Genomic DNA, 55,292 nt, shown 5'->3' with positions numbered 1-55,292 from the left:
GGCACGAGCGCACCGGATGACGCGTCGGGTGCGTCGACGGCGAGCGTTTCGGCCGGCAGATAGGCGAGTCGCGCCGAGATCACGCGTCGCGTACCGGCCACAAGTTCGGCCGGCCGCGCGCGTTTCATCCCGTGTTTCGCCATATAATCCATTTCGCCGTGGTACCCGGCTTCCAGCCAGGCGGCGAGGCCCGCTTCGGCATCCGAGAGATCGGTATCGCTGATGCCGATCGCCCCGAAACCCAATTCGCGCCCCCACGCCCTGATGCGCGCGGCGAGCGCTGTCAACGTCGCATCATCGAGCGCGCATGGCGTCGCGCCTTCGGCACGTGTCGAAGGTCTGTCGGATGCGGCGAGTTCCGGTAATCGGTTCATCGCACTATTTTACGAGAATGCCAGCCACGCCCCATACGCCTCATGCCGACACGCTGCCCGTCCCGCTCGCGGAGCGCGTGATCGCACTCGCCGACGAAGCGGCGACCGAGGCCTTCGGCACCCGCTTCGCGCACGCGCTCGACGCGGCACGCAGCGAACTCGCCCATGAACACGCGTTCGACGGGTTGCAGATCCAGCTGATCGGCGACCTCGGCGCGGGCAAAACGACCCTCGTGCGCGCGATCCTGCGCGGCCTCGGCCACCCGGGGCGCGTGCGCAGCCCGACCTACACGCTCGTCGAACCATACGCATTCGCACGCGACGATGGGGAACTTGAGGTCTATCACTTCGATCTGTATCGATTCAACGATCCGGCCGAATGGTCCGACGCCGGCTTTCGCGAATATTTCAATTCCAGCGCGATCTGCCTCGTCGAATGGCCGCAACAGGCGGGCACCCTGCTCGGCGTGCCCGATCTGGTTTTCTCGCTCGACGTGGATGGCGACGGCCGCGCCCTCACCGTCCGGGCGTTCAGCGCTTCAGGAAAGGCATGTCTCGAAAGATGTTGATCAAACCGTTCCGCTCGATCGAATCGGCGGCCACCGCGACGCACAACTGGCGGCGCCGTCAGATCCTGCGCGCGGGCGCGTCGACGCTGGTGCTCGGTCTCGCCGTGCCGCGGCTCGCGCACGCGTCGTCGGTGCTCGGCGTGCGCGTGTGGCCCGCGCGCGATTACACGCGCGTCACGATCGAATCCGACCAGCCGCTGCAGAATAGCCAACAGCTGTTGCAGGGTCCCGACCGGCTCGTCGTCGACCTGAACGGGCTCGATCTCGACCAGGCGCTGCGCGACCTCGTGTCGAAGATCGCGCCGAACGATCCGCAGATCCAGTCGGTGCGCGTCGGCCAGTATCAACCGCACGTCGTGCGGATGGTGTTCGACCTGAAAGGCTCGGTGAAGCCGCAGGTGTTCACGCTGCCGCCGGTCGGCACCTACAAGTACCGGCTCGTGTTCGACCTGTATCCGGCCGTCGCGCCCGATCCGCTGACCGACCTGATCGCGCAGACGGAGCGCAAGGAGCAGGCGCTCAACGACAGCGCGCGCGCGCAGCAGGTGCAGCCGCCGACCGCGCTCGCGGGCCCCGCCGCGCCGCCACCCGCCGCGGGCGACAACAGCGACGCATTCTTCCAGCGCTTCGCGCAGAACACGCCGACCACCCCGCGCACGCCGCCGGCCGCCGCGACACCTTCGGCGCCCGCGAAGCCGGCCGTCAAGCCGCCGCCCGTCATCGCACGCCGCGACGACAGCGAAGACGACGGCGACACCTACAAGTTCACCGCGCCGAAATCGGGCAAGGGCGGCACCGTGCGCCTGCTGACGGTCGCGATCGATCCGGGCCACGGCGGCGAGGATCCGGGCGCGATCGGCGGCGGCGGCACGTACGAGAAACACATCGCGCTCGACATCGCTAAGAAGCTGCGCGCGAAGATCGACGGCGCGCCGAACATGCGCGCGATGATGACGCGCGACGCGGATTTCTTCGTGCCGCTGAACGTGCGCGTGCAGAAGGCGCGCCGCGTCGGCGCCGACCTGTTCGTGTCGATCCACGCCGATGCATTCACGACACCGTCCGCGCGCGGCTCGTCGGTGTTCGCGCTGTCCGATCACGGTGCGTCGAGCGCCGCCGCACGCTGGCTCGCGAACAAGGAGAACTCGTCCGACCTGATCGGCGGCATCAACATCAAGACACAGGACGCGGCAGTCAGCCGCGCGCTGTTCGACATGTCGACGACCGCGCAGATCCGCGATTCGCTGCGCTACGGCAACTACGTGCTGAAGGAAGTCGGTGGCATCAACAAGCTGCACAAGGGCTCGGTCGAGCAGGCCGGGTTCGCGGTGCTGAAGGCACCCGACATTCCGTCGATCCTCGTCGAGACCGCGTTCATCAGCAACCCTGACGAAGAACGCCGGCTCAACGACGACAGCTATCGCGACGAGATGGCCGACGCGATCTTCCGCGGCATCAAGCGTTACTTCGCCGCGAATCCGCCGCTCGCGAAGAACCGGATGGCCTGACCGGCCGCCCTTCCCCGCCGCCGGCACGCGCTGCGTGCCGGCGCGTCACGACGCCGCGAAGCGGCGCACCAGCTTTCCACCGAACACGTTCACCGCGAGCCCGCCCATCACGAGCGCGGCGCCGATCAGTTGCGCGTCCGTCAGATGCTCGTCGAGCAGCAGCGCCGACGACGCCAGCCCGACGACCGGCACCAGCAGCGAGAACTGCGCGACCTGCGCGGCCGGATAGCGCGACATCAGGCGGCTCCACAGGCCGTAGCCGACGAGCGTCGCGACGAACGCGAGATAGACGACCGCGAAGATCGACGCGCCGTCGAGCCCGGCCAGCACGGCGCCGATCCGCTGCGGCCCCTCGAACCAGAGCGACAGCAGGAAGAACGGCACGGGCGGCACGAGGCTCGCCCACACGACGAGCGACACCAGATTGGCCTTGCCGACCTTCTTCGTGACGATATTGCCGAACGCCCACATCGCCGCCGAGCAGATGGTCAGCAGGAAGCCCGCGAGCGTCATCGCGCGGCCGCCCTGCGCCGCGATCACCACGAGCCCGCCCGCGGCGATCGCGAGCCCGATCAGGTTCTGCACGCGCAGCCGCTCGCCGAGGAACAGCATCGCGAACACGAGCGTGAAAAACGCCTGCGACTGCAGCACGAGCGACGCGAGGCCGGCCGGCATGCCGACGTACATGCCGGTGAACAGGAACGCGAACTGGCCGAGCTGGATCGTCGTGCCGTACAGGATCAGCATCCGCCACGGAATCTGCGGCCGGCGCACGAAGAACACCGCGGGCACCGCCGCGAGCGTGAAGCGCAGCGCGCCGAGCAGCATCGGCGGCATGCCGTGCAGGCCGACCTTGATCACGACGAAGTTCACGCCCCACGCCAGGATCACGACCAGCGCGAGCAGCAAGTCCTTCGGGGCCATCATCGGCGTCTCCTCAATTGTCGGATGGTTTCCTGAAGCCGCTCAGTCTACCCAATTTCGCCGTGCGGCCCGATACCCGCGCGGCGCGCATGGAATCGGCGACGGGCAACGACATGGCGGCCGCACGACGCGTGCCCGCACGTCCGCATCGCGGGGGAAAGCATTGCGCCCGCGCCCCGCCACGCACGTCGCCACCGCGCCGCCAGTACAATGACCGGCATTCCAGCCGTTGCCCACGAGGCCCGCCATGACCGATTCGATCAAAGCCCTGCTCAAGCCGCATGTTCGCGACATCGGCAACCTGCAGGTGCGCCGCACGCTGCCCGCGCTCGCCGCGCGCCTCGTCGGTCCGTTCATCTTCTTCGATCACATGGGGCCCGCAACGCTGCCGGCCGGTACCGGGCTCGACGTGCGCCCGCACCCGCACATCGGGCTCGCCACCGTCACTTATCTGTTCGACGGCGCGATCCTGCACCGCGACAGCCTCGGCTCGCTGCAGGAGATCGTGCCGGGCGACGTGAACTGGATGACGGCCGGTCGCGGCATCGTCCATTCGGAGCGCACGCCCGACGCTCAGCGCGCGAGCGGCCACACGGTGCACGGGATCCAAACCTGGGTCGCGCTGCCCGTCGCCCACGAGACCACCGAGCCGTCGTTCGAGCACCATGCGGCCGACACGCTGCCCAAGCGCGACGAGAACGGCGTGTCGCTGACGGTGATCGCCGGCGACGCGTTCGGCCTGCGCTCGCCCGTCACGACGTTCTCGCGCACGCTGTATGTGGCCGCCGAATTCGCGGCCGGCGGCCGCCTCGAACTCGACGCATCGCACGAGGAGCGCGCGGTCTACGTGGTCGACGGCGACCTCTCGATCGACGGCACGCCGGTGCCGGCCGAACAGATGGCCGTGCTCGCGCCCGGCGCCACCGTCACGCTCGCGAGCGGCGGCGGCGCACGCGCAATGCTGCTGGGCGGCGCGAAGATCGACGGCGAGCGCTTCATCGAATGGAACTTCGTCGCCAGCAGCCGCGACGCGATCGAGCGCGCGAAACAGGCGTGGACGAACCAGGAAATGGGCAAGGTGCCCGGCGAAACCGAGTGGATTCCGCTGCCCGAATCGAAGCCGCGTTGAAAAAGGGGCACGCTGCCCCCATCCTGACGACATTCGAACGGAAGAGAACGACATGGACACCACGCTTGCCACTTTCGAGAAAGACGTCATCGAGGCGTCGCTGGACACGCCCGTGCTGGTCGACTTCTGGGCGCAGTGGTGCGGGCCCTGCAAGACGCTCGGTCCGCTGCTCGAAAAGCTCGAAGCCGACTACGAAGGCCGCTGGAAGCTCGTGAAGGTGAACGTCGACGAGAACCAGGAACTCGCCGCGCACTTCCAGACGCGCAGCATCCCGCACGTGATCGCGTTCGCCGACGGGCGTCCCGTCGACCAGTTCATCGGCGTGCTGCCGGAAGGCCAGTTGCGCGCGTTCCTCGACCGGCTGCTGCCGGCGCCCGACGAAGCCGAGCGCCGCGCCGCGCAATACGCGATCGCCGAATCGCGCTACGACGATGCGCTGACCCACCTCGAAGCGGCGCTCGCGCTGAACCCCGGCTTCGACGACGCACGGCTCGACCTGATCGAATTGCTGCTCGCGAACAATCAGGTGGACGCCGCGCGCGCCGAGGCCGAGCGCCTGTCGCCGCAGACGATACAGAGCGGCGATCCGCGCTACCAGGCGATCAAGACCCGTTTCGATGCGCTCGACGCAACGGCCGACCTGCCGCCGACCGACGCGCTCGAAGCGCGCATCGCGGCGAATCCCGCCGATCTCGACGCACGCTTCGACCTCGCGCAGAGTCTGATCGCGCGACGCGCATACGAAGGTGCGCTCGAGCAGTTGCTGGAAATCGTGTTGCGCGACCGCGCGTATGGCGACGACCTCGGCCGCCGCACGATGATCTCGGTGTTCGAGCTGGCGGGCGATCGCCCCGAACTCGTCGCCGCATGGCGGCGCAAGCTGAGCATGGCGCTCAACTGACGAACGACCGGCCGGGCTGCGATGGTCTGGCCGAATCGCCTTGTCGCGGCACGGCAGGTCTGCCGCGCCGCGACATACTTCCGCGTGTCGATCTGCTCGCCGATCAGCCCGCGGCGCGCGCCGCGACTGCCCGCAGCGCATGCGCGGCGGCCGCGAAGCCGAAGCTCGCGGTCACGCATACGCTCGAACCGAACCCCGCGCAGTTGAGCCCCGCGACATGCGCGGCGGCGGACGGCTCCGCGCCGTCCTCGATGTCGCACGCGGCCGCTTCCGGATAGATCAGCGGCTCGTCCGAATACACGGCGCTCACCTTGAAACGCGCCTTCGGCCCGCGCGGAAAGCCGTGCTGCTTGCGCAACTGCGCGCGCACCTTCGAAAGCAGCGGATCCTGGATCGTCAGCGCGAGATCGTCGATGCGGATACGCGTCGGGTCAAGCTGCCCGCCCGCGCCGCCGACCGTGACGAGCGGCTGCCCTTTTGCGACGCACCACGCGATCAGCGCGACCTTCGTGCGCACGCTGTCGATCGCGTCGACCACGTAGTCGAAGCCGCCGCCGAGCAGCGCGTCGAAGTTGTCGGGTTCCGCGAAATCCTCGATCCGGTTCACACGGCACGCGGGATCGATCAGCGCGATCCGCTCGGCCATCGCGTCGACCTTCGGCTTGCCGTAATTGCCGTCGAGCGCGTGGATCTGCCGGTTCGTATTGCTTTCCGCGACGTTGTCGAGGTCGATCAGCGTCAGCGTGCCGATCGCGCTGCGCGCGAGCGCCTCGGCCGTCCACGACCCGACGCCGCCGATGCCGATCACGGCGACGTGCGCGCGTTCGAACGCGGCGAGCGCGGGGGCACCGTACAAGCGCGCGATGCCGCCGAAGCGGCGCTCGCGATCCACGTCAAGCTGGATTGTCGGGCTCGGGGTAAGATCAGAGGAACTGTGCGGGGCAGTGTCGGCAGCGGACATGGCAGCAAGGAAAACGTAAGTCGTGCAGCCCTCTATTTTGCCTGAACTCCCCGCCGACACGCGTCCCTGTGCACGCACGATTCTCGCGCGTTCGCTATACTGGCCCCAGATTGAAGCGTTTGCATAACATGACGACTCTCGCCGATCTCCGCATCAATTATTCGCGTGCTTCGCTCGACGAAGCCGATGCCGCCCCCAACCCCTTCGCCCAGTTCGATCGCTGGTTCAAGGAGGCGCTCGCCGCCAAGCTCCCCGAGCCCAACACGATGACGCTCGCCACCGTCGGCGACGACGGCCGGCCGTCGGCCCGAATCGTGCTCATCAAGGGTGTCGACGAACGCGGGTTCGTCTTCTTTACCAATTACGAAAGCCGCAAGGGCCGCGATCTCGCCGCCAATCCGCATGCGGCGCTGCTGTTCTACTGGATCGAGCTCGAGCGCCAGGTGCGCATCGAAGGCCGGATCGAGAAAACCAGCGCCGACGAAAGCGACCGCTATTTCGCGTCGCGCCCGCTCGGCTCGCGCATCGGCGCGTGGGCGTCCGAGCAGAGTGCCGTGATCGACAGCCGCGCGACGCTCGAAGCGCGCGAAAAGGCGGTGACCGAACGCTACGGCGAGAACCCGCCGCGCCCGCCGCACTGGGGCGGTTACCGCGTCGTGCCCGACGCGATCGAATTCTGGCAGGGCCGCCCGTCGCGGCTGCACGACCGCCTGCTCTATACGCGCGACGCCGCGGCAGGGTCGGGCTGGACGATCTCGCGCCTGTCGCCGTAAGCGCGGCTGCCGCAGTGCCGGCGCGCGCCGGCCGTGTCTCGTGTTGCATCCGGGCACCCGCGTCGCAAGGCGTGGGCGCCGGTCAAGATACTTGGCTGTATTCGATTCAACGAACAAACGGAGAATCCAAATGTTCTGGGAAAAGAAGCTGGCACAGTGGGCGGACGAAGTACGGGCGAAAGCGAACATACCGGCGCGACTCGTGCTGTGGAACGGCGATCAACTCGATTTCGGCACCTTCAGCGCGCCGCAGGTCACGCTGAAGGTCAACAGCGCGTCGGCGTTGCCGCTGCTGCTCGAACCGAGCCTCGACAATCTCGGCGAGGCGTACGTGAAGGGCAAGATCGACATTGAGGGCAGGCTGTCGGACATCATCAACATCAGCTACTCGCTCGCGCGCAGCACGGTCACCAGCGCAAGCAAGCTCGCGCGCGTGAAGCGCTACTTCAATCACACGAAAAACACCGACAGGAAGGCGATCCAGTATCACTACGACGTCTCGAACGCGTTCTACCAGCTGTGGCTGGACGAAAACATGGTGTACTCGTGCGCGTACTTCGAGAACGGCGACGAGGATCTCTCGACCGCTCAGATCAAGAAGATCGACCACATCCTGACCAAGATCCAGCTCGAGCCCGGCCAGCGCCTGCTCGACATCGGCTGCGGCTGGGGCGCGCTCGTGCTGCGCGCCGCGCAGAAGTTCGGCGCGACGTGCCTGGGCGTGACGCTGTCGCAGAACCAGTTCGATCTCGCGACCGCGCGCGTGAAAGCCGCCGGGCTCGAGGACAAGATCGAGATCCGCCTGCAGGACTACCGCGAGATCGAGGGACAGTTCGACCGCATCACGAGCGTCGGGATGTTCGAGCACGTCGGCCGCAAGAACCTGCCGCTCTATTTCTCGCGCGTGCACGATCTGCTCACCGACGACGGCATCGCGATGAACCACGGAATCACGTCGACTGACGCGGAAAGCGGCGAAACGGCGCTCGGCGGCGGCGAATTCATCGACCGCTACGTGTTCCCGGACGGCGAGCTGCCGCACATCAGCCTCGCGCTCGAAGCGGCGCAGCGCGGCGGGCTCGAGGCGATTGACGTCGAAAGCCTGCGGCGGCACTATGCGCGCACGCTCGAAATCTGGACCGAGAATTTCGAGGCGAAGGCGGAAGAGGCGCGCACGCTCGTTGACGACGAAAAATTCCGCATCTGGCGCGTGTATCTCGCCGGTTGCGCGTATGCGTTCGAGCACGACGACGTGTCGATCTTCCAGATCGTGTGCCGCAAGGCCGGACGCAGCGCGAAAACGCTGCCGTGGTCGCGCCGCTACATGTACGAACACACGCTGCCGCGCTAGGCGGCACTTCACGCTGGGCATGCATGGGTGACGGCAGGACGCGGCGCGGCACGCCGACGCAACGACAGCAGCGCGACGAACCGGACGAGTCGCACGCCGACGGGCAGTTCGACCTGTTCGGCGCGTCGCCCGACGACGCGCGCGCGTCCGCGCCCGCGGACGACGACAACCCCGCAGGCGCCGGCGATCGCGCGACGCCTGACGAACACGACACCGCGCGACCGGCAAAGTCGCCCGCACGCGCCGGCCGTGCATCGCCCCGCCTTCCCGCCGACCAGGAACCGGAACCACCGCCCGCCTCCGGCATGCTTTGGGACGAACCACCGCCGGCCACGCCGCCGAAGAAGGCCCGGCGTCGGCGCGGCGTGCCGCCCGCACCGGTTTCCGCGGAAGTCACCGCCGCCGCGGCCGCGCTGCCGCCGAACGTGCGGCTCGGCACGTCGTCGTGGTATTTCCCCGGCTGGGACGGCATCGTCTACGACGGCGATTTCGCGCAGACGAAGCTGTCTCGCGAGGGGCTCGAGGCGTACGGCGCACATCCGCTGCTGAAGAGCGTGAGCCTCGACCGGTCGTTCTACGGGCCGCTGTCGGTGGCCGACTACCTGCGCTACGCGCAACAGGTGCCGGACGACTTCCGCTTCGTCGTGAAGGCGCCGGCGTCCGTCACCGATGCGGTCGTGCGCGGCCGGCGCGGCGAGCCGTCGGGCCCGAACCCGACCTTTCTCGACGCGCAGCTCGCCACTCGCGAATTCGTGCAGCCGTGCCTCGAAGGGCTCGGCAGGAAGGCCGGCGTGCTGGTGTTCCAGTTTTCTCCGATGCCCGATCAACTGCTCGCCGAGCCGGCCACGCTGATCGACCGGCTGTCGGCATTCTTCGCGGCGCTGCCGACGCTGCCGCCGGACGCCGACGGCACGCGCTACGCGATCGAGATCCGCGACGCGAGCCTGCTCACGCCGCGCTTCATCCGCGCGCTCGCGGCGCTCGGCGTGCGCTACTGCGTCGGCCTGCATGCGCGGATGCCCGACCCGCTGCGCCAGGCAGCCGCGCTCGCGCTGCTCGACGGCGACGCGCCGGGCCCGCTGATCGTGCGCTGGAGCCTGCATGGCGGCTTCAGGTACGAACAGGCCAAAGCGAAATACGAGCCGTTCGACAAGCTCGTCGACGAGGATCCCGCCACGCGCTCGGCGCTCGCCGAGCTGGCCGCGCGCTACGCGCTGGCCGGACAGCCCGTGATCATCACGATCAACAACAAGGCGGAAGGCTCCGCGCCGCTGTCGTGCCTCGCGCTCGCGCGCGAGATCGCCGCCGCGTGCGCGCACTGGCGCAGCGAGGCGGCGTAAGCATCGCGGGCGCGGGCGCCGTTTGCGCGCCGGCGAACCGCGCCGGAAAATCGATTACGCGCCGCGCAGCGACTTCAGCCGGTGCGAGAACTTCTGGCGGAATTTCGCGAGCTTCGGCCCGATCACGACCGAGCAGTAGCCCTGCCCCGGATTGCGCGCGTAATAGTTCTGGTGATAGTCCTCGGCCGGCCAGTAGTTGTCGTCGAGCGGCACGACCTGCGTGACGATCGGCTGCCCGAACACCTGCTCGCGCTCCAGTTCGCGGATCACGTCGAGCGCGACGTCGCGCTGCGCGTCCGAATGCGTGAACACGACCGAACGGTATTGCGTGCCGACGTCGTTGCCTTGGCGGTTCAGCTGGGTCGGATCGTGCGTCGCGAAGAAGATCTCGAGGATCTCGCGATAACCGATGCGCGCCGGATCGAACGTCACGTTCACGACCTCCGCGTGACCGGTATCGCCGTCGCATACGTCGCGATAGCCGGGATTGCGCGTATGGCCGCCTGCATAGCCCGACTGGACGGCCGTCACGCCGTCGACGTCGAGAAACACGGCTTCCGTGCACCAGAAGCACCCGCCGCCAACAGTCGCGGTTTCAAGCATCTCGTTCACCATGAAATCATTACCTCGTTGATGACGACGGTCGGCACGCGGGCGCGCGCCGGTGTCGCCGGTCCTTATCTCCGCTGCCCGGCTGCGGCCCGGTTGCCCGATGCGCAGCGGCAGCGTTCAAGTATCTCACTCGTGCGCGAATCCGGCAGAACCGCAAGCGTGCCGCGCACCACCGGGCGCGCGTTTCTCGTCTACACTTAGGCACGCTTCGCCGTGACGGCACACCGTCCGGCTGCGCACAGCGTCCGATGCATGCCCGTCCTGATGCCAACATCATCCGCCGGAACATCGATATGCACGCCTCAGCAGAATTCGCCCGCATCGCGGGCCCGACCGCCGGCGCTTTCACCGCGCCCGCTCCCTCGCGCCGCCGTGCGCCCGTTGCGCTGCGTGCGCGGCGATCCGGCGCACAACGTTTCCCTCCTTTCCCGACCTGATGCACCGCGCCGCACGTCCTCCAATCGCGCGAGGCCGCCAGTGCGTTCCCGTCACGCAACCCGTTCGACCCGCACGTTCGCAGCGAACGTCCGTGCGCCCGTGATCCGATACGACCGAAAGAGGCACTACGATGAGCATGCGGCCTGACCCGACATTTCACGCTTCGCCGGAGCTTGCGATGCAGGCGCCGGCGGAGGAATTTGCCTATACGTTGTTGCTGAGCCCCGATTTTTCCAGACCCGACGCGCTCGCCGTGATCGACGTGAAACCCGGCTCGGCGACCTACGGCAAGATCGTGCACACGGTGACGATGCCGAACACCGGCGACGAATTCCACCACTTCGGCTGGAATGCGTGTTCGTCGTCGCTGTCGCCACTGACCGGCCACGCGTTCCTCGAGCGCCGCTTCCTGATCATCCCGGGCCTGCGTTCGTCGCGGATCTACGTGATCGACACGAAGCCGCACCCGACGCAGGCGCGCATCCACAAGATCATCGAGCCCGAGGAGGTGCTCGCGAAGACCGGCTATTCGCGGCCGCATACGGTTCATTGCGGCCCCGAAGGCATTTACGTGAGCACGCTCGGCGGTGCGGGCAAGGACGGCACCGACGGCACGCCCGGCATCTTCATCATGGATTGCGAGACGTTCGACGTGCTCGGCCGCTGGGAGATCGACCGTGGCCCGCAGGACAAGCATTACGACTTCTGGTGGAACCTGCCGCGCGACTACATGGTGTCGAGCGAATGGGCGCTGCCGCCGCAATTCGAGAACGGCATCGTACCGGAAGACCTGCTCGCGAACCGCTACGGCCACCGGCTGCATTTCTGGGACCTGCGCGCGCGGCGCAACGTGCAGACGATCGATCTCGGCGCGCATCACCAGATGGCGCTCGAGGTGCGGCCCGCGCACGATCCGGTACGCGAATACGGTTTCGTCGGCGTCGTGGTCGACACGACCACTCTCGAAGGATCGATCTGGACCTGGTGGCGCGAGGACGGCCAGTTTCATGTGAAGAAGACCGCGACGATTCCGCCCGAACCGGCCGCGGCAGACGAACTGCCGCCGCTGCTCAAGGGTTTCGGCGCGGTGCCGCCGCTCGTGACCGACATCGACCTGTCGCTCGACGACCGCTTCCTGTACGTGTCGTGCTGGGGCACCGGCGAGATGCGCCAGTACGACGTGTCGGATCCGCATCACCCGGTGCTCGCGGGGTCGGTGCGTATCGGCGGGATCGTGCGCCGCGCGCCGCACACGAACGGCCGCGCGTTCGCCGGCGGCCCGCAGATGGTGGAAATCAGCCGCGACGGCCGCCGCGTGTACTGGACCAACTCGCTCTACTCGACGTGGGACGACCAGTTTTATCCGGACGGCGTGCCGGCCGCGCAGGTGCTCGCGCATGCGGGGCCGGACGGCGGGCTGACGCTCGCCGACGATTATTGGGTCGAGTTCCCCGACGGCTATCGCGCGCACCAGATCCGGCTCGAAGGCGGCGACTGCTCGACCGACTCGTTCTGCTATCCGTCGGTCAAGCGTTGAGCGCAGGCCTCTCCGCGCCGCTCGCGCTGTGGGCGGCCGTGCTCGCGAGCGGTGTCTATCACGGGCTCAATCCCGCGATGGGCTGGCCGCTCGCGGTGTCGAACGCGCTGATGACGCGCCGCGACGGCGCGCTCGTCGCCGCGCTCGGCTATCTCGCGCTCGGCCACGCGCTCGCGGTATTCATGGTGATGCTGCCGTTCGGGCTGCTTGCCGCGCTGCTTGCGTGGCAGTCGGCGATCCGGATCGGCGCGAGCGCGCTCGTGATCGGCTTCGGCGTGGTGCTGCTGATCCGGCGGCGGCATCCGCGTGCGCTCGCGCGGATTCCGCCCGCGCGGCTCGGCCTGTGGTCGTTTGCGGTTGCGCTCGCGCACGGTGCGGGGCTGATGCTGGTGCCGATTTACCTCGGGCTCTGCGGGCTCGACCGGGACGCCGGCCATCGCGCGGCGGCCACGCTCGTCGATGCGCATCTCGGGATGGCGCTTGTCGTCGCGGCCGTGCACGCGGCCGCGATGATCGGCGCAGGCGGCGTGCTCGCGTGGCTCGTGTACCGCTATCTCGGGCTGAAGTTCGTCGCGCGGAGCTGGTTCAATCTCGATGCGGTGTGGGCGTCCAGCCTGATCCTGACGGGTGCGCTGTCGCTCGGGCTGGCGGCGACGGCCTAGCGCCCGGCTCGGGGAGCGGCCTCGTGTGACGCGCAACGAAAAGCGCGAGAACGACCATTCCAGCATGGCGCCGGCGCCGCGCGACAGTGTTCGCTACCTCACGCTCGCCCCGCGATGCGCCGTCCGCACGGGTCCGGCGGTCGCGATTCCGCTAAAATCGGGCCATGCGCACCACTTCCCAACCGACCGCCCTGGCCTTGTCGCCTTTCGTCCGCCGCGCCCGTTGCATCCGCCGCGCGCCGCGCCCGTCCGTTTCGTTCCGGATGGCCGCCCGATGAACCACGCCACCCCGCCGGATTTCGACTCGGCCGCCTTTCGCCAGGCGCTCGGGCAGTTCGCGACCGGCGTCACGGTCATCACGACGCGTGCCCCGTCCGGGCAGCTGATCGGCATCACCGCAAGCTCGTTCAACTCGGTATCGCTCGACCCGCCGCTCGTGCTGTGGAGCCTCGCGCACAAATCGGCGTCGACCCCAGTGTTCCGCAACAACAGCCATTACGTGGTGAACGTGCTCGCGGCGTCGCAGCTCGACCTGTGCAAGCGCTTCTCGACCTACAAGGGCGACCGCTTCGAAGGGATCGCGCACGCGGCCGGCAACTCGGGCATGCCGGTGCTCGACGGCGCGCTCGCGTGGTTCGAATGCCACAACCGCAGCCGCTACGACGAAGGCGACCACGTGATCTTCGTCGGCGAAGTGGAACGCTGCGGCGTGCGGGCCGCGTCGGATGCCGTGGCGCCGCTCGTGTTCCACGGCGGCGGCTTCCACGGCCTCACACCGCTTTGATCGCCCCCATGCGCGCCAGCCCGACCGGCGCGCCCGCTTCGTCCTTCAGCGTCTGCAGCACGATGTTCGAACGGATGTCCATCACGCCCGGCGCCTTGTAGAGCCGGTTCAGCACGAAATCCGAGTAGTGCTTGAGGTTGTGCGCGAGCACCCGCAGCAGATAGTGGCTCTCGCCCGTCACGACGAACGCGCCGACCACCTCCGGCCATTCGCGCAGCGCTTCCGCGAAGCGCTCGTGCCATTGATTCTCTTCATTGCGCATCGACACCTGCACGAACGCTTCGAGCTCGAAGCCGAGCTTCTCGCGGCTCAGGCACGCGCGATAGTGCTCGATCACGCCCTGCTCCTCGAGCAGGCGCATCCGGCGCAGACAGGCGGACGGCGAAAGCGAGATCCGTTCCGCCAGGTCGAGATTGCTGATTCTGCCCTCCTCCTGCAGTACCGCCAGAATCCGGCAGTCGGTGGCATCGAGCGTGATCGCGTGCATTTTTGGTCCCCGTTTTCCCTCTGAGTCGAATTATCTGCCAATCGGGCGGATTGTCCATGTTTATTTCGCAAGCACTTTCTGCGAGCGTCCACCTATCATTCGAAGCATCGATTCACCGCTTCGTCATGCCATGGACACACTCTGGGACATCTCGCCGCCCGTCAGCCCCGCCACCCCCGTGTGGCCGGGCGACACGCCGGTTTCGGTCGAACGCGTCTGGCGGATGGAGGCCGGCTCGCCGGTCAACGTCGCGCGTCTGACGCTGTCGCCGCACACGGGCGCGCACTGCGACGCGCCGCTCCACTACGACGCCGACGGCGCACCGATCGGCGCGGTGCCGCTCGACACCTATCTCGGCCCGTGCCGCGTGATCCACTGCATCGGCGCGTCGCCGGTCGTGTGCCCGGCCGACATCGACGCCGCGCTGGACGGCGTGCCGCCGCGCGTGCTGCTGCGCACCTATGCGCGCGCCAGTGTCGAGCAATGGGACAGCGGCTTCTGCGCGGTCGCGCCCGAAACCGTCGACCTGCTCGCCGCGCGCGGCGTGAAGCTGATCGGCATCGACACGCCGTCGCTCGACCCGCAGGAGTCGAAGACCATGGATGCGCATCACCGCGTGCGCGCGCACCGGATGGCGATCCTCGAAGGGATCGTGCTCGACGACGTGCCGCCCGGCGACTACGAACTGATCGCGCTGCCGCTGAAGTTCGCGACGCTCGACGCGAGCCCCGTGCGTGCGGTGCTGCGCGCGCTGCCCGGCCGATCCTCCTGATTCACCGAACCACTGACCCGAGAACCACTGACCCGACATCATGATCAAGACCCGTGAAGACGCGCTCGCCCTCGACCGCGACGACCCGCTCGCCCCGCTGCGCGACCAGTTCGCGCTGCCCGACGGCGTGATCTATCTCGACGGCAACTCGCTCGGCGCGCAGCCGCGCGCGTCGGCCGCCCGCGCGCAACAGGTGATCGGCGCCGAATGGGGCGAAGGCCTGATCCGCAGCTGGAACACCGCCGGCTGGTTCGCGTTGCCGCGCCGCCTCGGCGACAAGCTCGCGACGCTGATCGGCGGTGCCCCCGGCGAGACCGTCGTGACCGACACCATCTCGATCAACCTGTTCAAGCTGCTGTCGGCGATGCTGCGCCATCAGGCCGAGCGCGCGCCGGAACGCCGCGTGATCGTGTCGGAGCGCTCGAACTTCCCGACCGACCTGTACATCGCGCAAGGGCTGATCGAACAGCTCGGCGGCGGCTATGAACTGCGCCTGATCGACGATCCGGCGGACCTGCCCGACGCGCTCGGCGCGGACACGGCCGTCGCGATGATCACCCACGTGAACTACCGCACCGGCTACATGCACGACATGCCGGCCGTCACGCAGCTCGTGCACGACGCGGGCGCGCTGATGCTGTGGGATCTCGCACATTCGGCCGGCGCGGTGCCGGTCGACCTGAACGGTGCGCGTGCGGACGGCGCGGTCGGTTGCACGTACAAGTATCTGAACGGCGGCCCCGGTTCGCCGGCGTTCGTGTGGGTGCCGCACCGTCATCACGCGCACTTCTCGCAGCCGCTGTCGGGCTGGTGGGGCCATCGCGCGCCGTTCGCGATGCAGCCGGACTTCGCGCCCGATCCGGGCATCGCGCGCTTCCTCTGCGGCACGCAGCCGATGGTGTCGATGTCGATGGTCGAATGCGGGCTCGACGTGTTCCTGCAGACCGACATGCACGCGATCCGCCGCAAGTCGCTCGCGCTGACCGATGCGTTCATCGCGCTCGTCGAGGCACGCTGCGCGGGCCTGTCGCTGAAGCTCGTCACGCCGCGCGCGCATCACCAGCGCGGCTCGCAGGCGAGCTTCGAGCATCCGCACGGCTACGAGGTGATGCAGGCGCTGATCGCGCGCGGCGTGATCGGCGACTACCGCGAGCCGTATGTGCTGCGCTTCGGCTTCACGCCGCTCTATACGCGCTTCGTCGACGTGTGGGATGCCGTCGAGACGCTGCGCGACATCCTGGCCACCGATGCGTGGAAGGCACCCGAGTTCGCCGAGCGCGGCGCGGTGACCTGACCGGCTTTTTGCCCGGCGCGCGCCGCGATGACATGCGGATTGCGCGCCGCGCCCCCGTCATTCAATTCTGGAGAGAGTCGTGAATTCTGGTCATATGCAGCCACCCGGCGACGATGCGCCGGCGGGCTGCCCGTTCTCGGGCGCACGCGCGACCCAACCGGCACACGAAGCACCGCACGTGCCGGGCGATGCCTCGGGCGAAGCCGGCTGGCACAACGCGCAGCTCGATTTCTCGAAGTCGATGAGCTACGGCGACTACCTGTCGCTGAATTCGATCCTCGACGCGCAGCATCCGCTGTCGCCCGATCACAACGAGATGCTGTTCATCATCCAGCATCAGACGAGCGAGCTGTGGATGAAGCTCGCGCTGTTCGAATTGCGCGGCGCGCTCGACGCGGTGCGCGGCGACGCGCTGCCGCCCGCGTTCAAGATGCTCGCGCGCGTGTCGCGCATTCTCGAGCAGCTCGTGCAGGCGTGGAGCGTGCTGTCGACGATGACGCCGTCCGAGTATTCGGCGATGCGGCCGTACCTCGGCCAGTCGTCGGGCTTCCAGTCGTATCAGTACCGGCAGCTCGAATTCCTGCTCGGCAACAAGAACGTGCAGATGCTGCAGCCGCATGCGCATCGGCCCGACATCCTCGAACAGGTGCGCGCGACGCTCGAGGCGCCGTCGTTCTATGACGAGGTCGTGCGCCTGCTCGCGCGGCGCGGTTTCCCGATCGCACCCGAGCGGCTCGAGCGCGACTGGACGCAGCCGATGCGGCACGACGAAACCGTCGAAGCCGCGTGGCTCGAGGTCTACCGTCACCCGCAGCAGCACTGGGAGCTCTACGAGATGGCCGAGGAGCTCGTCGATCTCGAGGACGCGTTCCGCCAGTGGCGCTTCCGTCACGTGACGACCGTCGAGCGCATCATCGGCTTCAAGCAGGGCACCGGCGGCACGAGCGGCGCGCCGTATCTGCGCAAGATGCTCGACGTCGTGCTGTTCCCCGAGCTTTGGCACGTGCGCACCACGCTGTAACGCGCTCGTGTGTCATGCGCCCGTGTGTCACGACGACGTGCGGGCCATTTTGTCCGGCGCACGCGCGCCGACACCGACGAGACTCCGACGTGCCGCTGGCGAGCGCATAGCCATTTCGTTGCGGCACCGCACAATCGTTCGACCGCAGACGTGCTGGCTTCCATACGCGCCGGCTCGCCCTTTTCGACATCGCGTCGAGACGCGTTCGGTCACACGCCGAAGCGTCTCGCCGTGGCACGCACGTCTGCCGCGTTCCGCCACCACCACCATGGGATCCTGCCGGGGCCGCCCGGCAAGCTGCTCGACGAACGCGTCGCGCTCACGCGCGAAGGTCGCTGACACCGCCCCCCTTCGCGCCCCGCATTCGCGCCGCCATGCGCGCCCGCCGCGCGCGCCGCCGCAGCGCACCATCGAAATGCCGTGTCCCCGCCTTGACTTTCGCTCGCCCGAATACGATCATTCGCTCACACAAAGAGCAAATGATCGTATTCGACAGGAAAGACTGGCACGAACAGGAGACACCGGATGAGCGAATCGTCCTCCGCCCGCGCGCCCGTGCTGCTGCACATCGGCGCGGGCTCGTTCCACCGCGCGCACCAGGCGTGGTATCTGCATCGCGTGAACGCGGCCGTGCCGGCCGACGAACGCTGGTCGCTGACCGTCGGCAACATCCGCGACGACATGCGCGCGACGATGGACGCGCTCGCCGCGCAGCACGGCGCGTACACGCTCGAAACCGTCACGCCGCAGGGCGAGCGCGCATACGAGACGGTCCGCGCGATCGCGCGCGTGCTGCCGTGGTCGATCGACCTCGCCGCGCTGATCGACGCCGGCGCCGACCCGGCCTGCCGGATCGTGTCGTTCACCGTGACCGAAGGCGGCTACTACCTCGACGAACACAACCGGCTCGACCTCGCGAACGCCGATCTCGCGGCCGACCTGCAGGGCGCGCGCACGACGCTGTACGGCGCGCTCGCGGCGCTGCTCGCCGAGCGCGTGAAGCGCGGCGCGGGCCCGCTCACGCTGCAGAGCTGCGACAACCTGCGCAACAACGGCGCGCGCTTTCGCGCGGGCATGCGCGAATTTCTCGAACGGCGCGGCGAGGACGGCCTGCTCGCGTGGTTCGACGCAAACGTCGCGACGCCGAGCGCGATGGTCGACCGCATCACGCCGCGCCCGACGGCCGACGTGCGCGAACGCGTGCACGCGGCCACCGGCGTCGACGACGCATGCCCGGTGATGGGCGAATCGTTCATCCAGTGGGTGATCGAGGACCGCTTCGCGGCCGGCCGGCCGCGCTGGGAGCTGGCCGGCGCGGAGCTGGTCGACGACGTGCACCCGTACGAGGAAGCGAAGATCCGCATCCTCAACGCGACGCACAGCTGCATCGCGTGGGCCGGCACGCTCGCGGGCTACACGTACATCCACGAGGGCACGCACGACGCGGCGATCCGCCGGTTCGCGCACGACTACGTGACGCAGGACGTGATCCCGTGTCTCAGCCCGAGCCCGCTCGATCTCGAACGCTACCGCGACGTCGTGCTCGAACGCTTCGGCAACCCGTACGTGCTCGACACGAACCAGCGCGTCGCGGCCGACGGCTTCTCGAAGATTCCCGGCTTCATCGCGCCGACGCTCGCCGAATCGCTCACACGCGGCGCGGCGCCAGTCGCCACCGCCGTGTTGCCGGCGCTGTTCCTGCGCTTTCTCGAACGCTGGGCGCGCGGCTTGCTACCGTATGCGTACCAGGACGGCGTGATGGACGACGGCGCCGCGCGCGCGATCGTCGAAGCCGACGACCCGGTCGTCGCGCTGTGCGCGAGCCGCGCGCTGTGGGGCTCGCTCGCCGGCAACGCGGCGCTGTTCGACGCGCTGCGCGCCGGGCTCGCACGCGTCGACGCATGGCTCGCGCAGCGCTGACGCGCGACGGCCGACAGCCTCGCAACCGGCCGCCGCGAGCGGCCGCGCATCCGGGCGAACCTGCGTTGGCAGGTGCGCATGCGTGCGGCTAAAGTAGCGGCTCCTCACTGACGGAACGGATCGCTCATGTATCTCGGCATCGACCTCGGCACCTCGGAAGTGAAGGTGCTGCTGCTTGCCCCGGACGGCACGGTGGTCGGCACCGCGGGCACGCCGTTCAGCGTGTCGCGGCCGCACCCGCGCTGGGCGGAACAGCATCCGGACGACTGGTGGCGCGGCACGCTCGCCGCGCTCGCGGCGCTGCGCGAGCGGCATCCGCACGCATTCGCGCAGGTGCGCGGGATCGGCCTGTCGGGCCAGATGCACGGCGCGGTGCTGCTCGGCCGCGACGACCGCGTGCTGCGCCCCGCGATCCTGTGGAACGACATGCGCAGCGCCGACGAATGCGCGCTGCTCACCGAACGCGCCCCCGATCTGCACGCGATCGCCGGCAACCTGGCGATGCCCGGCTTCACCGCGCCGAAACTGCTGTGGGTCGCGAAGCACGAGCCCGACGTGTTCGCGGCGACCGCGTGCGTGCTGATGCCGAAGGACTACCTGCGTTTCCGTCTCACCGGCGCGAAGGTGTCCGACCCGTCCGACGCGGCCGGCACGCTGTGGCTCGACGTCGCGCGCCGCGACTGGTCCGACGCGCTGCTCGCCGCGTGCGACATGACGCGGGCGCAGATGCCGCGCATCGTCGAAGGCAACGCGCCGTCCGGCACGCTGCGCGCGGATCTCGCGCGCGAGCTCGGGCTGTCGGAGGCCGTCGTGGTGGCGGGCGGCGGCGGCGACAACGCGACCAGCGCGCTCGGCATCGGCGCGATCCACGCGGGCGACGGCTTCGTGTCGCTCGGCACGTCGGGCGTGCTGAGCGTGGTCGGCGACCGCTTCATGCCGAACTCCGCATCGGCCGTGCATGCGTTCTGCCACGCGATTCCCGATCGCTGGCAACTGATGAGCGTCGTGCTGTCGGCCGCGAGCTGCCTGCGCTGGGTCTGCAAGCTGACGGGCACGGACGAGCCGGCGCTGCTCGCCGAAATCGAGGCGCTCGACGCGGACGCGCTCGCGACGGCGCCGCTGTTCCTGCCGTACCTGTCCGGCGAACGCACGCCGCACAACGACCCTTATGCGCAGGGCGTGTTCTTCGGGATGACGCATGCGACCGAACGCGCGCACCTCGGCTACGCGGTGCTCGAAGGCGTGACGCTCGGCCTCGCGGACGGCCTCGACGCGCTGCATGCGGCCGGCGTCGAAACCGACCGCCTGTCGCTGATCGGCGGCGGCGCGCGCAGCGCGTTCTGGGCGCAGCTGATTGCCGACGCGCTGAACGTGCGCACGTGCCAGCACGGCGGCGGCGAAACCGGTGCGGCGCTCGGCGCCGCGCGCCTGGGCTGGCTCGCCGTCGGCGGCGATCCGCATGCCGTGCTGACCAAGCCGCCGGTGCGCGCCGAATATGCGCCGGACGCCGGCCGTCATGCGCTGCTGCGCGAACGCCTCGACGCATTCCGCGCGCTGTATCGCCACGTGCGCCCGCTCTACGAACCGTCGCGCGCGCGGCTCGCGTAAGCGGCGACGCGCAGCGGCCGGCGGCCGCGCATCCGGCATGCGTTACAGTGGATGCCGTTGCGCCGCCCGACGGCCGACCCAGATCCGAACCGAACCGCTATCGTGTCCAAGTCCTCAGAAAAACTCGATCTCGCCACGCGCGCCGCGTGGCTCTACTACGTCGCGGGCGACACGCAGAACGAAATCGCCGAGAAGCTGCAGGTGTCGCGCCCGGTCGCGCAGCGCCTCGTCGCGTTCGCGGTCGAGAAGAACCTGATCCGCGTGCGCGTCGATCATCAGCTCGCCGATTGTCTCGACCTCGGCGCGCAGCTGTCGAAGCGCTACGGGCTCGCGATGTGCGAAGTCGTGCCCGTCGACGCCGACGCGCCCGAAGCGATCGACCGCAAGCTCGCGGTCGCCGGCGCGCAGGTGATGGAGCGCTATCTGAACGAGACGCGGCCGATGGTGATCGCCGTCAGCAGCGGCCGGACGCTGAAGGCCGCGGTCGCGCAGATCGCGCAGATCGAGCGGCCGCAGCACCGGCTCGTGTCGATGGTCGGCGCGATCGCGGCCGACGGCTCGTCGAACCGCTACGACGTCGCGCAGTACATCTCCGAGAAAACCGGCGGCAAGCACTTCCTGCTGCCCGCGCCGCTGTTCGCCGACAGCGACGCCGAGCGCGCGCAATGGTGCAATCACCGGCTGTACCGGATCGTCGACGCGCTGTCGGCGCAGGCCGATGTCGCGTTCGTCGGGATCGGCAACATCGGCCCGCACTGCCCGCTCTACGAGGACGGCTTCATCACCGAACAGGAACGCGACGAGATGACCGCGCTCGGCGCGGTGGCCGAACTGCTCGGCGTGCCGATCGATGCGCAGGGCAAGCTGGTCGACGTGTCGACCAGCGCGCGCGTGACGAGCGTCGCGCTCGACGCGCCGCCGAAGCGCCCGACGATCGCGTTCGCGGGCGGCCCGAAGAAGCGCGACGCCGTGATCGCCGCGCTGCGCGGCGGCTGGCTGTCGGGGCTCGTCACCGACGAGACCTGCGCGCGCGCGGCGCTCGAGGCGAAGGCGGCCTGACGCCGCCCAACGCTCACGCGGCCGCGCGCGGCGCCGGAAACGCGTGCCGGCGCGCGCGCCACGCACCGATCCACGCCGCCGCCAGCAGCGCGACGAGCACCCACGGAATCGCCCCCGCACCCGTCGCGCCGAGCAGCATCCCGCCCGCGATGCCGCCGCCCGCGATCGCCAGATTCCACACCGTCACGAGCATCGACTGCGCGACATCGGCCGCGTCGCCCGCCGCGTTCGCGGCAGCCGTCTGGAACAGCGTCGGCGCGCCGCCGAACGCGAGCCCCCAGAGCGCGACGCCCGCATACACGATCGTCATGCCGGATCCTGCGCCGAGCATCGCCGCCGCAAGCGCGAACAGCGCGATGCTCGCGAGCGTCAGCCGCCGCTGCGCGGCGCCGATCCATGCGCCCGTCAGCGCAATGCCGACCAGCGACGCGACGCCGAACACGAACAGCACCGCATCGACCTGCGCGCCCATCCGCACGCCCGCGAGGAACGGCGCGACGTACGTGTACAGCATGTTATGCGCAAGCACGTACGCGAACATCACGACCAGCACCGGCCGCACGCCGGGCAGCGCGAACACGCGGCGCACCGGCGCGCGCGCGCCGGCCTGCTGCCCCGGAAAGTCGGGCACGCGCAGCCGGATCCAGCCGATCAGCGCGAGCGCCGCGACCGTGATGCCCGCGAACGCGACGCGCCAGCCGAACATCGCGCCGAGCGCGGTGCCGGCCGGAATGCCGATCGACATCGCGACCGGCGCGCCGAGCATCGCGACCGCGATCGCACGGCCGCGCAACGAAGCGTCGACCATCCGGCTCGCGTAGCCCGCCAGCAGCGCCCACAGCAGCCCGGCCGACATGCCCGCGACGAAGCGCGCGGCGAGCGTGAGCGCGTAGTACGGCGACGCGGCCGTCAGCGCGTTCGACACGACGAACCCGGCGAGCGCCGCGAGCAGCAGCCGGCGTCTGCGCATCGCGCGCGTCGCGGCGACGAGCGGAATCGCCGCGACGATCGAGCCGAGCGCGTAGACGGTCACGAGCTGGCCGATCAGCGCCTCGGTCACGCGCAGGTCGACGCTCATCAACGGGAGGAGGCCGGCCGGCAACGCTTCGGTGAGGATCGTGATGAACCCGGCGGTCGCGAGCGCCAGCAGGTTCGCGACCGGCAAGCCTTCGCGCGCCGGCACGGACAATCCGGACGCCGGGTCGGCGATGCGGTCGGACACGCGATCGGAAACGGCTACGCACTCGCTCATGTCGCGCTCCGTTCGTCGACGCCGTACACCGCATCGCGCACGTCGGCGACGAAACGCCCGTGCATCCCTTCGTACAACGTATTGGTCAGCGCGACGACCGTCAGCCCGGCCGCGCGATCGACGAACCACGCGTGCCCGTACGCACCGCCCCAGCGCCACGTGCCGACCGACTCCGGCGACTGCGCGGCCGCCGGATCGCGCAGCACCGAAAAACCCAGCCCGAAGCCGAATCCCGGCGCGTCCGGCAGGTCGTGCGCGCCCGGCTGCACACGCGCCATCTCGTCGATCCAGCGGCGCGCGAGCCAGCCGTCGCGGCCGGTGCGCAACGTCTCGAGCAGCGTCAGGCAGTCGCGCGCGGTGCCGACCATCCCCGCCCCGCCCGACGGCCACGCTGCCGCGTCGAACGCGCGCGCCGGCGCGAAGCGGATGCCGACCGTGCCGTCGTACACCGGCGCGAGATCGTCGTCGGCCATCCGCCGCGGCGCGCCCGGCGTGCTCACGTACGGCGTCGCGAAGCGCGCCGCATCGCGTGAGAAGAACGCGGTGTCCGTCATCCCGAGCGGCGTCGTGACGAGCGCGGCCACGGCGTCGGCGAGCGGCCTGCCGTCGACCGCCTCGATCAGCGCGCCGACCACGTCGGTCGCGAGCGAGTAATCCCACGACGTGCCGGGCGCGAACCGCAGCGGCACGCCCGCGATGCGCCGCACGTTCTCCGCGAGCGACAGGTCCGCGCGGTCCATCCCGTCGGACACGCCGGCACGCGCATACGGGCCGTCGGCGTCGGCTTCGAGGAAGCGATAGCCGAGCCCGGCCGTATGCGACAGCAGATGACGCAACGTGATGTCGGCCGGCGTGCCGTCGGCCAGCGTCGGCCGGAACGCGGGTAGCCAGCGCGCGACCGGCTCGTCGAGTTCGATGCGTGCCGCCGCGACCAGCCGCATCGCGGCGGCCGTCACGATCGGCTTCGATACCGACGCGAGCCGGAACAGCGTGTCCTCCCGCATCGGCGTGCCGGCCTCGCGATCGGCGAGACCGGCCGCGCGCGCGTAGCGAAGCTCGCCGTCGCGGGCGACCAGCACGACCGCGCCGACCACGCGCGCGTCGGCCAGTGCGCGGTCGAGCGCGGCATCGAGGTGCTCGGGCAGCGCGGCGTCCGGTTCGGCGCGGCGAGCGGAGACAGGCAGGGATGACATGGCGTGACCTCGAAGAGAGAAGGAACGCCCATCGTAGGGAACCGGCGCAGGAAGAAAAACCGGGTTAGAGTTCCGGACACTCCGGACGTCGATGTCCGCAATCGGGAACGTGCATGGAAAATCTTGGCGGTTTCGTCGTGTTCGTCCAGGTCGCGGAAACGCGCAGTTTCGTCGCGGCCGGCCGCGCGCTCGGGTTGTCGGCGTCCGCGATCGGCAAGCGCATCGCGCGGCTCGAGGCCCGGCTGAACGTGCGGCTCTTCCACCGCAGCACACGCAGCATCACGCTGACCGCGGAAGGCACGCGCTTCCTGGAACGGTGTCGGCGCGTGATCGCCGAGATCGACGCGGCCGAGCAGGAACTGACGCACAGCGCCGAAGCGCCGCGCGGGCGCTTGCGCGTGAGCCTGCCGACGATCGGCACGCTGCTGCTGCCGCTGCTCGCCGATTTCATGGCCGCGTATCCGGAGATCGAACTCGACATCGATTTCAGCGACCGCCTCGTCGACGTCGTCGAAGAAGGCTTCGACGCGGTGCTGCGCACCGGGCGGCCGACGGATTCGCGACTGTCGTCGCGGTTGCTCGGCCATTTCCGGCAGCACCTCGTCGCGTCGCCCGGCTATCTCGAACGGCACGGCGCGCCGCGCACGCCGGCCGATCTCGCCCGGCATCGCTGCCTGCACTACCGTTTCCCGAGCAGCGGCAAGCTCGAGACCTGGCCGTTGCGCGCGTCGCGCTCGGGCACGCCGCCGGTGGTGCCCGTCTCGATGGTCAGCAACAACGCCGAGACCCGCCTGTGCTTCGCCCAGCGCGGGCTCGGCATCGCGTGCCTGCCCGAATTCTTCGTGCGCGACGCGCTCGACGGCGGCACGCTGCATGCAGTGCTCGACGAATACGTCGCGAGCCGCACGCCGATCTACGTCCTGTGGCCGTCAGGGCGCCATCCGACGCCGAAACTGCGCGCCTTCGTCGATTACATGGTCGAGCACCTGCGCATCTGACCGCGCCCGGCCGTCACGCCGCCTTCGCGTGCGGGCTCAGCCGGCGCAGCGCCTGCCCGTGTTCGTCGAACAGATGGCAGTGCTCGGGCTGCGCATGCACGTGCAGCGCCTCGCCGGTGCGGTACGTGTCGAGCGGCGGAATCCGCGCGATCAGCCCGTCCGGCGCGACGGCCGACTCCGCGTACAGATATGCGGCATCGCCGAGCGATTCGACGGCCATCGTCCGCGCGGCGACGCCGGTTGCCGCCTGCGCCACCATCAGATGCTCGGGCCGCACGCCGACGGTCACCGCCGCGCCGCGCTGCAACCCGGCCGCGTCGACCGCGACGCGCTGCGTCTCGCCGCTGCCGAAGCGCACCAGCACGCCGGTCGCATCGGTCGACTCGACCGTGCCCGTCAGGAAATTCATCTTCGGCGAGCCGATGAAGCCCGCGACGAACTGGTTGGCCGGCGCGTGGTACAGCGCATTCGGCGTGCCGACCTGCTGCACCGCGCCGCCCGACAGCACGACGATCTTGTCGGCGAGCGTCATCGCCTCGACCTGATCGTGCGTCACGTAGATCATCGTCGTCTTCAGCTCGTCGTGCAGCCGCGCGAATTCCAGCCGCATCTTCACGCGCAGCGCCGCGTCGAGGTTCGACAACGGCTCGTCGAACAGGAACACCTTCGGCTTGCGCGTGATCGCGCGGCCGATCGCGACGCGCTGCCGCTGGCCGCCCGACAGCTGCTTCGGCTTGCGGTCGAGCAAGTGATCGATGTGCAGGATCTTCGCGGCCTGCTTCACCGCCTGGTCGATCTCGGGCTTCTTCGCGCCGGCGAGCTTCAGGCCGAACGCCATGTTGTCGTACAACGTCATGTGCGGGTACAGCGCATACGACTGGAACACCATCGCGATGCCGCGCTTCGCGCTCGGCACGTCGTTGACCTTCGCGCCGTCGATCAGCAGGTCGCCGCTCGAGATGTCCTCGAGCCCGGCGATCATCCGCATCAGCGTGGATTTGCCGCAGCCGCTCGGCCCGACGAACACGACGAATTCGCCGTCGGCGATGTCGAGGTTCACGTTGCGCAGTACTTCGGTGTCGTCGTAGCGCTTCGCGATGTTGCGCAGGAGCACGCTTGCCATGATCTGTCTCCGTTCGTTCGTGATGCGCCGCGTTCGATGCGGCGCGATCGTTCGTGGTACTAGTTCGGCAGCACGGCGCCGGTCGCCTGCCAGCGCGCGACGTAGCCGGGCAGCTCGTGCATGTCGTCGAATACGTGACGCGCGCCGATCCCGCGCAGCGCGTCGATCTGCGCGGCCGACGCATGCCCGCCGCCGATGAAGCCGAGCACGGTCATGCCGGCCGCGGCGGCCGCGGTGATGCCGGTCACGCTGTCCTCGACGACGAGGCATTGCGCGGGCACCGCGCCGAGCGCCCGTGCGGCCGCGAGATACACGTCGGGCGCGGGCTTCGGCCTGGCGACGGCGTCGGCGCAGAACAGCCGGTCGCCGAAGAAGCGCGCGAGGCCGGTACGGGTGAGCGCCGCCTCGACGTATGCGCGGTAGCTGTTGCTCGCGCATGCCGTCGTCAGGCCGATCGCGGCGAGTGCCGTATCGATGCCGGCGACCATCGGCGCGTTGACGGCCGCCGCCTCGACCGCGCGGCGGATCGCGTCGACGTCGCCCGCCGTCAGCGTGCGGCCGACCGCCTCGCTCGCGCCGGCCAGCACGCGCTCGATGCGCAGCCCGAGCAGCGGCATCACCGCCGGCCGCGCGTCGACGCCCGGCCAGCGCGCGTCCAGCTCGCGCACGATCACGTCGGCGGCGACGGCCTCGCTGTCGATCAGCACGCCGTCGCAATCGCAGATCAGCACGTTCATCCCTTGGCCGACCGCGCCTTTTCCGCGCGCGCCTTCGCCGGCCGCGCTCATTTGACCGCCCCGAACGTGAGCCCGCGCACGAGCTGCTTCTGCGACAGCCAGCCGACGATCAGGATCGGCGCGACGGCCAGCAGGGAAGCCGCGGACAGCTTCGCCCAGAACAGCCCCTCGGGGCTCGAGTACGACGCGATGAACACGGTCAGCGGCGCGGCGTTCGAGCTCGACAGGTTGATGCTCCAGAACGCCTCGTTCCACGACAGGATCACGAGCAGGAGCGCGGTGGACGCGAGACCCGGCAGCGCCATCGGCATCAGCAGGTAGACGATCTCCTGCCACGTCGACGCGCCGTCGATGCGCCCGGCTTCGAGGATGTCCTTCGGGATCTCGTTGAAGTACGTGAAGGTCATCCAGACCGCGATCGGCAGGTTGATCAGCGTGTACACGATCACGAGGCCCGACACGGTATCGAGCAGCCCCGCGTTCTTCCACAGCAGGTAGATCGGCACGAGCACGCCGACCGACGGCATCATCTTGGTCGACAGCATCCACAGCAGCACCTTCTGCGTGCGGTGGTTCGGGAAGAACGCCATTGCATAAGCCGCGGGCACGGCGAGCAGCAGCGAGATCACGGTGACGCCGGCCGAGATCAACACCGAATTCCACGCGAACGCAAAGTAGTTGCTGCGCGCGAACACCTCGCGGAAGCTGTCGAGCGTCGGCATGAAGAACAGCGACGACGCGTACGCCTGCTGCTCGGTCTTGAACGCGGTGATCGCCATCCAGAAGATCGGGAAGAACAGCAGCAGCGCGAGCAGCCACGCGAGCGCGCCGGGCAGCGCACGCCGCACGAGGTCGAACGCGGCCGGCGCGCGCCGGCCTTCGAGAGTCAGGTCGCTCATTTCTCGTACTCCCCTTTCAGGTTGCGCGCGAGCATCCGCACCAGGAAGAACGACACGACGTTCGCGACCACGACGGCGATGATCCCGCCCGCGGATGCGAGGCCGACGTCGAACTGCTGCAGGCCGAGCGCATAGATCAGGTACGACAGGTTGGTCGTCGCGTTGCCGGGGCCGCCGCCCGTCGTCGTGTAGATCTCCGCGAAGATCGACAGCAGGAAGATCGTCTCCATCATCACGACCACGGCGATGGCGCGCTTCAGGTGCGGCAGCGTGATGTAGAAGAACATCGCGATCGCGCCCGCGCCGTCGATGCGCGCGGCTTCCTTCTGCTCCTGGTCGAGCGACTGGATCGCGGTGAACAGGATCAGGAACGCGAACGGCAGCCACTGCCACGCGACGATGATGATCACGGCGGTGAGCGGGTAGTCGGCGAACCAGTCGATCGGCGTCATCCCGAGCGCGCGCATCGCGTTCGCGACGAGCCCGTACACCGGATGCAGGATCATGTTCTTCCAGATCAGCGCGGCGACCGTCGGCATCACGAAGAACGGCGCGATCACGAGCAGGCGCGCCACGCCCTGCCCGTAGAACTTGCGGTCGAACAGCACGGCCATCAACACGCCACCGACCACGGTGATCGCGAGCACCGCGCCGATCAGCACGAGCGTGTGCCAGATCGCGGGCAGGAACGACGGATCGGTCGCGAGGAAGCGGTAGTTGTCGAACCCGGCAAAGCCCTTCACGTCCGGGTTCAGCAGGTTGTAGCGCGAGAACGAATACCAGATCGTCATCGCGAGCGGGATCGACATCCACAGCAGCAGCACCGCGACGGACGGCGACACGAGCCAGCTGGCGCCGCCGCGCGCGCGGCGCGGCGCGCCCGGCGGCGACGACGACGCGTCGCCGACCGACGGCGCGTGGCTCAGGGGAAGACGCAAATGACGCATGATCGGAGTCCCTCCGGTTGAGGCGCGGGCGCGAACGGCCACCCGGCCTGTCTGCTTCGGCGACGGGCACCGTGCGCGGGGGCGCGCACGGCGCGGGCCGCGTTACTTCTTGTAGCCGGCCTGACGCACCGCGCGATCGGCGGCGGCCTGCCCGGCGGCGAGCGCCTGGTCGACCGTCATCTGGCCGGCCACCGCACCCGCGATCGCCTGTCCGACCACCGTGCCGAACGACTGGAATTCAGGAATCCCGACATACTGCACGCCCGTGTACGGCACCTTCTTCAGCGACGGATCGTTCGGGTCGGCCGTCTCGATCGCCTTCAGCACAAAGTCCGAGAACGGCGCGGCGGCCTTGTACTCGGGGCGCTGGTAGGTCGACGCGCGCGTGCCCGGCGGCACCGACGCCCAGCCTTCGTCCTTGCCGGCCATCTCGATGTACTGCTTCGACGTCGCCCACGCGATGAACTTGCGCGCGGCGTCCTGCTGCTTCGACGTCTTCGGCACGGCCAGCGCCCATGCCCACAGCCAGTGCGAGCCCTTCGGCGTGGCGGCGACCGGCGCGGCCGCGAAGCCGACCTTGTCGGCGACCTGCGACTGCTGTTTGTTATAGAGCATCCCGGCCGCGACCGTCGCATCGATCCACATCGCGCACTTGCCCGATGCGGTCAGGGTCAGGTTCTCGTTGAAGCCGTTCGAGCTTGCTCCCGGCGGGCCGTCTTTCTTCAGCAGGTTCACGTAGAAATTGATCGCCTTCTTCCATTCCGGCGACGTCAGCTGCGCGTTCCAGTTCTCGTCGAACCAGCGCCCGCCGAACGTGTTCACGACCGTCGACACGTACGCCATGTTCTCGCCCCACCCGGCCTTGCCGCGCAGGCAGATGCCGTAGGTGCCCTTCGCCTTGTCGGTGAGCTTGTCCGCGAATTCGGCGATCTGGTCGTAGGTCGGCTGGTCGGGCATCTTCAGCCCCTTCGCCGCGAACAGGTCCTTGCGGTAGAACGTCATCGAGCTTTCGACATAGAACGGCAGCGCATACAGCTGGCCGTTGTACGACAGGCTGTCGCGCGCCGTCTTCACGATGTCGTTCAGGTCGTAGTCGGCGGGCAGGCCCGTCATCGGCGCGAGCCAGCCGCGCTTGCCCCACTGCGGCGTCTCGTACGTGCCGATCGCCATCACGTCGAACTGGCCGCTGCCGGTCGTGATGTCGGTCGTCGCGCGCTGGCGCAGCACGTTTTCCTCGAGGATCACCCAGTTCAGCTTGATGTCCGGGTTCGCCTTCTCGAACGCCGGCGACAGCTTCTTCAACTCGATCATGTCCGGGTTGTTCAGCGTCGCGATCGTCAGCGTGCCGGCGGACGCCGCGCACGCGGCCGTCGCGAGCGCGGCTCCGGCGAAGCAGCGTGCGGCGGCATCGAGCATCTTTCGTTGCATGGCATGTCTCCTGTGATTGTTCGAACTGTCGTCGGTGTTGCGTGTTGCGTATTGCGCGTTTCGTATTGCGTCGCTTCCTTCGCGGCCCGTCACGCCGGCCGCTGCATCCCGCACGCGCGCGCATAGTGCGCGATCACGTCGCGTATCCGGTGGCGCACCCATGCGCGCGGCTCTCTCGCGAGGCCGCCCGCGCGGCACGCGGCGTACACGTCCGGCAGCCACTGCGCGACGAGCGTCTCGGGCACGGGCTGCCGCGCAAGGTTGTCGAACAACTGCTCGACCGCCGCCGCGACGGCCGGCTGCAGCCAGTAATAGCGGATCCGGTCGCTGTAGCTGAACTGGCGCGCGAGCCGCTGCTCGGTTTCGTCGCCGCGGTAATACGGCGCCCAGTGCTCGGGCTGCGCGCGCATCGCGGCGTCGACGACGTCGCGCAACCGCGAGCGCTGCGCGACGTCGTCGATCAGCGCGTCCTCGATGAAGGTGAGCGCGAACAGCGCCTCGCGCAACGCGAAGGTCAGCGCGGGCCCGACCTTCAGCACCGCGAAGTGGTCGCGCACGAGCGCGGCGAGCGCGCCTTCGGTCTGGTAGTCGGTCGAATGCGCTTCGAACACGAGGCGCGGCGTGCGCAGGATGCTCGCGCCGAGCGACGCGGCCTTCGCGCTGTCGTAGTCGAGCACGTGGCGATCGTCGAAATCGACGCCCGGTTGCGCGACGATCGCGACCACGCGCGTCCATGCGTCGTCGAGACCGGCCGCCGCGAATGCGCCGCGATGCGCGTCCAGCGTCGCGGCGATGCTGTCGCTGCGTGTGACCGCGATCCGCGCGATCGCATCGCCGCCCGTGTCGCCGGCCACTTCGCCGCCCGGCGTCGGCACCTCGGTGCCGATCACGTAGACGGGCGCGACGCCGGCGCGCGCGGCCGCGTCTTCGGCCGCGCGGCACAGCTCGGCCGCGCGGGCGGCGATGGTACGGTCGTCGAGCCGCGCCGGATCGTCCGCGCACGCCATGCTCGCGTCGAGGTGGATCTTCTCGAAGCCGGCTTCGACGTATGCGGCGACCATCGCGGCCGCTTCGCGCATCGCATCGGCCGCGCGGCGGTGCCGCCACGGGTTCGGGCCCAGATGGTCGCCGCCGAGCACCAGCGCCGACGGCGCGAGCCCGCAGCGCTGCGCGATCGCGTCGACGTCGCGCCGGAAATCGGCGGGCGTCATGCCCGTGTAGCCGCCGAGATGGTTCACCTGGTTGCAGGTCGCCTCGATCAGGAGCGGCGAGCCGTCCGCGCGCGCGGCCTCGCACGCGGCCTCCAGCACGAGCCGGTGCGCGCTGCAGACCGAATAGATGCCGCGCTGCGCATCCGCGCGGTTCGCGTCGAAGATCATCCGCAGCACGGTGTCGGCGTGCGCGTTGCGCGGGCGTTCGGCGACGGGGGTCAGGCCGGACATGCGACACCTCGTTCGGTCAGGAAGCGGTCGATTTCCGTCGCGCTGCTGTTGCCCTCCATCGGGCCGCGCCGCGTGACCGCGATCGCGCCGGCCGCGTTCGCGCGGCGCAGCGCGACGTCGATCGGCAGGCCGGCGACGAGGCTTGCGACCAACGTGCCGCCGAAGCAGTCGCCGGCGCCGGTCGGATCGACTTCGTCGACCGGCCAGGCCGGCACGTCCACACGGCTCGCACGGTCGAACGCGGCGCTGCCGGCCGCGCCGCGCTTGAGCACGACGCGCTCGAGCAGCGGATGCGTCGCGAGCAGCCCCGCGATCGCGCGCTCGGCCGGCTGCGGCCCGCAGAAGAACGGCAGGTCGGCGTCGCTCGGCAGAAACAGATGGCACGCGGCGAGCATCGTGTCGAGCGCCGCGCGCATCGGACGAAAGCTCAGCATCTCGGGCCGCACGTTCGGGTCGAACGACACCTTCGCGCCGACACGCGCCGCTTCGATCACGCCGCGCTGGACCGCCGCGATCGCCGATTCGCTCGTCAGCGACGAGCCCATCACGTGGAAGTAGCGGCAGCCATCGAACATCGCGGAGTCGACGTCGGAGGCATCGACGCACGCGGCCGCGCTGGTCGACAGGCTGAACACGAAGCTGCGCGAGCCGTCGTCGCGATACGCGACGAACGCGGTGCCGGTGGGACGCGCGACACGACGAATGCGCGCGACGTCGACGCCGTCGTGCTCGAGCCGCGCGACGATCGCGTCGCCGAACGCGTCGCGCCCAACGCAGCCCGCATACGCGACGCGCGCGCCGAGCCGCGCGGCCTGGTCGGCGAAGATCGCCGGCGCGCCGCTCGGAAACGGCCCCGCGAACAGGCCCGGCGTGTCGAAGCCCTGGCCGCGCTCGGCGGCGACGAATTCGGCCAGCAGTTCGCCGGCGACGACGATCTCGGCCATCATGCGTGCCCTCGTGCGGCGGCGGCCGCGCGCGGCGCGGTCGCCCGGGTTGCGCGTGCGAGCGGCGCCATGTCAGCTCATCCAGTTGCCGCCGTCGACGTTCAGCGTCTGGGCGGTGATGTAGTCGGCGTCGGCCGACGCGAGGAACAGCGCGGCGCCGGTCAGGTCGCCCGGCACGCCCATCCGGCCCAGCGGCACGGCTTCGCCCACGAGCCGCTTCTTCTCGCCGAGCGGCCGGTTCTCGTAGCGCGCGAACAGCGCATCGACCTGCTCCCACATCGGCGTGTCGACCACGCCCGGCGCGATGCCGTTCACGTTGATCCGGTGCGGCGCGAGCGCGAGCGCGGCCGACTGCGTGTAGCTGATCACCGCGGCCTTGGTCGCGCAGTAGTGCGAAACGAGCGCCTCGCCGCGACGCCCCGCCTGCGACGACATGTTGACGATCTTGCCGCCGCGGCCCTGCTCGACCATCCGCTGCGCGACGGCCTGCATCAGGAAGAACAGCCCTTTCACGTTGACCGCGAACAGCCGGTCGAACACGTCCCAGGATTCGTCGAGGATCGGGCGCATGTCGAACAGCGCCGCGTTGTTGAACAGGATGTCGACGCCGCCGAAGCGCTCGACGGCGGTCGCGACGATGCGCTCGATATCGTCGCGGCGCGTGACGTCCGCGGTGACGGCCACCGCGCGGCCGGGGTTCGCCTCGATCAGCCGTGCGAGCGAACCGCTCGCGGGCTTCACGTCGACCAGCACGCAGCGCGCGCCCTCGTCCAGATAGCGTTGCGCGACCGCTTCGCCGATGCCGCTTGCCGCGCCCGTCAGGATCGCGACCTTGTCTTCCAGTCTCACTGGTTGTCTCCGGTTCGTTCTGCTGTGCGAAGGCAGCGAGGTGAGCGAACGCTCGCCGACCGATCAATTGCTCTGTTGTTGGTCGAATGATCGGATACGCGATTCACGCTGTCAAGGCGGCACGGCGGCTTTCGATGATGCGCTGCGGCACGATCGCGCCGCGCGTCGCGTGGGGAACCGCGCGCGGCAAGGCGCAGCGCGCTGGGTGCGGCGCGGCTGAAACGGCGATGAAGGGGACGGAGCCAATGCGCGAGGCGGAATTCGGGCTGCACGGCGAGAAGATACGTTATATCATCGCGATACTTCGTTTCATTGCCTGCTTCACGCCATGGCCACCTCATCGCCCATCGACGCCCGGCTGTCCCGGGCCGACGCATTCGCCGCCGAGCACGGGCTCGCGTGGACGCCGCTGCGCCGCCAGGTCTACGAACGCGTGCTGGCCGCGCAGCGCCCGATCGGCGCGTACGACCTGCTCGCCGAGCTCGAGCCGCAGCGCGGCCGCGTGCCGCCGACGACCGTCTATCGCGCGCTGGATTTCCTCGTCGAGCACGGCTTCATCCACCGGATCGAATCGAAGAACGCGTTCTTCGCATGCTGCGAGATCGGCGTGCCGCACGAAGGCCAGTTCCTGATCTGCGACTCGTGCGGCGAGACCGTCGAGATTCCGGGCAGCGACCTCGCGAAACAGCTATCCGCGAGCGCACCCGCGCACGGGTTCGAAGTCCACCACCAGGTCGTCGAGCTGAACGGCCTGTGCGGGCACTGCAAGGGCAAGCCCGCGCAACGCTGACACCGCACACGCGCGGCGCACGCGCCGCCCCTTCCAACGAGGAGTTTCATGTCCATTGCCCTGAAGCGCGCGCCGCGGCGCGCCCTGCCGCTTGCCCGTCTGTTCGCCGCCGCGGCCGCCGCGCTGTCGATCGCCGCACCTGCCTTCGCGCAGGCCGCGACCGTCAACGTGGTCGCCGCCGAGAATTTCTATGGCGACGTCGCATCGCAGATCGGCGGCCGCCATGTCGCAGTGACCAGCATCCTCAGCAATCCCGATCAGGATCCGCACCTGTTCGAAGCGAGCCCGAAGACCGCGCGCGCGCTGCAGCACGCGCAGGTCGTGATCTACAACGGTGCGGACTACGATCCGTGGATGGGCAAGCTGCTCGGCGCGTCGAAGCAGGCGAAGCGCACGACGATCGTCGTCGCGGATCTCGTCGGCAAGAAGGCCGGCGACAACCCGCACCTGTGGTACGACCCGGCGACCATGCCGGCCGCCGCGCGCGCGATCGCGGCCGAGCTGGGCCGCGCCGATCCGGCGAACAAGGCCGACTACGACGCGAACCTGCAGAAGTTCGTCGCGTCGCTGAAGCCCGTCGACGACAAGGTCGCTGCGCTGCGCACACAATACAAGGGCGTGCCGGTGACGGCCACCGAGCCGGTGTTCGGCTACATGTCCGACGCGATCGGCCTCGACATGCGCAACCAGCGCTTCCAGCTCGCGACGATGAACGACACCGAAGCCAGCGCGCAGGACGTCGCCGCGTTCGAGAACGACCTGCGCAAGAAGCAGGTGCGCGTGCTGATCTACAACAGCCAGGCCGAAGCGCCGATGACCCGGCGCCTGCTGAAGATCGCGCGCGACAGCGGCGTGCCGGGCGTGAGCGTCACCGAGACGCAGCCGGCCGGCAAGACCTTCCAGCAATGGATGGCCGGCCAACTCGACGCGCTCGCCGCCGCGCTGTCCGCCAGCAAGAAATGACTTACGCAACGCCATGACCGACACTCCCCACGCACTCGCACTCGATCGCGTCACGCTCGAACTGGGCGGACGCACGATCCTTCGCGACGTGAGTTTCTCGATCGAACCCGGCGAATTCGTCGGCGTGCTCGGGCCGAACGGCGCCGGCAAGACGACGCTGATGCGCGCGGTGCTCGGTCTCGTGCCCGTCGCGGGCGGCACGCTGTCGGTCGGCGGCGTGCCGGTCGCGCGCGGCAACGCGTCGATCGGCTACATGCCGCAGATCAGGAGCGGCCTCGCGAATCGCCGAATGCGCGGCTACGACTTCGTCGCGATGGCCGCCGACGGCCACCGCTGGGGGCTGCCGCACACGAACGCCGCGACGCGGCGCGACGTCGACCGCGTGCTCGACCTCGTCGGCGGCCCGACGCTCGCGCGCCGGCCGCTGTCGGAGCTGTCGGGCGGCGAGCGGCAGCGCCTGCTGCTGGCGCAGTGCCTGCTCGGCAACCCGAAGCTGCTGCTGCTCGACGAACCGCTGATCAGCCTCGACCCGAACCACCAGCGCGGCGTCGTCGAACTCGTGCGCAAGGTGCAGCGCGAACTCGGCATCACCGTGCTGTTTTCCGCGCATGAACTGAATCCGCTCCTGAACGCGCTCGATCGCGTGCTGTATCTCGGCAACGGCGTCGCGGCGCTCGGCACCGTCGACGAGGTCATCACCAAGCCCGTGCTGTCGCGGCTCTACGGCTCGCCGATCGACGTGATGCGCGTGAACGGCAAGATCTTCGTGATGTCGGGCGACGTCGAAATCGAAAAGCACGATCACGAACACGAGGACGACGACGGCCACTCGCACGGCGGTGGCGGCGGCCACGACCATCACCACCACGGACACGCTCATCCGGGGCATTCGCACGATGTTTGAATACGACTTCATGATCAATGCGTTCGCCGCGTCGGGAATCGTCGCGGTGCTCGCGGGCATCGTCGGCTACTTCCTGGTGCTGCGCGGACAAACCTTCGCCGGCCACGCGCTGTCGCACGTCGGCTTCACCGGCGCGACGGGCGCGGTGCTGCTCGGCATTTCGCCGATCTGGGGGATGGTCGGCTTCACGCTCGCGGCTGGCATCGGCATGGGCGCGCTCGGCGAACGGCTCGCGGGCCGCGACGTCGCGATCGGCGTGATCCTGTCGGGCGCGCTCGGGTTCGGCCTGCTGTTCCTGCACTTCTACACGTCGTTCGCGACGCAGGTCACCGCACTGCTGTTCGGCAACGTGCTCGCGGTCAACCACGACACGCTCGCGGTGCTGGCCGGCATCGGCGCGGTGAGCCTCGTCGCGCTCGCGCTGATCGCGCGGCCGCTGCTGTTCGCGTCGCTGCAGCCCGAACTGGCCGAAGCCAAGGGCGTGTCGCTGCGCACGGTGTCGATGCTGTTCCTCGCGGTGTGCGCGCTCGCGGTGGCCGCGGCGACGCAGATCGTCGGCGTGCTGCTCGTGTTCACGCTGCTGGTCGGGCCGGCCGCGGCCGCGCAGAACGTGTCGACGCGGCTGTCGACCGGCGTGCTGCTCGCCGCGCTGTTCGCGCTGTTCGAAGCGTGGGCCGGGATCACGCTCGCGTATCACACCGACTGGCCGACGAGCTTCTGGATCACCGCGCTGTCCGCACTCGTGTATGGCGCGAGCCTGTTGCGGCGACGCACATGACGTTCAGCCGGTTCTCGGCATGCCTCGCAACCGTGCACGTCGGCGCACCCGATATTTTCGGACCAATCCGATCGCGCGCACCACATTGACCATGGCAGGATGTTCAGCCCCCACTCCGGCTGAGCCATACCTGCCATGCTCGAATGCACATTCGATCTGAACGATCAGGACATGAGTCGTCTGCAATGCGGCGCCATGTCCTTTCCAGCCTTTTCGGGCAGCGCGCGTCACCGCAATCGCCGCTCGTCGTCGTGCCTCGTCGGTGAAGGCGCCATTCCGCCAGGCCGCTACTACATCGTCGATCGACCAACCGGCGGCATGCTGGGCCCGCTGCGAGAACTCTTCAGCGACAAGAGAGACTGGTTTGCGCTCTACGCCGCCGACGACAGCATCGACGATTACGTACTTTGCGACGACGTCAGACGCGGAAGTTTTCGCCTTCACCCCAAAGGCGTGCAGGGAATCAGCAGGGGATGCGTGACCATCGAATCGACGATCGATTACGCACGACTGAAAGACTTGCTGACCGCGCAGAAACCCATTCCGATCCCGGGCTCCTCCGTGCGGGCCTACGGCACGATTACCGTCAAATGAAGCGAATCGTGTACCGAGCCGCGGTCACCGCATGGGTACTCGCGGCATCCGTGTCGCTTGCGAGGCTATGCCTCACTCACGCGTCGTTCGCACTACCGATACCCGATCGCGCGTGGGTTTGGCTCTTCACGCATGTTCCCGGTTTCTGGGACGGCGAGGCGGGCGATGATCTCGTCATCGTCGTGCATTTGCTGATAGCGCTTGCGGTGGTGATACCGGCGACATGGCTCGCCTTGCGCCTGCTGCGAAAGTCGAAGCGCCACGCCACTCGCTGATGCGGGATAGCGTGGCCGGTTCGCCGCACTAACGTGACAACACCCGCGCATGATGCGCGACGTGATCGGCGATGAACGTCGAGATGAAGTAGTAACCGTGGTCGTAGCCCGCATGACGGCGCAGCGTCAGCGGCTGACCGGCCTTCACGCACGCGGCTTCGAAGACGTCGGGGTTCAGCTGGTTCGCGAGGAACTGGTCGGCCAAACCCTGGTCGACGAGGATGCCGTCCGCGAACTTCGGCGCATCGGCGCGCGCGACGAGTTCGCTCGCGTCGTGCTGCTTCCATGCTTCGCGATCATCGCCGAGGTACCCCGAGAACGCCTTTTCGCCCCACGGGCAACGCGTCGGCGCGGCAATCGGCGCGAACGCCGACACCGACCGGTACAGGTCGGGGTGACGCAGCGCGAGCGTCAGCGCGCCGTGCCCGCCCATCGAGTGGCCGAAGATCCCGAGCCGCGCGCCGTCGATCGGCAACTCGGCCGCGACGAGCTCGCGCAGCTCGCCCGTCACGTACGACTCCATCCGGTAATGCGTCGACCACGGCGCTTGCGTCGCGTCGACATAGAAGCCCGCGCCGACGCCGAAATCCCACGCATCGGCCTCGCCCGGCACGCCCGCGCCGCGCGGGCTCGTATCGGGCATCACGAGCGCGAGGCCGTGCTGCGCCGCGTACTGCTGCGCGCCGCCCTTGATCGCAAACGTCTCCTCGGTGCACGTGAGCCCCGCGAGATAGAACAGCGCCGGCACGCGACCGTGCGCCGCTTGCGGCGGCAGGTACACCGAGAACTTCATCGGCAGGCCGATCGCCTTCGAATCGTGGCGATAGAAGCGTTGCTCGCCACCGTGGCAAGCATGCGAAGAAACGAGTTCGAGCATGGGGTTCCCTTCCGTTCAATACAGCACGATCGGGCGAATCGATTCGCCCTTCTACATCGGGTCGGCGGCGCCGTGGAGCGTCTCGAGCGGCAGCACGTGCGTGATCAGGTCGAGCCGCGCCGCGTGACACGGCGATACCGTGGCGTGCCCGTCATGATCCCCGATCCCGCCGCCCGTCGCGTGCTGGAAATAGCCGCCGCCTTGCCGCGACGCGTCACCGCTGTCCCGACAGGACACGTGCCCGAGTTTAAACGCCGGTCGTGAACCACGCATCCGTTCGCGCATACAGATCGACGAAACGCGCGTGGCGTGCGGCCAGCGCGCGATCGTCGTGCGGTGCGGCGACCGGCGACGCGGTCGGCGCCAGCGTGCGCAGCGCGTCGTCGCGCCAGTGTCCGATCGCGACGCCCGCGAGCAGCGCGGCACCGCGCGTCGCGGCATTCGGGCAATCGACCGCGTCGAGCGACGCGCCGAGTGCATCCGCGAGCAACTGGCGCCAGCGCGGATCGACCGAGCCGCCACCGGCGAGGCGCAACGTCGTCACCGGATCGGCCCGATTCGCATCGCGGATCGCATCGAGCCCCGCGCGCAACGCGAACGCGACGCCCTCGAACGCGGAGCGCATCATCGCGCCGCGCGTGTCGCCGAGGCCGAGACCGAGCCAGCCGCCGCGCGCGTCGGGATTCATCCACGGCGAACGCTCGCCCGTCAGGTACGGCAGGAAGCAGAGCCGCGCCGACGCCGGCTGCGCAAACGCGTCGTCGTACGCATCCGGCCAGCGCGGATAGCCGAGCCAGCCGCGCACGGCTTCCAGCGCGAGCCCGACGTTCTGCATCGCGGCCATCGTGTAATAGCCGCCGCCAGCCGCCGTGCGATAACGGTGCAGCCCGCGCCGTGCGGGCGGCAACGCATCCGCGAGCACGACGATCTGGCCGCCGCTGCCGGTGGTCAGCAACGCGTCGCCAGCCGCGACGAGCCCGCTGCCGAGCGCCGCGCACGCGGTATCAGCCGCCCCCGTCGCGAGCGGCACGCCGGCCGGCAGCCCGAGTGCCGCCGCCGCCTTCGCATCGAGCACGCCGCAGCGCGCACCCGACGCCCGCACCGGTGCGAACCGGTCGACGGGCAAGCCGAGCGTGTCGATCAGCGCCGTATCCCACGCGCCGTCCGGCGTCGCGAGCGCGGTCGCGCATGCGTCGCTCGGATCGGCCGCGACCTCGCCGCCCAGCGCGACGCGCAGCCAGTCCTTCGGCTGCACGGCCCAGCGTGCGTCCCGCAACGCCTGCGGTTCGTGTGCGGCCACCCAGCGCAACAGGGGGCCCGCCATGCCGGGCGCGACGGGATTCGGCGCGCTCGGCCAGTCGGCCGCGTCCGCTTCGCGCGCCGCACGCGTATCGGGCCACAACAGCGCGGGCCGCACCGGCTGCCCGGCCGCATCGATCAGCACGACGCCATGCATCTGGCCGGAGAAGCCGATCGCCGCGACCTGCGCACGCTCATCGGCCGGCAGTCGCGCAGCGGCGCGCACGAGCGCCTGCCACCAAACGTCGGGGGCAATTTCAGCCCAGCCGGGTTGCGGCGACGACAACGCATAGGGTTCGCTCGCAACCGCGCGTTCGACGCCATCGGCATCGAGCGTGACGAGTTTGACGGAGCCGGTACCGAGGTCGATTCCGAGCAGGCGCATGACGGGTTGGCGTATTCGAATAAACGGATATCGATGATAGCGGGATCGCGACATGCGGCTCGATTTGCGCGGCGATTTTGACGCGCTGGCGACGCGATAAAACGAAGCCGCGCACGACCGGTTTCACCCGGCTGCACATAGCGTGCCAAAACGCCCGCCAGCGGGTTAACCCGGCGCGATTTTCCGCCGGTCGTTTTTTCCACTATGCCGCGGTCGCGATACACACCATAAAGCCGCCGATATTTGACATGGGAGCCTGCACTATTTTGAAGGGCTATAAAACCGGGGAACCTCACTCCAGCGGCGTTTCCCGATGATCGACACCCTGTTTCATGCCGAAATGGCATATCGAACCAGCAAAGAACGGAATAGAACCCAGCGCTCTTGTTGCGATGTTCCATTCCGCATAACTTCGTATCACCCCGAAAACAAGATCATGGAGTGAGACAGATGCAATCGAACACGGTCCATCCGTGCGATGAGGTGCTGCCGACCGGCAAGCTTGTAACGCTTGGTCTCCAGCACGTCCTCGTCATGTACGCCGGCGCCGTCGCCGTGCCGCTTATCGTCGGCGGCGCGCTGAAGCTGCCGAAAGACCAGATCGCGTTCCTGATCAGCGCCGATCTGTTTTCGTGCGGCATCGCCACGCTGATCCAGACGCTCGGCCTGTGGATCTTCGGGATCCGCCTGCCCGTCATCATGGGCTGCACGTTCGCGGCCGTCGGCCCGATGATCGCGATCGGCACCAACCCCGGCCTCGGCATTCTCGACATCTTCGGCTCGACCATCGCGGCCGGCATCATCGGCATCGTGCTCGCGCCGATGATCGGCAAGCTGTTGCGGTTCTTCCCGCCGGTCGTCGTCGGCACCGTGATCGCGGTGATCGGGCTGTCGCTGATGGAAGTCGGGATCAACTGGGCGGCGGGCGGCGTCGGCAATCCGGAATACGGCAGCCCCGTCTACCTCGGCCTGTCGCTGCTCGTGCTCACGCTGATCCTGCTGATCAACAAGTTCGGCCGCGGCTTCCTCGCGAACATCTCGGTGCTGCTCGGCATCGTCGCCGGCTTCGTGATCGCGTTCGCGATCGGCCGCGTGAATACCGACGGCGTCGCGCACGCACCGTGGGTCGGCTTCGTGATGCCGTTCCACTTCGGCCTGCCGCACTTCGACCCGCTGTCGATCGCGACGATGGTCACGGTGATGTTCGTCACGTTCATCGAATCGACCGGCATGTTCCTCGCGGTCGGCGACATGGTCGATCGTCCGGTCAACCAGGAGCGCCTCGTGCGCGGCCTGCGCGTCGACGGCCTCGGCACGCTGATCGGCGGCATCTTCAACTCGTTTCCGCATACGTCGTTCTCGCAAAACGTCGGCCTGATCGGCGTGACGGGCGTGAAGAGCCGGTACGTCTGCGCGACGGGCGGCGTGATCCTGGTACTGCTCGGCCTGTTCCCGAAGATGGCGCAGGTCGTCGCCTCGGTGCCGCCGTTCGTGCTCGGCGGCGCGGGCATCGTGATGTTCGGGATGGTGGCCGCGAACGGCATCAAGGTGCTGTCGAAGGTCGACTTCGTGAACAACTCGCACAACCTGTTCATCGTCGCCGTGAGCGTCGGGATGGGCCTCGTGCCGGTCGTGTCACCGCACTTCTTCTCGAAGCTGCCGCCCGCGCTCGCACCGATCCTGCACAGCGGCATCCTGCTTGCGTCCGCCTCCGCCGTGATCCTGAACATCGTGTTCAACGGCGTGAAGGGCGAGAAGGATGCACGTTGCGAAATCCGCCGCGCAGGGCACGACTTCGACGGACGCCCGGCCGACGCGCATCACTGATCGATCCGACCCGGATGCGCCGGAGCATGGCGCGATACGGGAGAGGAAAAACGCCACGGCTTGCCGTGGCGTTCTTCTTTGTGGCGAGTGATTGGGCGACGATAGCGGTGCCGGCGATGACGGTCCGCAGTCGCTGCTTACCCAAACCGGCCGCAAAAAAAACGCCACGGACTTTCGTCCGTGGCGTCGTCGCATCCCGGAGACAGCGACTTCAGCGAACCGGAGCGGTCGCCCGCCCTGCCCGCCTTCGTGCTTACCCGTTCGTCGCCGCTGCCGACGCAGGCGCCGGTGCGGCCGCCTTGTCGTAGTCGACCGTTTCGTCCGGTGCGCGCGGCGTCTCGCCGGCGCGCTGGATCCAGCCGCCGCCCAATGCGCGGTACAGCGTAACCAGGTTCGTCCAGCGTGCCAGACGTGCGCTGATCAGCGACTGCTGCGCCGAGTACAGGTCGGTCTGCGCGGTCAGCACCGACAGATAGCTGTCGACACCGTTCTTGTAGCGCAGGTCCGACAGGTCGAAGCGTCGCTGCTGCGCGTGCTCGTTGCGCTCGAGCGCGGCGATCTGCTGATCGTACGTGCCGCGTGCAGCCAGCCCGTCCGACACTTCGCGGAACGCCGACTGGATCGCCTTCTCGTAGTTGGCGATCTCGATGCGCTTCTGCACGTTCGCGAGGTTCAGGTTCGCGATGTTCTGCCCGCCTTCGAAGATCGGCATCGTGATCTGCGGCGCGAACGACCACGCCGCCGTGCCGGCCTTGAACAGGCCGCCGAGCGTCGGGCTGCCGGTGCCGAATGCGCCCGTCAGCGAGATGCGCGGGAAGAACGCCGCGCGTGCCGCGCCGATGTTCGCGTTCGCGGCCAGCAGCGTCTGCTCGGCCTGCATCACGTCCGGACGACGCGTCAGCAGGTCGGAAGGCAGGCCGGCCGGCACGTCCGTCAGCAAGTTCTGCGCGTCGAGCGGCATGCCGGGCGGCAGGTCGTCCGGCAGCGGCTCGCCGATCAACAGCACCAGCCCGTTCAGCGCCTGCGCACGCGCACGCGCCTGCGCCTGCTGGTTCGCGAGCGCCGTCTCGACGACCGTCTGCGCCTGACGCAGCTCGAGCTCGGAGCCCGTGCCGTTGTCGAACTGCAGCTTCGTCAGGTCGTACGACGCCTGTGCCGTCTTCAGCGTGTTTTCCGTGACCTGCAGCAGATCGTCGGTGGACAGCAGCGTCAGATACTGGTCCGCGACCTGCGACACGAGCGAGATCTCGGTCGCCTGCCGCGCATACGACGTCGACAGATACTGCGCGAGCGCCTGGTCCTTCAGGCTCTGCACGCGACCGAACAGGTCGAGTTCCCACGACGCGGAAACGCCGACGTTGTAGGCGCGCGAGATATACGGCGCCCCGGTCTGCGACAGGCCCTGCGGCACGCGCTGGATGCTGCCCGTGCCCGTGCCGTCGAGCGTCGGGAACAGGCCCGCGCGCGTGATCTGGTACTGCGCGCGCGCCGCCTCGATGTTCAGCACCGACACGCGCAGGTCGCGGTTGTTCTTCAGCGCGATCTCGATGAGCCGCTGCAGGCGCGGATCGACGAAGAATTCGCGCCAGCCGATGGCGGTCGCCGCCTGGCCGTTCGCGCTGCGCGCGCCGGCAGCGCCCGGCTGCGTCGCATAGACGCCGCCGGCCGGGTACGCCTGCGCGACGGGCGCGTCGGGCCGCGTGTAATGCGGCGCCATCGTGCAGCCCGTGGCAAAGAGCGCGACCGCGATTGCAGTCAAAGCGTGTTTTTGCATCATCACTGTCCCTTGTTGCCTTCGTCGCCGTTGCCCGGCTTCTCTTCGTGGTGCGAGTGCTCCTGAGCCAGACGCAGCGCCTGGTCGACGTCTTCCTTCTCGCCGCTGAAGATCGCGCGGATCTTCACGAAGAACATCGGGATCATGAAGATCGCGAGGAACGTCGCCGTGATCATCCCGCCGATCACGCCCGTACCGATCGCGTGCTGGCTCGCCGAACCCGCGCCGTTGCTGATCGCGAGCGGCATCACGCCGAGAATGAACGCGAGCGACGTCATCAGGATCGGGCGCAGCCGCAGGCGCGCTGCTTCCAGCGCGGCCTCGATCGGCCCCATCTTCTCCGTCATCTGCAGTTCGCGCGCGAACTCCACGATCAGGATCGCGTTCTTCGCGGACAAGCCCACGGTGGTCAGCAGGCCGACCTGGAAGAACACGTCGTTCTCGAGGCCGCGCATCGTCGCCGCGAGCAGTGCGCCGATCACGCCGAGCGGCACCACCATGATCACCGAGAACGGGATCGACCAGCTTTCATACAGCGCCGCGAGACAGAGGAACACGACGAGGATCGAGATCGCATACAGGATCGGCGCCTGCGAACCCGACTGGATTTCCTGGAACGACAGGCCGGTCCACGAATAGCCGATACCGACCGGCAGCTTCTTCGCGAGCCCTTCCATCGCGGTCATCGCCTGGCCGGTCGACTTGCCCGGCGCGGCCTGACCCTGGATTTCCATCGCCGAGACGCCGTTGTAGCGCTCGAGCTTCGGCGAACCGTACGTCCAGTGGCCGGTTGCGAACGCGCTGAACGGCACCATCCCGCCCGACCCGTTGCGCACGTACCAGATGTTCATGTCCTCCGGCGTCATCCGGAACGGCGCGTCGGCCTGCACGTACACCTTCTTGATCCGGCCGTCGGTGTCGAGGAAGTTGTTCACGTACTTCGACGCCCACGCGATCGAGAACGTCTGGTCGATCGCCTCCGCCGTCACGCCGAGCGCATTCGCCTTCTCGCGGTCGATGTCGACCTTGTACTGCGGCGTGTCGTTCAGGCCGTTCGGGCGCACGCCCTGCAGCGTCGGATCCTTCGAGGCCATCCCGAGCAGTTGGTTACGCGCGGCCATCAGCGCGTCGTGGCCGAGACCGGCGTTGTCCGTCAGCTCGAAGTCGAAGCCGGCGGCGGTGCCGAGTTCCGGAATCGACGGCGGGTTGAACGGGATCACGATCGCGTCCTTGTAGCCGGCGTAGCGACCGAACATCCGGCCGATCAGCGCCTGGACCTTCTGGTTCGCGTGCTGGCGCTGCGAGTAGTCCTTCAGGCGCACGAACACCAGACCGGAGTTCTGGCCACGGCCCGCGAAGCTGAAGCCGTTGACCGTGAACGCCGATTCGACGATTTCCTTCTCGTCCTTCAGCAGGTAGTCGGAAATGTTCGCGAGCGTCTTCGCGGTCGTTTCCTGCGTCGAGCCCGACGGCGTCTGCACGATCACGAACATCAGGCCCTGGTCTTCATCCGGCAGGAACGACTTCGGCAGGCGCACGAACAGCAGGCCGACCGCGACGATCACGACCAGGTAGATGATGAGCCAGCGGCCCGAACGCTTGATTACGTGGTGCACGCCGACGTGGTACTTGTCGCGGCTGTTGTTGAACGTGCGGTTGAACCAGCCGAAGAAGCCCTTCTTCTCTTCGTGATGCCCTTGCGGGATCGGCTTGAGGATCGTCGCGCACAGTGCGGGCGTCAGAATCAACGCGACCAGCACCGACAGCACCATCGCCGACACGATCGTCAGCGAGAACTGACGATAGATCGCGCCGACCGAACCGCCGGAGAACGCGACCGGCACGAACACCGCCGACAACACGAGCGCCACGCCGACGAGTGCGCCGGTGATCTGGCCCATCGCCTTGCGGGTCGCCTCCTTCGGTGACAGGCCCTCTTCCGCCATCACGCGCTCGACGTTCTCGACCACCACGATCGCATCGTCGACCAGCAGGCCGATCGCGAGCACGAGGCCGAACATCGACAGCGTGTTGATCGAGAAGCCCACCAGCGACATGATCGCGAACGTACCGAGCAACACCACCGGCACCGCGATCGTCGGGATGATCGTCGCCCGCAGGTTCTGCAGGAACAGATACATCACGAGGAACACGAGCACGATACCTTCGAGCAGCGTCTTGACCACTTCCTCGATCGACAGCTTCACGAACGGGGTCGTGTCGTACGGATACTTCACGACGAGGCCGTGCGGGAAGAACGGTGCGAGCTCGTCGATCTTCGCGCGCACGGCTTTCGCGGTCGCGAGCGCGTTCGCGTTGGTCGCGAGCTGGATACCGAGTGCCGCGGTCGGCTGACCGTTGTACTTCGTGTCGAAGTTGTAGTTTTCGCCGCCGAGGCCGATCTGCGCGACGTCCTTCAGGCGAACCTGCGAGCCGTCCTGGTTGACCTTCAGCAGGATGTTGCCGAACTGCTCGGGCGTCTGCAGCAGCGTCGATTCGGTGATCGTCGCCTGCAGCATGGTGCCCGGCTTGGCCGGCGTGCCGCCGATCTGGCCGCCCGCGATCTGCACGTTCTGCGCGGTGATCGCCGAGCTCACGTCGACCGGCGTGAGGCCGTAGTTCGTCAGGCGGGTCGGGTCGAGCCAGATCCGCATCGCGTACTGCGAGCCGAACAGCGTGACGGTGCCGACGCCGTTCAGCCGGCTGATCGGATCCTTCACGTGCGACGCCACGAAGTTCGCGAGGTCGTACTTGTTCATGCTGCCGTCTTCGGAGTTGAAGGCGAGCACCAGCAGGAAGCTGCTGCTCGACTTCGTCACCGACAGGCCGAGCTGCTGCACGACCTGCGGCAGAACCGGCGTCGCGAGCGACAGCTTGTTCTGCACCTGGACCTGCGCGATGTCGGCGTTGGTGCCCGGCGCGAACGTCAGCGTGATCGTCGCGTTGCCCGAGTCGTCACTGGTCGACGACATGTACAGGAAGTTGTCGAGACCGCTCATCTGCTGCTCGATCACCTGCGTCACCGTGTCTTCCACCGTCTTCGCGGAAGCGCCCGGGTAGTTCGCGGTGATCTGGATCGATGGCGGCGCGATCGTCGGATACTGCGCGATCGGCAGCGTGAAGATCGCCGCGACCCCGGCCAGCATCAGGATGATGGCGATCACCCACGCGAAGATCGGGCGATCGATAAAAAACTTTGCCATGAAACAGGCTCCCTGTTATTGCGCGCTCGAAGCAGCGGCAGCACTCGCCGGCGCGGCGCCCGATGCGGCGGTACCGGACGCGGCGGCGGCGCCGGAACCGGCGGCAGCCGGCGCGGCGGTGGCAGCGGCGACACCCGATGCGGCGCCGGCCGCCGGTGCGAGTTGTGCCTCCACCGACTTCACGGTCGCGCCCGGACGCACCTTCTCGACACCCTGCACGATCACGTGGTCGCCCGCCTGCAGACCGCCTTCGACGATCCAGTCCTGGCCGCGCATGCCCGACGTCTTCAACTGACGCGGCTCGACCTTGTTGCTCGCGTTCACCACCATCGCGATCGCCTGGCCCTTCTGGTCATGCGTGACGCCGATCTGCGGCACCAGGAACGCGTTCTCGTTCACGCCTTCCTCGATGCGCGCGCGCACGAACATCCCCGGCAGCAGCACGCGGCCCGGGTTCGGGAAGACCGCGCGGATCGTCACCGAGCCGGTTGCCTGGTCGACCGTCACGTCGGAGAACTGCAGCTTGCCGGCTTCCGAATACGTCTTGCCGTCCTCGAGGATCAGCGACACCTTCGCCGCGCCCGGACCGCTCGTCTTCAGGCGGCCGCTCTGCACGTCCTGGCGCAGCTTCAACCCGTCGAGGCTCGATTGCGTGAGGTCCACGTACACGGGGTCGAGCTGCTGCACCGTCGACATCAGCGTCGCCTGGCTCGCCTGCACGTAGGCGCCCGGCGTCACTTGCGAAATGCCGACGCGGCCCGTGATCGGCGAGACCACGTCCGTGTAGCCGAGGTTGATCTGCGCGGTGTCGACCGCCGCCTTGCCGGCCGCGACGTCCGCCGCGGCCTGCCCTTGGGTGGCCACCGCGTTGTCGTAGTCCTGCTTGCTGACCGCGTTCGCGGCCACGAGCACCTTGTAGCGCGCGACCAATGCGTTCTGCGTGACGAGGTTCGCCTGCGCCTTCGCGAGCGTCGCCTTCGCGCTGTTCAATGCCGCGATGTACGGCGCCGGATCGATCTTGTAGAGACGTTGGCCAGCCTTGACGTCGGTGCCTTCGGTGAATTCACGGCGCAGCACGATGCCGTCGACCCGTGCGCGCACCTGCGCGACGAGGAATGCGCTGGTACGGCCCGGCAGTTCGCTGAAGATGGGCACGGCTTGCGGCTGGACGGTGACGACGCCGACTTCCGGCGTTTGCGGCGGCGGTGCCGATTCTTTTTTTCCGCATGCAGCCAGGAAAACCGCGGCTGCCGCGACAGTGATCAAGCGGTATGGAACCCGTTCGACGCGCATGGAGCGACCTCTGTGTGTAACCAATGGAATAAGTGCAGCACCCGACGGGAGCGCAACACGGATGCGCCTCGCGGCGCAGATCGAACACCTGAATTACTGGACTGCTAGATACAGCAAGTCGGCACGAGACCTCCATGCCGACGAGATGCCGCGAACTGCGGACTGGTACTTTGGCGGGAATCAGCAGAGTGGGATATTAACTGATTGCCACTTTGGTCATTCGATCGTAGGGTGGTATTGTATATACATTCACGAATGTATGTAAAAAGCCCGCTCGCCCCTCGCCAACCGCTAGGTCTTACGAATTATTACCAGTCGCAAGCATAGCCCGTCCGCACAGCGACGACGAGGGTTACGGACCCTATATTCATCTACGATCGATTCATTCAGGCCTGCACATGGTCAGACGCACCAAGGAGGAGGCGCTCGAGACGCGCAACCGCATTCTCGACGCCGCCGAACACGTGTTCTTCGAGAAGGGCGTGTCACACACGTCGCTCGCGGACATCGCCCAGCACGCCGGCGTGACGCGCGGCGCGATCTACTGGCATTTCGCGAACAAGAGCGAGCTGTTCGACGCGATGTTCGACCGCGTGTTCCTGCCGATCGACGAGCTCAAGCGGATGCCGCTCGATGCGCCCGGCGGCAATCCGCTGGAGAAAATCCGCAGGATCGTGATCTGGTGCCTGCTCGGCGTGCAGCGCGACTCGCAGTTGCGGCGCGTGTTCAGCATCCTGTTCATGAAGTGCGAGTACGTCGCGGACATGGAGCCGCTGCTGCAGCGCAACCGCGCGGGGATGAGCGAAGCGCTGCACGCGATCGATGCCGATCTCGCGGGCGCCGTGCGGCTCAAGCTGCTGCCCGAGCGGCTCGACACATGGCGTGCGACGCTGATGCTGCACACGCTTGTCAGCGGTTTCGTGCGTGACATGCTGATGCTGCCCGACGAGATCGACGCCGAGCAGCATGCGGAACAGCTCGTCGACGGCTGCTTCGACATGATGCGTTACAGCCCGGCGATGCTGAAGACGAACGACTGACCGGCGGCCCCTCCGCCGGTGCGCCGCGCACCGCGGCATCGCGACCGGCCGGTCGATCCGGCCACGCGCGGGCGGCAGCGCCGCTCCGCCCGGTCGCCCCCCTGCTCTCCCCGATTCGCTCAGGCCGCCTTCGCGCGTTGCGCGCGGGCCCGCCGGTTCGACGCGGCCACCGAATCGCGCGCCGGCATCGCCGCGCCGCCGAGTCCCGCGATCCATGCATCGGTCGACATCACGGCCGCGAAATTCGACTGAAACACCACCGTGTACGCGCGGTGAATCTCTTCGGCGCTCGCCGCACCCGCTTCGTTCTCGTACGGCAACGCGCCGGTCGCGTCCGCCAGATACTCGACGGCGAGCCCCGCGTGCGCCGCGTGATAGACCGTCGACGCATTGCAGTTGTGCGTCATGTAGCCGGCGACCGCGAGCGTGTCGATGCCGCGCGCGTCGAGCCATGCGGCGAGATCGGTGCCGGCGAACGAACTCGCCTGCGACTTCACGATCAGGTGCGCATACGGCCGGTCGGCGACGACCGGATGCAGCGCGACGCCGTCCGTGCCCGGCGCGAAGATCGGCGCTCCCGCCGGCGCGACGTGCTGGACGACGATCACGGGCACGCCGGCCGCGTGCGCGGCGTCGATCGCGCGGCCGATGTTCGCCAGCGATGCGTCGACGGGCGGATATTCGATCGGCAGGTTGCCCGTCACGTATTCGTTCTGGACATCGATCACGATCAGCGCACGGCGGGAAGCGGAAGGCAATTGAGCATTCGACATGGCAGGCTCCGGTTTCGGCGGCGCCGCCCCGCTCCGGAACGGGGCGGCCAGCAGCGCGATGCGATGCATTGTCGGATCGCATCGCGCTGACGGACAGTGGCCCGATAGCCATTCTTCGATAGAATCGGGCCATCACTCTTCCGGAGCCCGTCATGCGCGCCGCCGCGTCGTCCGTTGCCCCTGCCCCGACCGTCGTCGCCGTGATTGCGTACGACGGCATCAGCCCGTTTCACCTGTCGGTGCCGTCCGTCGTGTTCGGCAAGGAACGCGACGCGGCCGCGATGCCCGCGTTCGAGTTCCGCGTGTGCTCGGCCGAGCGCGGCCCGCTATCGACGACGGGCGGCTTCACGATCACCGCGCCGTACGGGCTCGAGGCGCTCGACGACGCGGACATCGTCATCGTCCCGGCATGGCGCGACCCCGACGAAGCACCGCCTTACGTGCTGGTCGATGCGGTCCGCGCGGCCGCCGCGCGCGGCGCGCAGGTCGTCGGCCTGTGCCTCGGCGCGTACGTGCTCGCCGCAGCCGGGCTGCTCGACGGGCGCCCGGCCACGACGCACTGGGCGTGGGCCGACGACTTCGCGCAGCGCTTTCCGCGTGTGAAGCTCGACCCCGACGTGCTGTACGTCGACGACGGCAACCTGATGACGTCGGCCGGCACGGCAGCGGGGCTCGACTGCTGCCTGCACGTCGTGCGGCGGCGCTTCGGCTCGGACGCCGCGAACCGAATCGCGCGCCGTCTCGTGATCCCGCCGCACCGCCAGGGCGGGCAGGCCCAATACGTGCCGCAGCCGGTCGCCGCGCATCCGCGCGACGCGCGGCTCGCGGGTCTGCTCGACTGGGTGCGCGCGCATCTGGACATCGCGCACAGCGTGGATTCGCTCGCCGAACGCGTGCTGATGAGCCGGCGCACGTTCACGCGCCACTTCCGCCAGGCGACGGGCACGACCGTCACCGCGTGGCTGCAGGCCGAGCGGCTCACGCGCGCGCAGCATCTGCTGGAAACCACGGGACAATCGATCGACGCAGTCGCACAGGCGGCCGGTTACGGCTCGAGCGTGTCGCTGCGTCAGCATTTCGCGGGCGCGCTCGGCACGTCGCCGTCGGCCTATCGGAGGGAATTTCGCGGCGCCGCGCCCGATGCGCGGCGCTAATGGCCGCCGCGCCGCCGGCGCTCGACCCGGTATCGCGGTGGGCGCCGGCCGCTCAGACGCCGTTGATCCAGCGCGCCGCATACAGCAGCAGCGCGACGAACACGACGATCGCCGCCCACGCCCAGACGGGCAGCGGGCCGGATTCGCGATGATGCACGGCGCTCGCGACGCGGCCGCTCAGCGCGCCGCCGAGGTGCGGCGGCAGCGGACGCTTCGCCGCGGCCATCAGCGACGCGGGCCGCAGGAACACATGCTGGCGACGCTGCGGGCTCGAACGCGCGCGGTTCGGCACGAGACCGTGCTTCGCCTGCACGACCGCGCAGAATTCCCGGAAGAAATCGTCGGTCCACGCGTGCAGCGCATTCTCGATCTGCCGTGCCGGTAGTTCGGCGAGCGGCCCGCTCGCCGTCGCCCACACGACGTATTCGATGCGCGTCGCGGCCGCGTCGTCATCGTCCGGCCGCAGCACCAGCTCGACCTGCCCGCGCAGCGCGCCGAGGCCGTCGGCCCGCGCCTTGAAGTTGAGTACGCGGCGCGGCTGGCCTTCCGCGTCGCCCTGCTCGCTCGCCGAATGCGCACGCACGTCGTAGCGCGCACGCAGCGGGCCGAGCGGCACCGTGATGGTCAGCGCGAATTCGCCGTGCGCGTGCTTCACGAAGGATTCGCAATGGTCGAAGCTCGCCCGCAGCAACGCGAGATCCTCGAGGGCTTCCCGCACGACGGCCGGCGCGAGCGGTACGCGTAACGTGTCGTTCAGTTCCATGATGCCTCCCCGATGAACGCGCGCCGCATCAGGACGTCTCGATGAGACTGTCGACCCGCGCGACATCGAAGGCGACGTAGTGCGCCAGCGCGGACGCGGTCTCCCCCGGTGCCTCGTAACTCCATGCGGCGTTCTCGATCACGCCGTCTTCCGTCTGCAGGTTGAAATACACGGCACGGCCCCTCAGCGGACAATCCGTCGTGACGCTCGACTTCACGAGCCGGTGCATGTTGACGTCGCCGCGCGGCAGGTAATGGATGTCCGGCAGGCCCGTTTCGCGCACGGTCAGCGCGCCGTGCGAATCGGCATACGTGATGCCGCGATGGATCACGCGCACGCGATGGCGGTTCGGCACGATTTCGAGGCGAAGGTCGGCAGCATCGGACATCGTTTCTCCTCCGGACGGCGGCCCCGGCGGGCAAGCCGGGCGCAGGAAACGAAAAAGCCACGGCACAGGTGCCGTGGCTCTCATTATGGGCGAAACCGCTTCCGATTGCGCGGCCTGGCCGCGCCCGCGCGCGATACGCTACTGCGCACTCCACTGGAACGCGGCCTTCGCCCCGCCCTTCGCGCCGACCGTGACCGCGCGCGATTCGTCGCTGCCCTGGTACGACGCGTGCACGGTGTACCGCCCTGGCGGCAGCTTCACGAGCATGTACGGCCCGCGCGCGTCCGTCGTCAGCAGCTCGGTGCCCTTGCCGTCGACGATCCGCACATGGACGTCGGCCAGGAATTCGCCACCCTTGCCGGTGAAGCGCAGTGCGAGCGGCCACGCCGCTTCGCTCTGCTCGAATGCCGTCGATTGATCCTTGCCGATGCCACCCGACACGTAGCTGACATCGCCCTGCTGGCTCGCCGCGGGCAAGCCGTCCGATTGTGCGTACGCGCCGGGCGCGGCGACGGCGAAGCCGGCGGCCAGCGCCGCGGCGGCGGCAAATCGGGACACGTTGCGTAGATATTGCATGGCTCCCTCCTTTTCGGGTCGGAACACAGCACCACGGGCCGAACGCCGGCAGCGCCCGCCAAGGCCGGCAAAGCCGGCCCGCAGCGGCCGCCGGTCAGCTCAGGTCGACCGGCACGAAGATCTGTGCATTATCGCGCTGGATCAGGAGAGCAAGACTGTTGCCCGCTCCCTTGACCGCGTCGCGCAATTGCTCGGCGCTCGTGACCGGGCGGCCGTTCACCGCGAGGATCACGTCGCCGGGCTGGATGCCCGCACTGGCTGCCGGGCCGCCGGCCTGCTGCACGATCAGCCCGTGCGACAGGCTGGTGGCGCTGCGCTCCTGCGGCGTGAGCGGACGCACCGCGACGCCGAGGCGCCCCTGCTCGACGGGGCCGCCGTCGTTCGAGGCCAGCTTCGTGTCGGACATCGCGCCGAGCGTCACGCTGATCGACTTCTTCGACTTGTCGCGCCACACCTGCAGATCGGCCTTCGAGCCCGGCTTCAGGTTCGCGATCTGCGCGGGCAGCGACGTGGAATCGGCAACCGGCGAGCCGTTGACCGCGAGAATCACGTCGCCCGGCTGCAAGCCCGCTTTCGCGGCCGGGCCGTTCGGGTCGACCGAGCTGACGAGCGCGCCGTCCGGCTTCTGCAGCCCGAACGAGCTCGCGAGCGTCTGGTTCAGCCCCTGCACGGCGACGCCGAGGCGGCCGCGGCTCACGTGGCCCGTCTTCACGAGCTCGTCCTTGACCTTGATCGCCTCGTTGATCGGGATCGCGAACGACAGGCCCTGGAAGCCGCCCGTCTGCGAGTAGATCATCGAGTTGATGCCGATCACCTCGCCCTGCAGGTTGAACAACGGGCCGCCCGAATTGCCGGGGTTCACCGGCACGTCGGTCTGGATGAACGGCGTGTAGTTCTCGTCGGGCAGCGAGCGCGATTTCGCGCTGATGATGCCGGACGTGACCGTGTTGTCGAAGCCGTACGGCGAACCGATCGCGACGACCCACTGGCCGACCTTGCTCTGTGCCGGATCGCCGATCTTCACGGTCGGCAGGCCGCTCGCGTCGATCTTCAGCACGGCGACGTCGGACTGCTTGTCGGCGCCGACGACCTTCGCCTTGTACTCGCGCTTGTCGGTCAGCTTGACCGTGACGACGTTCGCGCCGTCGATCACGTGCGCGTTGGTGAGGATGTACCCGTCCGCGCTGACGATGAATCCCGAACCGAGGCTCGCGCTCGGCTGGTCGTCCGGCTGCGTGTCGCCGCCCATGCCCGGCATCTGGCCGTAGAAGTGCTTGAAGAACTGGTAGAACGGATCGCTCGGATCCATCGGCAGCTGCGGCTGCGGCACGCGCCGCGACACCTGCTTCACGACGTGCTTCGCGCTGATGTTCACGACCGCCGGGCCGTAGGTTTCGACCAGCCCGGAGAAATCGGGAATGCCGGTCTTCGCCGCGGCCTCGGCCGGCATCAGCGCGGCGGCCTGCGCGGGCGTGATGATCTGCGGATCGGCGCGGCGGGTGCCTGCGACATAGCCGGCGGACAGGGCAGCCGCCACGGCGACCGCGACGGCGCCGCGCGCAAGGAATCGGGTGTTCATCGTAGGACCTCCTCTTTGTTAGGACGCAGCGTAACGACCCTGACTTAAAGGAGGCTTAATCGACCTTAAACGGGGCTTAGGCCGCCGCCGACGCCGTTCGTCATACGGATTCGGATGCCTGCGGCAACTGCGCCGGCATCTCGGCGTCGCGGAACACGACGCTTACGAGCAGGCCGCCCGCGGCCGCGTCGCCGAGCGTCACCGTCGCGCCCTGCTGCGCC

Annotated in this window: 53 protein-coding genes (2 of these 53 running past the window's edge); 26 read left to right on the top strand and 27 right to left on the bottom strand. The window is 68.6% G+C overall.

The annotated features are described in order from the left end of the window. Positions 1 to 374: the 5' portion of a tRNA epoxyqueuosine(34) reductase QueG gene (gene queG, locus HWX22_RS14985; RefSeq protein ID WP_175911223.1), read on the bottom strand. The gene continues 862 nt to the left of window position 1, outside the view; only the first 374 of its 1,236 coding nucleotides appear in the window; its start codon is at positions 372 to 374; its stop codon lies off the left edge, out of view. Positions 375 to 391: 17 nt separating this feature from the next. Between queG and tsaE the strand changes: the two genes are divergently transcribed. Beyond that, the gene (gene tsaE, locus HWX22_RS14980) at positions 392 to 943 is read left to right on the top strand and encodes a tRNA (adenosine(37)-N6)-threonylcarbamoyltransferase complex ATPase subunit type 1 TsaE (protein WP_175911224.1); all 552 of its coding nucleotides are present in this window, start codon (positions 392 to 394) and stop codon (positions 941 to 943) included. Next, positions 925 to 2,451: an N-acetylmuramoyl-L-alanine amidase gene (locus HWX22_RS14975; RefSeq protein ID WP_175911225.1), complete on the top strand. Its 1,527-nt coding sequence runs from the start codon at positions 925 to 927 to the stop codon at positions 2,449 to 2,451. Before tsaE ends, HWX22_RS14975 begins: the two co-directional genes overlap by 19 nt. A gap of 45 nt (positions 2,452 to 2,496) precedes the next feature. On the opposite strand, the gene HWX22_RS14970 is transcribed toward HWX22_RS14975, so the two are convergent. Beyond that, positions 2,497 to 3,375 carry an EamA family transporter gene (locus HWX22_RS14970; protein ID WP_175915922.1) on the bottom strand — a complete coding sequence of 293 codons (879 nt, stop codon included), beginning with the start codon at positions 3,373 to 3,375 and terminating at the stop codon, positions 2,497 to 2,499. Between the two features lie 247 nt (positions 3,376 to 3,622). On the opposite strand from HWX22_RS14970, the gene HWX22_RS14965 reads away from it, so the two are divergent. Together HWX22_RS14965 and trxA are read left to right on the top strand one after the other, a co-directional pair. Then, entirely contained in the window at positions 3,623 to 4,504 is an 882-nt protein-coding gene (locus tag HWX22_RS14965) for a pirin family protein (protein ID WP_059690580.1), read from the top strand. A gap of 52 nt (positions 4,505 to 4,556) precedes the next feature. Next, complete coding sequence (gene trxA / locus HWX22_RS14960; RefSeq protein ID WP_059820316.1) at positions 4,557 to 5,405, top strand: thioredoxin; 849 nt, start codon at positions 4,557 to 4,559, stop codon at positions 5,403 to 5,405. Between the two features lie 103 nt (positions 5,406 to 5,508). On the opposite strand, the gene tcdA is transcribed toward trxA, so the two are convergent. Beyond that, on the bottom strand, positions 5,509 to 6,366 hold the full coding sequence (tcdA, locus tag HWX22_RS14955; protein ID WP_059527837.1) for a tRNA cyclic N6-threonylcarbamoyladenosine(37) synthase TcdA: 858 nt from the start codon (positions 6,364 to 6,366) through the stop codon (positions 5,509 to 5,511). 128 nt (positions 6,367 to 6,494) lie between these two features. Between tcdA and pdxH the strand changes: the two genes are divergently transcribed. The 3 genes from pdxH (at position 6,495) to HWX22_RS14940 (ending at position 9,830) form a co-directional block, all read left to right on the top strand. Then, complete coding sequence (gene pdxH / locus HWX22_RS14950; RefSeq protein ID WP_059527840.1) at positions 6,495 to 7,139, top strand: pyridoxamine 5'-phosphate oxidase; 645 nt, start codon at positions 6,495 to 6,497, stop codon at positions 7,137 to 7,139. A gap of 130 nt (positions 7,140 to 7,269) precedes the next feature. Continuing rightward, positions 7,270 to 8,490 carry a cyclopropane-fatty-acyl-phospholipid synthase family protein gene (locus tag HWX22_RS14945; protein ID WP_059527843.1) on the top strand — a complete coding sequence of 407 codons (1,221 nt, stop codon included), beginning with the start codon at positions 7,270 to 7,272 and terminating at the stop codon, positions 8,488 to 8,490. 23 nt (positions 8,491 to 8,513) lie between these two features. Beyond that, entirely contained in the window at positions 8,514 to 9,830 is a 1,317-nt protein-coding gene (locus HWX22_RS14940) for a DUF72 domain-containing protein (RefSeq protein WP_175915910.1), read from the top strand. A gap of 54 nt (positions 9,831 to 9,884) precedes the next feature. Here the strand turns inward: HWX22_RS14940 and msrA are convergent, their stop codons facing one another. Further along, positions 9,885 to 10,445 carry a peptide-methionine (S)-S-oxide reductase MsrA gene (msrA, locus tag HWX22_RS14935; protein WP_059527848.1) on the bottom strand — a complete coding sequence of 187 codons (561 nt, stop codon included), beginning with the start codon at positions 10,443 to 10,445 and terminating at the stop codon, positions 9,885 to 9,887. A gap of 565 nt (positions 10,446 to 11,010) precedes the next feature. Here msrA and HWX22_RS14930 point away from each other — a divergent pair. The 3 genes from HWX22_RS14930 (at position 11,011) to HWX22_RS14920 (ending at position 13,863) form a co-directional block, all read left to right on the top strand. Next, positions 11,011 to 12,417, top strand: a complete 1,407-nt coding sequence (locus HWX22_RS14930; RefSeq protein WP_175915909.1) for a selenium-binding family protein — start codon at positions 11,011 to 11,013, stop codon at positions 12,415 to 12,417. Beyond that, positions 12,414 to 13,079: a hypothetical protein gene (locus tag HWX22_RS14925; protein WP_059690586.1), complete on the top strand. Its 666-nt coding sequence runs from the start codon at positions 12,414 to 12,416 to the stop codon at positions 13,077 to 13,079. Before HWX22_RS14930 ends, HWX22_RS14925 begins: the two co-directional genes overlap by 4 nt. 274 nt (positions 13,080 to 13,353) lie before the next feature. Then, positions 13,354 to 13,863 carry a flavin reductase family protein gene (locus tag HWX22_RS14920; protein ID WP_175915908.1) on the top strand — a complete coding sequence of 170 codons (510 nt, stop codon included), beginning with the start codon at positions 13,354 to 13,356 and terminating at the stop codon, positions 13,861 to 13,863. On the opposite strand, the gene HWX22_RS14915 is transcribed toward HWX22_RS14920, so the two are convergent. Further along, on the bottom strand, positions 13,850 to 14,350 hold the full coding sequence (locus HWX22_RS14915; RefSeq protein ID WP_044844460.1) for an Lrp/AsnC family transcriptional regulator: 501 nt from the start codon (positions 14,348 to 14,350) through the stop codon (positions 13,850 to 13,852). The two genes, HWX22_RS14920 and HWX22_RS14915, sit on opposite strands and share 14 nt — an antisense overlap. Positions 14,351 to 14,480: 130 nt before the next feature. On the opposite strand from HWX22_RS14915, the gene kynB reads away from it, so the two are divergent. From kynB to HWX22_RS14880, 6 genes are all read left to right on the top strand, one after another. After that, the gene (gene kynB, locus HWX22_RS14910) at positions 14,481 to 15,122 is read left to right on the top strand and encodes an arylformamidase (RefSeq protein ID WP_175915907.1); all 642 of its coding nucleotides are present in this window, start codon (positions 14,481 to 14,483) and stop codon (positions 15,120 to 15,122) included. A gap of 43 nt (positions 15,123 to 15,165) precedes the next feature. Beyond that, on the top strand, positions 15,166 to 16,416 hold the full coding sequence (gene kynU, locus HWX22_RS14905; protein ID WP_156437256.1) for a kynureninase: 1,251 nt from the start codon (positions 15,166 to 15,168) through the stop codon (positions 16,414 to 16,416). Positions 16,417 to 16,510: 94 nt separating this feature from the next. Continuing rightward, on the top strand, positions 16,511 to 17,437 hold the full coding sequence (gene kynA, locus HWX22_RS14900; RefSeq protein WP_175911290.1) for a tryptophan 2,3-dioxygenase: 927 nt from the start codon (positions 16,511 to 16,513) through the stop codon (positions 17,435 to 17,437). 525 nt (positions 17,438 to 17,962) lie between these two features. Further along, complete coding sequence (gene dalD / locus HWX22_RS14890; protein WP_175915906.1) at positions 17,963 to 19,357, top strand: D-arabinitol 4-dehydrogenase; 1,395 nt, start codon at positions 17,963 to 17,965, stop codon at positions 19,355 to 19,357. A 126-nt stretch (positions 19,358 to 19,483) separates the two neighbouring features. After that, on the top strand, positions 19,484 to 20,965 hold the full coding sequence (gene xylB / locus HWX22_RS14885; RefSeq protein ID WP_175915905.1) for a xylulokinase: 1,482 nt from the start codon (positions 19,484 to 19,486) through the stop codon (positions 20,963 to 20,965). A gap of 51 nt (positions 20,966 to 21,016) precedes the next feature. Beyond that, entirely contained in the window at positions 21,017 to 22,024 is a 1,008-nt protein-coding gene (locus HWX22_RS14880) for a sugar-binding transcriptional regulator (protein ID WP_175911239.1), read from the top strand. 13 nt (positions 22,025 to 22,037) lie between these two features. Here HWX22_RS14880 and HWX22_RS14875 read toward each other — a convergent pair whose 3' ends face one another. Both HWX22_RS14875 and HWX22_RS14870 read right to left on the bottom strand, forming a co-directional pair. Continuing rightward, positions 22,038 to 23,276, bottom strand: a complete 1,239-nt coding sequence (locus HWX22_RS14875) for an MFS transporter (RefSeq protein ID WP_175915904.1) — start codon at positions 23,274 to 23,276, stop codon at positions 22,038 to 22,040. Beyond that, a complete protein-coding gene (locus tag HWX22_RS14870; protein ID WP_175915903.1) occupies positions 23,273 to 24,469 on the bottom strand; it encodes a serine hydrolase domain-containing protein in 1,197 nt (398 codons plus the stop codon). The genes HWX22_RS14875 and HWX22_RS14870 overlap by 4 nt, the downstream gene beginning before the upstream one ends. A 113-nt stretch (positions 24,470 to 24,582) precedes the next feature. Between HWX22_RS14870 and HWX22_RS14865 the strand changes: the two genes are divergently transcribed. Next, positions 24,583 to 25,467: a LysR family transcriptional regulator gene (locus HWX22_RS14865; protein ID WP_175915902.1), complete on the top strand. Its 885-nt coding sequence runs from the start codon at positions 24,583 to 24,585 to the stop codon at positions 25,465 to 25,467. Between the two features lie 13 nt (positions 25,468 to 25,480). On the opposite strand, the gene ugpC is transcribed toward HWX22_RS14865, so the two are convergent. The 8 genes from ugpC to HWX22_RS14825 all read right to left on the bottom strand — a co-directional run bounded on the left by ugpC (position 25,481) and on the right by HWX22_RS14825 (position 33,836). Next, complete coding sequence (gene ugpC, locus HWX22_RS14860) at positions 25,481 to 26,590, bottom strand: sn-glycerol-3-phosphate ABC transporter ATP-binding protein UgpC (protein ID WP_175915901.1); 1,110 nt, start codon at positions 26,588 to 26,590, stop codon at positions 25,481 to 25,483. Between the two features lie 59 nt (positions 26,591 to 26,649). Next, positions 26,650 to 27,378: an HAD family phosphatase gene (locus tag HWX22_RS14855; RefSeq protein WP_175915900.1), complete on the bottom strand. Its 729-nt coding sequence runs from the start codon at positions 27,376 to 27,378 to the stop codon at positions 26,650 to 26,652. Beyond that, entirely contained in the window at positions 27,375 to 28,226 is an 852-nt protein-coding gene (locus HWX22_RS14850) for a carbohydrate ABC transporter permease (RefSeq protein ID WP_175915899.1), read from the bottom strand. Before HWX22_RS14850 ends, HWX22_RS14855 begins: the two co-directional genes overlap by 4 nt. After that, positions 28,223 to 29,173 carry a sugar ABC transporter permease gene (locus tag HWX22_RS14845; protein WP_175915898.1) on the bottom strand — a complete coding sequence of 317 codons (951 nt, stop codon included), beginning with the start codon at positions 29,171 to 29,173 and terminating at the stop codon, positions 28,223 to 28,225. The genes HWX22_RS14850 and HWX22_RS14845 overlap by 4 nt, the downstream gene beginning before the upstream one ends. A gap of 102 nt (positions 29,174 to 29,275) precedes the next feature. After that, positions 29,276 to 30,601, bottom strand: a complete 1,326-nt coding sequence (locus HWX22_RS14840; RefSeq protein ID WP_175915897.1) for a sugar ABC transporter substrate-binding protein — start codon at positions 30,599 to 30,601, stop codon at positions 29,276 to 29,278. 89 nt (positions 30,602 to 30,690) lie between these two features. After that, complete coding sequence (locus tag HWX22_RS14835; RefSeq protein ID WP_175911251.1) at positions 30,691 to 32,043, bottom strand: D-tagatose-bisphosphate aldolase, class II, non-catalytic subunit; 1,353 nt, start codon at positions 32,041 to 32,043, stop codon at positions 30,691 to 30,693. Further along, a complete protein-coding gene (locus tag HWX22_RS14830; RefSeq protein WP_175915921.1) occupies positions 32,031 to 32,987 on the bottom strand; it encodes a sugar kinase in 957 nt (318 codons plus the stop codon). Before HWX22_RS14830 ends, HWX22_RS14835 begins: the two co-directional genes overlap by 13 nt. A gap of 72 nt (positions 32,988 to 33,059) precedes the next feature. Then, entirely contained in the window at positions 33,060 to 33,836 is a 777-nt protein-coding gene (locus tag HWX22_RS14825) for an L-iditol 2-dehydrogenase (RefSeq protein WP_059820333.1), read from the bottom strand. 328 nt (positions 33,837 to 34,164) lie between these two features. On the opposite strand from HWX22_RS14825, the gene HWX22_RS14820 reads away from it, so the two are divergent. The 6 genes from HWX22_RS14820 (at position 34,165) to HWX22_RS14795 (ending at position 38,140) form a co-directional block, all read left to right on the top strand. Next, positions 34,165 to 34,626, top strand: coding sequence for a Fur family transcriptional regulator (locus tag HWX22_RS14820; protein WP_059527909.1), 462 nt, complete (start codon positions 34,165 to 34,167; stop codon positions 34,624 to 34,626). A gap of 48 nt (positions 34,627 to 34,674) precedes the next feature. Further along, positions 34,675 to 35,589 carry a zinc ABC transporter substrate-binding protein gene (locus HWX22_RS14815; RefSeq protein WP_175915896.1) on the top strand — a complete coding sequence of 305 codons (915 nt, stop codon included), beginning with the start codon at positions 34,675 to 34,677 and terminating at the stop codon, positions 35,587 to 35,589. A gap of 13 nt (positions 35,590 to 35,602) precedes the next feature. Continuing rightward, positions 35,603 to 36,493, top strand: a complete 891-nt coding sequence (locus HWX22_RS14810) for an ABC transporter ATP-binding protein (RefSeq protein WP_059701782.1) — start codon at positions 35,603 to 35,605, stop codon at positions 36,491 to 36,493. Next, positions 36,486 to 37,271 (top strand): metal ABC transporter permease, encoded by a 786-nt coding sequence (locus HWX22_RS14805; protein WP_175911255.1) that lies wholly within the window; start codon positions 36,486 to 36,488, stop codon positions 37,269 to 37,271. The genes HWX22_RS14810 and HWX22_RS14805 overlap by 8 nt, the downstream gene beginning before the upstream one ends. Positions 37,272 to 37,406: 135 nt before the next feature. Next, positions 37,407 to 37,865 (top strand): DUF2778 domain-containing protein, encoded by a 459-nt coding sequence (locus HWX22_RS14800; protein ID WP_175915895.1) that lies wholly within the window; start codon positions 37,407 to 37,409, stop codon positions 37,863 to 37,865. After that, positions 37,862 to 38,140: a hypothetical protein gene (locus tag HWX22_RS14795; protein ID WP_175915894.1), complete on the top strand. Its 279-nt coding sequence runs from the start codon at positions 37,862 to 37,864 to the stop codon at positions 38,138 to 38,140. The genes HWX22_RS14800 and HWX22_RS14795 overlap by 4 nt, the downstream gene beginning before the upstream one ends. 28 nt (positions 38,141 to 38,168) lie before the next feature. On the opposite strand, the gene fghA is transcribed toward HWX22_RS14795, so the two are convergent. From fghA to HWX22_RS14780, 3 genes are read right to left on the bottom strand one after another with little or no spacing between them, the layout of a single operon-like run. Beyond that, a complete protein-coding gene (fghA, locus tag HWX22_RS14790) occupies positions 38,169 to 39,017 on the bottom strand; it encodes an S-formylglutathione hydrolase (protein ID WP_175915893.1) in 849 nt (282 codons plus the stop codon). Between the two features lie 51 nt (positions 39,018 to 39,068). After that, on the bottom strand, positions 39,069 to 39,254 hold the full coding sequence (locus HWX22_RS14785) for a hypothetical protein (RefSeq protein WP_059820338.1): 186 nt from the start codon (positions 39,252 to 39,254) through the stop codon (positions 39,069 to 39,071). A gap of 10 nt (positions 39,255 to 39,264) precedes the next feature. After that, positions 39,265 to 40,701: an FGGY family carbohydrate kinase gene (locus tag HWX22_RS14780; RefSeq protein ID WP_175915892.1), complete on the bottom strand. Its 1,437-nt coding sequence runs from the start codon at positions 40,699 to 40,701 to the stop codon at positions 39,265 to 39,267. A 450-nt stretch (positions 40,702 to 41,151) separates the two neighbouring features. Between HWX22_RS14780 and HWX22_RS14775 the strand changes: the two genes are divergently transcribed. Next, the gene (locus tag HWX22_RS14775) at positions 41,152 to 42,528 is read left to right on the top strand and encodes a nucleobase:cation symporter-2 family protein (RefSeq protein WP_059527937.1); all 1,377 of its coding nucleotides are present in this window, start codon (positions 41,152 to 41,154) and stop codon (positions 42,526 to 42,528) included. 253 nt (positions 42,529 to 42,781) lie between these two features. Here the strand turns inward: HWX22_RS14775 and HWX22_RS14770 are convergent, their stop codons facing one another. The 3 genes from HWX22_RS14770 to HWX22_RS14760 are packed head-to-tail and all read right to left on the bottom strand — an operon-like array spanning position 42,782 to position 48,798. Continuing rightward, a complete protein-coding gene (locus HWX22_RS14770) occupies positions 42,782 to 44,305 on the bottom strand; it encodes an efflux transporter outer membrane subunit (RefSeq protein WP_059527941.1) in 1,524 nt (507 codons plus the stop codon). After that, positions 44,305 to 47,505, bottom strand: coding sequence for an efflux RND transporter permease BpeB (gene bpeB / locus HWX22_RS14765; protein WP_059820341.1), 3,201 nt, complete (start codon positions 47,503 to 47,505; stop codon positions 44,305 to 44,307). The genes HWX22_RS14770 and bpeB overlap by 1 nt, the downstream gene beginning before the upstream one ends. 15 nt (positions 47,506 to 47,520) lie before the next feature. Continuing rightward, on the bottom strand, positions 47,521 to 48,798 hold the full coding sequence (locus HWX22_RS14760) for an efflux RND transporter periplasmic adaptor subunit (protein ID WP_175915891.1): 1,278 nt from the start codon (positions 48,796 to 48,798) through the stop codon (positions 47,521 to 47,523). Between the two features lie 398 nt (positions 48,799 to 49,196). Between HWX22_RS14760 and HWX22_RS14755 the strand changes: the two genes are divergently transcribed. Beyond that, positions 49,197 to 49,838 (top strand): TetR family transcriptional regulator, encoded by a 642-nt coding sequence (locus tag HWX22_RS14755; protein ID WP_175911265.1) that lies wholly within the window; start codon positions 49,197 to 49,199, stop codon positions 49,836 to 49,838. A 119-nt stretch (positions 49,839 to 49,957) separates the two neighbouring features. Here the strand turns inward: HWX22_RS14755 and HWX22_RS14750 are convergent, their stop codons facing one another. Then, a complete protein-coding gene (locus HWX22_RS14750) occupies positions 49,958 to 50,611 on the bottom strand; it encodes a cysteine hydrolase family protein (RefSeq protein ID WP_175911266.1) in 654 nt (217 codons plus the stop codon). A 152-nt stretch (positions 50,612 to 50,763) separates the two neighbouring features. On the opposite strand from HWX22_RS14750, the gene HWX22_RS14745 reads away from it, so the two are divergent. After that, complete coding sequence (locus HWX22_RS14745; RefSeq protein ID WP_175915890.1) at positions 50,764 to 51,765, top strand: helix-turn-helix domain-containing protein; 1,002 nt, start codon at positions 50,764 to 50,766, stop codon at positions 51,763 to 51,765. 52 nt (positions 51,766 to 51,817) lie between these two features. Here HWX22_RS14745 and HWX22_RS14740 read toward each other — a convergent pair whose 3' ends face one another. The 5 genes from HWX22_RS14740 to HWX22_RS14720 form a co-directional block, all read right to left on the bottom strand. Continuing rightward, positions 51,818 to 52,528, bottom strand: coding sequence for an SRPBCC domain-containing protein (locus tag HWX22_RS14740; protein WP_059690609.1), 711 nt, complete (start codon positions 52,526 to 52,528; stop codon positions 51,818 to 51,820). A gap of 28 nt (positions 52,529 to 52,556) precedes the next feature. Beyond that, entirely contained in the window at positions 52,557 to 52,916 is a 360-nt protein-coding gene (locus tag HWX22_RS14735) for a DUF427 domain-containing protein (RefSeq protein ID WP_175915889.1), read from the bottom strand. Between the two features lie 138 nt (positions 52,917 to 53,054). After that, positions 53,055 to 53,492: a carboxypeptidase-like regulatory domain-containing protein gene (locus tag HWX22_RS14730; RefSeq protein WP_059527962.1), complete on the bottom strand. Its 438-nt coding sequence runs from the start codon at positions 53,490 to 53,492 to the stop codon at positions 53,055 to 53,057. Positions 53,493 to 53,586: 94 nt separating this feature from the next. Then, a complete protein-coding gene (locus HWX22_RS14725) occupies positions 53,587 to 55,071 on the bottom strand; it encodes a DegQ family serine endoprotease (protein ID WP_175915888.1) in 1,485 nt (494 codons plus the stop codon). 100 nt (positions 55,072 to 55,171) lie between these two features. After that, positions 55,172 to 55,292, bottom strand: the end of a protein-coding gene (locus HWX22_RS14720; RefSeq protein WP_175915887.1) for an ATP-binding protein. 1,226 nt of this gene lie beyond the right edge of the window; the window shows 121 of its 1,347 coding nt (coding positions 1,227-1,347); the start codon falls outside the window, past its right edge; it ends in the stop codon at positions 55,172 to 55,174.

This window comes from Burkholderia sp. BCC1638, from assembly GCF_902833195.1.
GTDB classification, from domain to species: Bacteria; Pseudomonadota; Gammaproteobacteria; order Burkholderiales; family Burkholderiaceae; genus Burkholderia; species Burkholderia diffusa.
The sequence above is the reverse complement of the archived record's forward strand: the minus strand, read 5'-3'. Positions and strand labels throughout refer to the sequence as shown.

What these genes read in the sequence shown, in the direction of transcription:
- tsaE (WP_175911224.1), top strand. Translation starts at nt 392, where the DNA reads ATGCCAGCCACGCCCCATACGCCTCATGCCGACACGCTGCCCGTCCCG.
- HWX22_RS14975 (WP_175911225.1), top strand. Translation starts at nt 925, where the DNA reads ATGTCTCGAAAGATGTTGATCAAACCGTTCCGCTCGATCGAATCGGCG.
- HWX22_RS14970 (WP_175915922.1), bottom strand. Translation starts at nt 3,375, where the DNA reads ATGGCCCCGAAGGACTTGCTGCTCGCGCTGGTCGTGATCCTGGCGTGG.
- HWX22_RS14965 (WP_059690580.1), top strand. Translation starts at nt 3,623, where the DNA reads ATGACCGATTCGATCAAAGCCCTGCTCAAGCCGCATGTTCGCGACATC.
- trxA (WP_059820316.1), top strand. Translation starts at nt 4,557, where the DNA reads ATGGACACCACGCTTGCCACTTTCGAGAAAGACGTCATCGAGGCGTCG.
- tcdA (WP_059527837.1), bottom strand. Translation starts at nt 6,366, where the DNA reads ATGTCCGCTGCCGACACTGCCCCGCACAGTTCCTCTGATCTTACCCCG.
- pdxH (WP_059527840.1), top strand. Translation starts at nt 6,495, where the DNA reads ATGACGACTCTCGCCGATCTCCGCATCAATTATTCGCGTGCTTCGCTC.
- HWX22_RS14945 (WP_059527843.1), top strand. Translation starts at nt 7,270, where the DNA reads ATGTTCTGGGAAAAGAAGCTGGCACAGTGGGCGGACGAAGTACGGGCG.
- HWX22_RS14940 (WP_175915910.1), top strand. Translation starts at nt 8,514, where the DNA reads ATGGGTGACGGCAGGACGCGGCGCGGCACGCCGACGCAACGACAGCAG.
- msrA (WP_059527848.1), bottom strand. Translation starts at nt 10,445, where the DNA reads ATGGTGAACGAGATGCTTGAAACCGCGACTGTTGGCGGCGGGTGCTTC.
- HWX22_RS14930 (WP_175915909.1), top strand. Translation starts at nt 11,011, where the DNA reads ATGAGCATGCGGCCTGACCCGACATTTCACGCTTCGCCGGAGCTTGCG.
- HWX22_RS14920 (WP_175915908.1), top strand. Translation starts at nt 13,354, where the DNA reads ATGAACCACGCCACCCCGCCGGATTTCGACTCGGCCGCCTTTCGCCAG.
- HWX22_RS14915 (WP_044844460.1), bottom strand. Translation starts at nt 14,350, where the DNA reads ATGCACGCGATCACGCTCGATGCCACCGACTGCCGGATTCTGGCGGTA.
- kynB (WP_175915907.1), top strand. Translation starts at nt 14,481, where the DNA reads ATGGACACACTCTGGGACATCTCGCCGCCCGTCAGCCCCGCCACCCCC.
- kynA (WP_175911290.1), top strand. Translation starts at nt 16,511, where the DNA reads ATGCAGCCACCCGGCGACGATGCGCCGGCGGGCTGCCCGTTCTCGGGC.
- dalD (WP_175915906.1), top strand. Translation starts at nt 17,963, where the DNA reads ATGAGCGAATCGTCCTCCGCCCGCGCGCCCGTGCTGCTGCACATCGGC.
- xylB (WP_175915905.1), top strand. Translation starts at nt 19,484, where the DNA reads ATGTATCTCGGCATCGACCTCGGCACCTCGGAAGTGAAGGTGCTGCTG.
- HWX22_RS14880 (WP_175911239.1), top strand. Translation starts at nt 21,017, where the DNA reads ATGCCGTTGCGCCGCCCGACGGCCGACCCAGATCCGAACCGAACCGCT.
- HWX22_RS14875 (WP_175915904.1), bottom strand. Translation starts at nt 23,276, where the DNA reads ATGAGCGAGTGCGTAGCCGTTTCCGATCGCGTGTCCGACCGCATCGCC.
- HWX22_RS14870 (WP_175915903.1), bottom strand. Translation starts at nt 24,469, where the DNA reads ATGTCATCCCTGCCTGTCTCCGCTCGCCGCGCCGAACCGGACGCCGCG.
- HWX22_RS14865 (WP_175915902.1), top strand. Translation starts at nt 24,583, where the DNA reads ATGGAAAATCTTGGCGGTTTCGTCGTGTTCGTCCAGGTCGCGGAAACG.
- ugpC (WP_175915901.1), bottom strand. Translation starts at nt 26,590, where the DNA reads ATGGCAAGCGTGCTCCTGCGCAACATCGCGAAGCGCTACGACGACACC.
- HWX22_RS14855 (WP_175915900.1), bottom strand. Translation starts at nt 27,378, where the DNA reads ATGAGCGCGGCCGGCGAAGGCGCGCGCGGAAAAGGCGCGGTCGGCCAA.
- HWX22_RS14850 (WP_175915899.1), bottom strand. Translation starts at nt 28,226, where the DNA reads ATGAGCGACCTGACTCTCGAAGGCCGGCGCGCGCCGGCCGCGTTCGAC.
- HWX22_RS14845 (WP_175915898.1), bottom strand. Translation starts at nt 29,173, where the DNA reads ATGCGTCATTTGCGTCTTCCCCTGAGCCACGCGCCGTCGGTCGGCGAC.
- HWX22_RS14840 (WP_175915897.1), bottom strand. Translation starts at nt 30,601, where the DNA reads ATGCAACGAAAGATGCTCGATGCCGCCGCACGCTGCTTCGCCGGAGCC.
- HWX22_RS14835 (WP_175911251.1), bottom strand. Translation starts at nt 32,043, where the DNA reads ATGTCCGGCCTGACCCCCGTCGCCGAACGCCCGCGCAACGCGCACGCC.
- HWX22_RS14830 (WP_175915921.1), bottom strand. Translation starts at nt 32,987, where the DNA reads ATGGCCGAGATCGTCGTCGCCGGCGAACTGCTGGCCGAATTCGTCGCC.
- HWX22_RS14820 (WP_059527909.1), top strand. Translation starts at nt 34,165, where the DNA reads ATGGCCACCTCATCGCCCATCGACGCCCGGCTGTCCCGGGCCGACGCA.
- HWX22_RS14815 (WP_175915896.1), top strand. Translation starts at nt 34,675, where the DNA reads ATGTCCATTGCCCTGAAGCGCGCGCCGCGGCGCGCCCTGCCGCTTGCC.
- HWX22_RS14810 (WP_059701782.1), top strand. Translation starts at nt 35,603, where the DNA reads ATGACCGACACTCCCCACGCACTCGCACTCGATCGCGTCACGCTCGAA.
- HWX22_RS14805 (WP_175911255.1), top strand. Translation starts at nt 36,486, where the DNA reads ATGTTTGAATACGACTTCATGATCAATGCGTTCGCCGCGTCGGGAATC.
- HWX22_RS14800 (WP_175915895.1), top strand. Translation starts at nt 37,407, where the DNA reads ATGCTCGAATGCACATTCGATCTGAACGATCAGGACATGAGTCGTCTG.
- HWX22_RS14795 (WP_175915894.1), top strand. Translation starts at nt 37,862, where the DNA reads ATGAAGCGAATCGTGTACCGAGCCGCGGTCACCGCATGGGTACTCGCG.
- fghA (WP_175915893.1), bottom strand. Translation starts at nt 39,017, where the DNA reads ATGCTCGAACTCGTTTCTTCGCATGCTTGCCACGGTGGCGAGCAACGC.
- HWX22_RS14780 (WP_175915892.1), bottom strand. Translation starts at nt 40,701, where the DNA reads ATGCGCCTGCTCGGAATCGACCTCGGTACCGGCTCCGTCAAACTCGTC.
- HWX22_RS14775 (WP_059527937.1), top strand. Translation starts at nt 41,152, where the DNA reads ATGCAATCGAACACGGTCCATCCGTGCGATGAGGTGCTGCCGACCGGC.
- HWX22_RS14770 (WP_059527941.1), bottom strand. Translation starts at nt 44,305, where the DNA reads ATGATGCAAAAACACGCTTTGACTGCAATCGCGGTCGCGCTCTTTGCC.
- bpeB (WP_059820341.1), bottom strand. Translation starts at nt 47,505, where the DNA reads ATGGCAAAGTTTTTTATCGATCGCCCGATCTTCGCGTGGGTGATCGCC.
- HWX22_RS14760 (WP_175915891.1), bottom strand. Translation starts at nt 48,798, where the DNA reads ATGCGCGTCGAACGGGTTCCATACCGCTTGATCACTGTCGCGGCAGCC.
- HWX22_RS14755 (WP_175911265.1), top strand. Translation starts at nt 49,197, where the DNA reads ATGGTCAGACGCACCAAGGAGGAGGCGCTCGAGACGCGCAACCGCATT.
- HWX22_RS14750 (WP_175911266.1), bottom strand. Translation starts at nt 50,611, where the DNA reads ATGTCGAATGCTCAATTGCCTTCCGCTTCCCGCCGTGCGCTGATCGTG.
- HWX22_RS14745 (WP_175915890.1), top strand. Translation starts at nt 50,764, where the DNA reads ATGCGCGCCGCCGCGTCGTCCGTTGCCCCTGCCCCGACCGTCGTCGCC.
- HWX22_RS14740 (WP_059690609.1), bottom strand. Translation starts at nt 52,528, where the DNA reads ATGGAACTGAACGACACGTTACGCGTACCGCTCGCGCCGGCCGTCGTG.
- HWX22_RS14735 (WP_175915889.1), bottom strand. Translation starts at nt 52,916, where the DNA reads ATGTCCGATGCTGCCGACCTTCGCCTCGAAATCGTGCCGAACCGCCAT.
- HWX22_RS14730 (WP_059527962.1), bottom strand. Translation starts at nt 53,492, where the DNA reads ATGCAATATCTACGCAACGTGTCCCGATTTGCCGCCGCCGCGGCGCTG.
- HWX22_RS14725 (WP_175915888.1), bottom strand. Translation starts at nt 55,071, where the DNA reads ATGAACACCCGATTCCTTGCGCGCGGCGCCGTCGCGGTCGCCGTGGCG.